This is a genomic window from Mycobacterium sp. ELW1 (genome assembly GCF_008329905.1).
Classification (GTDB): Bacteria; Actinomycetota; Actinomycetes; order Mycobacteriales; family Mycobacteriaceae; genus Mycobacterium.
On record NZ_CP032155.1, the window covers coordinates 1,257,796 to 1,315,466 of the forward strand.

At 64.9% G+C, this 57,671-nt stretch carries 54 protein-coding genes and 3 pseudogenes (2 of these 57 only partly in view); 37 read left to right on the forward strand and 20 right to left on the reverse strand.

What is annotated here, in order from left to right; all coding sequences use genetic code 11:
• The 7 genes and pseudogenes from D3H54_RS05875 to D3H54_RS05895 all read left to right on the forward strand — a co-directional run.
• A protein-coding gene (locus D3H54_RS05875; RefSeq protein ID WP_286199118.1) for an ABC transporter permease crosses the window boundary here: on the forward strand, positions 1-513 show its 3' portion. The gene continues 360 nt to the left of window position 1, outside the view; the window shows 513 of its 873 coding nt (coding positions 361-873); its start codon lies beyond the left edge, outside the window; the stop codon is at positions 511-513.
• Positions 510-761, forward strand: coding sequence for an ABC transporter permease subunit (locus tag D3H54_RS31645; RefSeq protein ID WP_286199119.1), 252 nt, complete (start codon positions 510-512; stop codon positions 759-761). The genes D3H54_RS05875 and D3H54_RS31645 overlap by 4 nt, the downstream gene beginning before the upstream one ends.
• Entirely contained in the window at positions 758-1,606 is an 849-nt protein-coding gene (locus D3H54_RS31650) for an ABC transporter permease (RefSeq protein ID WP_286199120.1), read from the forward strand. Before D3H54_RS31645 ends, D3H54_RS31650 begins: the two co-directional genes overlap by 4 nt.
• Positions 1,554-1,994 (forward strand): aromatic ring-hydroxylating oxygenase subunit alpha, encoded by a 441-nt coding sequence (locus tag D3H54_RS31655; protein ID WP_286199121.1) that lies wholly within the window; start codon positions 1,554-1,556, stop codon positions 1,992-1,994. The genes D3H54_RS31650 and D3H54_RS31655 overlap by 53 nt, the downstream gene beginning before the upstream one ends.
• 2 nt (positions 1,995-1,996) lie before the next feature.
• Positions 1,997-2,584: an RHO alpha subunit C-terminal catalytic domain-containing protein gene (locus D3H54_RS31660; RefSeq protein WP_286199122.1), complete on the forward strand. Its 588-nt coding sequence runs from the start codon at positions 1,997-1,999 to the stop codon at positions 2,582-2,584.
• A 155-nt stretch (positions 2,585-2,739) separates the two neighbouring features.
• Positions 2,740-3,961, forward strand: a pseudogene (locus D3H54_RS05890) (ankyrin repeat domain-containing protein).
• On the forward strand, positions 3,958-4,809 hold the full coding sequence (locus D3H54_RS05895; RefSeq protein ID WP_149378266.1) for a patatin-like phospholipase family protein: 852 nt from the start codon (positions 3,958-3,960) through the stop codon (positions 4,807-4,809). Before D3H54_RS05890 ends, D3H54_RS05895 begins: the two are co-directional and overlap by 4 nt.
• On the opposite strand, the gene D3H54_RS05900 is transcribed toward D3H54_RS05895, so the two are convergent.
• Entirely contained in the window at positions 4,790-5,842 is a 1,053-nt protein-coding gene (locus D3H54_RS05900) for a patatin-like phospholipase family protein (RefSeq protein WP_149378267.1), read from the reverse strand. The two genes, D3H54_RS05895 and D3H54_RS05900, sit on opposite strands and share 20 nt — an antisense overlap.
• Positions 5,843-5,924: 82 nt before the next feature.
• Positions 5,925-6,110 carry a hypothetical protein gene (locus tag D3H54_RS05905; RefSeq protein ID WP_115321859.1) on the reverse strand — a complete coding sequence of 62 codons (186 nt, stop codon included), beginning with the start codon at positions 6,108-6,110 and terminating at the stop codon, positions 5,925-5,927.
• A 405-nt stretch (positions 6,111-6,515) separates the two neighbouring features.
• Between D3H54_RS05905 and D3H54_RS05910 the strand changes: the two genes are divergently transcribed.
• The 13 genes from D3H54_RS05910 (at position 6,516) to D3H54_RS05970 (ending at position 23,234) form a co-directional block, all read left to right on the forward strand.
• Complete coding sequence (locus tag D3H54_RS05910) at positions 6,516-6,839, forward strand: hypothetical protein (protein ID WP_149378268.1); 324 nt, start codon at positions 6,516-6,518, stop codon at positions 6,837-6,839.
• 118 nt (positions 6,840-6,957) lie between these two features.
• Entirely contained in the window at positions 6,958-7,635 is a 678-nt protein-coding gene (locus D3H54_RS05915) for a S1 family peptidase (RefSeq protein WP_149378269.1), read from the forward strand.
• Between the two features lie 1,582 nt (positions 7,636-9,217).
• Positions 9,218-11,185, forward strand: a complete 1,968-nt coding sequence (locus tag D3H54_RS05920; RefSeq protein ID WP_149378270.1) for a hypothetical protein — start codon at positions 9,218-9,220, stop codon at positions 11,183-11,185.
• A gap of 2 nt (positions 11,186-11,187) precedes the next feature.
• Positions 11,188-11,859, forward strand: a complete 672-nt coding sequence (locus D3H54_RS05925; RefSeq protein WP_149378271.1) for a hypothetical protein — start codon at positions 11,188-11,190, stop codon at positions 11,857-11,859.
• 690 nt (positions 11,860-12,549) lie between these two features.
• Complete coding sequence (locus tag D3H54_RS05930) at positions 12,550-13,275, forward strand: TnsA-like heteromeric transposase endonuclease subunit (RefSeq protein WP_286199123.1); 726 nt, start codon at positions 12,550-12,552, stop codon at positions 13,273-13,275.
• Complete coding sequence (locus tag D3H54_RS05935) at positions 13,272-15,401, forward strand: TnsB C-terminal domain-containing protein (protein ID WP_149378272.1); 2,130 nt, start codon at positions 13,272-13,274, stop codon at positions 15,399-15,401. The genes D3H54_RS05930 and D3H54_RS05935 overlap by 4 nt, the downstream gene beginning before the upstream one ends.
• The gene (locus D3H54_RS05940; RefSeq protein WP_149378273.1) at positions 15,398-16,534 is read left to right on the forward strand and encodes an ATP-binding protein; all 1,137 of its coding nucleotides are present in this window, start codon (positions 15,398-15,400) and stop codon (positions 16,532-16,534) included. The genes D3H54_RS05935 and D3H54_RS05940 overlap by 4 nt, the downstream gene beginning before the upstream one ends.
• A gap of 8 nt (positions 16,535-16,542) precedes the next feature.
• Positions 16,543-19,215, forward strand: coding sequence for a TniQ family protein (locus D3H54_RS05945; protein WP_149378274.1), 2,673 nt, complete (start codon positions 16,543-16,545; stop codon positions 19,213-19,215).
• Positions 19,216-19,465: 250 nt separating this feature from the next.
• Positions 19,466-20,602: a TniQ family protein gene (locus D3H54_RS05950; protein WP_168214786.1), complete on the forward strand. Its 1,137-nt coding sequence runs from the start codon at positions 19,466-19,468 to the stop codon at positions 20,600-20,602.
• Positions 20,603-20,654: 52 nt separating this feature from the next.
• Positions 20,655-20,915 carry a helix-turn-helix domain-containing protein gene (locus D3H54_RS05955; RefSeq protein WP_149383363.1) on the forward strand — a complete coding sequence of 87 codons (261 nt, stop codon included), beginning with the start codon at positions 20,655-20,657 and terminating at the stop codon, positions 20,913-20,915.
• 372 nt (positions 20,916-21,287) lie between these two features.
• Positions 21,288-21,614, forward strand: a complete 327-nt coding sequence (locus tag D3H54_RS31665) for a hypothetical protein (RefSeq protein ID WP_286199124.1) — start codon at positions 21,288-21,290, stop codon at positions 21,612-21,614.
• 213 nt (positions 21,615-21,827) lie between these two features.
• Complete coding sequence (locus tag D3H54_RS05965; protein WP_286199125.1) at positions 21,828-22,754, forward strand: prenyltransferase/squalene oxidase repeat-containing protein; 927 nt, start codon at positions 21,828-21,830, stop codon at positions 22,752-22,754.
• Between the two features lie 282 nt (positions 22,755-23,036).
• The gene (locus D3H54_RS05970) at positions 23,037-23,234 is read left to right on the forward strand and encodes a hypothetical protein (RefSeq protein WP_149378276.1); all 198 of its coding nucleotides are present in this window, start codon (positions 23,037-23,039) and stop codon (positions 23,232-23,234) included.
• A gap of 388 nt (positions 23,235-23,622) precedes the next feature.
• On the opposite strand, the gene D3H54_RS05980 is transcribed toward D3H54_RS05970, so the two are convergent.
• The 4 genes from D3H54_RS05980 to D3H54_RS05995 all read right to left on the reverse strand — a co-directional run bounded on the left by D3H54_RS05980 (position 23,623) and on the right by D3H54_RS05995 (position 26,938).
• A complete protein-coding gene (locus tag D3H54_RS05980) occupies positions 23,623-23,970 on the reverse strand; it encodes an antitoxin Xre/MbcA/ParS toxin-binding domain-containing protein (RefSeq protein ID WP_149383364.1) in 348 nt (115 codons plus the stop codon).
• A gap of 184 nt (positions 23,971-24,154) precedes the next feature.
• The gene (locus D3H54_RS05985) at positions 24,155-24,997 is read right to left on the reverse strand and encodes an NAD(P)-dependent oxidoreductase (protein ID WP_149378277.1); all 843 of its coding nucleotides are present in this window, start codon (positions 24,995-24,997) and stop codon (positions 24,155-24,157) included.
• Between the two features lie 285 nt (positions 24,998-25,282).
• Positions 25,283-26,101 carry a mycofactocin-coupled SDR family oxidoreductase gene (locus D3H54_RS05990; protein ID WP_149378278.1) on the reverse strand — a complete coding sequence of 273 codons (819 nt, stop codon included), beginning with the start codon at positions 26,099-26,101 and terminating at the stop codon, positions 25,283-25,285.
• Between the two features lie 3 nt (positions 26,102-26,104).
• Positions 26,105-26,938, reverse strand: coding sequence for a mycofactocin-coupled SDR family oxidoreductase (locus D3H54_RS05995; protein WP_149378279.1), 834 nt, complete (start codon positions 26,936-26,938; stop codon positions 26,105-26,107).
• A 156-nt stretch (positions 26,939-27,094) separates the two neighbouring features.
• Here D3H54_RS05995 and D3H54_RS06000 point away from each other — a divergent pair, with 156 nt between their 5' ends.
• Positions 27,095-27,784 carry a TetR/AcrR family transcriptional regulator gene (locus D3H54_RS06000; RefSeq protein WP_149378280.1) on the forward strand — a complete coding sequence of 230 codons (690 nt, stop codon included), beginning with the start codon at positions 27,095-27,097 and terminating at the stop codon, positions 27,782-27,784.
• Between the two features lie 198 nt (positions 27,785-27,982).
• On the opposite strand, the gene D3H54_RS06005 is transcribed toward D3H54_RS06000, so the two are convergent.
• From D3H54_RS06005 to D3H54_RS06020, 5 genes and pseudogenes are all read right to left on the reverse strand, one after another.
• Complete coding sequence (locus D3H54_RS06005; RefSeq protein WP_149378281.1) at positions 27,983-28,777, reverse strand: carboxymuconolactone decarboxylase family protein; 795 nt, start codon at positions 28,775-28,777, stop codon at positions 27,983-27,985.
• A 298-nt stretch (positions 28,778-29,075) separates the two neighbouring features.
• The gene (locus D3H54_RS06010; RefSeq protein ID WP_286199126.1) at positions 29,076-30,041 is read right to left on the reverse strand and encodes a GGDEF domain-containing protein; all 966 of its coding nucleotides are present in this window, start codon (positions 30,039-30,041) and stop codon (positions 29,076-29,078) included.
• Between the two features lie 99 nt (positions 30,042-30,140).
• Positions 30,141-30,380: pseudogene (locus D3H54_RS32135) on the reverse strand (PAS domain-containing protein); the annotation flags it as partial.
• A gap of 117 nt (positions 30,381-30,497) precedes the next feature.
• The gene (locus D3H54_RS06015) at positions 30,498-31,850 is read right to left on the reverse strand and encodes an adenylate/guanylate cyclase domain-containing protein (protein ID WP_286199127.1); all 1,353 of its coding nucleotides are present in this window, start codon (positions 31,848-31,850) and stop codon (positions 30,498-30,500) included.
• A 205-nt stretch (positions 31,851-32,055) separates the two neighbouring features.
• Positions 32,056-32,919 carry a mycofactocin-coupled SDR family oxidoreductase gene (locus D3H54_RS06020; protein WP_149378283.1) on the reverse strand — a complete coding sequence of 288 codons (864 nt, stop codon included), beginning with the start codon at positions 32,917-32,919 and terminating at the stop codon, positions 32,056-32,058.
• A 252-nt stretch (positions 32,920-33,171) separates the two neighbouring features.
• Here D3H54_RS06020 and D3H54_RS06025 point away from each other — a divergent pair, with 252 nt between their 5' ends.
• The 3 genes from D3H54_RS06025 (at position 33,172) to D3H54_RS06035 (ending at position 36,387) form a co-directional block, all read left to right on the forward strand.
• A complete protein-coding gene (locus D3H54_RS06025) occupies positions 33,172-34,701 on the forward strand; it encodes an aldehyde dehydrogenase family protein (RefSeq protein WP_149378284.1) in 1,530 nt (509 codons plus the stop codon).
• 214 nt (positions 34,702-34,915) lie between these two features.
• A complete protein-coding gene (locus D3H54_RS06030; protein WP_149378285.1) occupies positions 34,916-35,719 on the forward strand; it encodes an alpha/beta fold hydrolase in 804 nt (267 codons plus the stop codon).
• Positions 35,692-36,387, forward strand: a complete 696-nt coding sequence (locus D3H54_RS06035) for a TetR/AcrR family transcriptional regulator (RefSeq protein ID WP_149378286.1) — start codon at positions 35,692-35,694, stop codon at positions 36,385-36,387. The genes D3H54_RS06030 and D3H54_RS06035 overlap by 28 nt, the downstream gene beginning before the upstream one ends.
• A 20-nt stretch (positions 36,388-36,407) precedes the next feature.
• Here the strand turns inward: D3H54_RS06035 and D3H54_RS06040 are convergent, their stop codons facing one another.
• Together D3H54_RS06040 and D3H54_RS06045 are read right to left on the reverse strand one after the other, a co-directional pair.
• Complete coding sequence (locus D3H54_RS06040) at positions 36,408-37,619, reverse strand: CaiB/BaiF CoA transferase family protein (protein WP_149383366.1); 1,212 nt, start codon at positions 37,617-37,619, stop codon at positions 36,408-36,410.
• 72 nt (positions 37,620-37,691) lie between these two features.
• Positions 37,692-38,453 carry an SDR family oxidoreductase gene (locus D3H54_RS06045; protein ID WP_149378287.1) on the reverse strand — a complete coding sequence of 254 codons (762 nt, stop codon included), beginning with the start codon at positions 38,451-38,453 and terminating at the stop codon, positions 37,692-37,694.
• A 174-nt stretch (positions 38,454-38,627) separates the two neighbouring features.
• Between D3H54_RS06045 and D3H54_RS06050 the strand changes: the two genes are divergently transcribed.
• The 11 genes and pseudogenes from D3H54_RS06050 (at position 38,628) to D3H54_RS06095 (ending at position 49,104) form a co-directional block, all read left to right on the forward strand.
• A complete protein-coding gene (locus tag D3H54_RS06050) occupies positions 38,628-39,629 on the forward strand; it encodes a dihydrodipicolinate synthase family protein (RefSeq protein ID WP_149378288.1) in 1,002 nt (333 codons plus the stop codon).
• A gap of 36 nt (positions 39,630-39,665) precedes the next feature.
• Positions 39,666-40,247, forward strand: a pseudogene (locus D3H54_RS32320) (acyl-CoA dehydrogenase family protein); the annotation flags it as partial.
• A gap of 9 nt (positions 40,248-40,256) precedes the next feature.
• Positions 40,257-40,784, forward strand: coding sequence for an acyl-CoA dehydrogenase family protein (locus tag D3H54_RS32325; RefSeq protein ID WP_502707757.1), 528 nt, complete (start codon positions 40,257-40,259; stop codon positions 40,782-40,784).
• Positions 40,784-41,968: an acyl-CoA dehydrogenase family protein gene (locus D3H54_RS06060; RefSeq protein ID WP_286199128.1), complete on the forward strand. Its 1,185-nt coding sequence runs from the start codon at positions 40,784-40,786 to the stop codon at positions 41,966-41,968. The genes D3H54_RS32325 and D3H54_RS06060 overlap by 1 nt, the downstream gene beginning before the upstream one ends.
• On the forward strand, positions 41,880-42,593 hold the full coding sequence (locus D3H54_RS06065; RefSeq protein WP_286199129.1) for an enoyl-CoA hydratase/isomerase family protein: 714 nt from the start codon (positions 41,880-41,882) through the stop codon (positions 42,591-42,593). The genes D3H54_RS06060 and D3H54_RS06065 overlap by 89 nt, the downstream gene beginning before the upstream one ends.
• Positions 42,583-43,332, forward strand: a complete 750-nt coding sequence (locus tag D3H54_RS06070; protein ID WP_149378291.1) for an SDR family NAD(P)-dependent oxidoreductase — start codon at positions 42,583-42,585, stop codon at positions 43,330-43,332. The genes D3H54_RS06065 and D3H54_RS06070 overlap by 11 nt, the downstream gene beginning before the upstream one ends.
• Entirely contained in the window at positions 43,329-44,978 is a 1,650-nt protein-coding gene (locus D3H54_RS06075) for an AMP-binding protein (protein ID WP_149378292.1), read from the forward strand. The genes D3H54_RS06070 and D3H54_RS06075 overlap by 4 nt, the downstream gene beginning before the upstream one ends.
• Positions 44,975-45,781: an acyl-CoA thioesterase gene (locus tag D3H54_RS06080; RefSeq protein WP_149378293.1), complete on the forward strand. Its 807-nt coding sequence runs from the start codon at positions 44,975-44,977 to the stop codon at positions 45,779-45,781. The genes D3H54_RS06075 and D3H54_RS06080 overlap by 4 nt, the downstream gene beginning before the upstream one ends.
• Positions 45,782-45,791: 10 nt before the next feature.
• Positions 45,792-46,634 (forward strand): enoyl-CoA hydratase, encoded by an 843-nt coding sequence (locus D3H54_RS06085; RefSeq protein ID WP_149378294.1) that lies wholly within the window; start codon positions 45,792-45,794, stop codon positions 46,632-46,634.
• A 139-nt stretch (positions 46,635-46,773) separates the two neighbouring features.
• Positions 46,774-47,730 carry a phosphotransferase gene (locus D3H54_RS06090; protein WP_168214790.1) on the forward strand — a complete coding sequence of 319 codons (957 nt, stop codon included), beginning with the start codon at positions 46,774-46,776 and terminating at the stop codon, positions 47,728-47,730.
• Positions 47,731-47,973: 243 nt separating this feature from the next.
• Entirely contained in the window at positions 47,974-49,104 is a 1,131-nt protein-coding gene (locus D3H54_RS06095; protein ID WP_149378296.1) for an Rv3169 family protein, read from the forward strand.
• A 148-nt stretch (positions 49,105-49,252) separates the two neighbouring features.
• On the opposite strand, the gene D3H54_RS06100 is transcribed toward D3H54_RS06095, so the two are convergent.
• On the reverse strand, positions 49,253-49,870 hold the full coding sequence (locus tag D3H54_RS06100) for a TetR/AcrR family transcriptional regulator (RefSeq protein WP_149378297.1): 618 nt from the start codon (positions 49,868-49,870) through the stop codon (positions 49,253-49,255).
• Between the two features lie 155 nt (positions 49,871-50,025).
• On the opposite strand from D3H54_RS06100, the gene D3H54_RS06105 reads away from it, so the two are divergent.
• Both D3H54_RS06105 and D3H54_RS06110 read left to right on the forward strand, forming a co-directional pair.
• Entirely contained in the window at positions 50,026-50,937 is a 912-nt protein-coding gene (locus D3H54_RS06105; protein WP_149378298.1) for a beta-keto acid cleavage family enzyme, read from the forward strand.
• Between the two features lie 78 nt (positions 50,938-51,015).
• Positions 51,016-52,740, forward strand: a complete 1,725-nt coding sequence (locus tag D3H54_RS06110; protein WP_149378299.1) for an N-acyl-D-amino-acid deacylase family protein — start codon at positions 51,016-51,018, stop codon at positions 52,738-52,740.
• Positions 52,741-52,767: 27 nt separating this feature from the next.
• On the opposite strand, the gene D3H54_RS06115 is transcribed toward D3H54_RS06110, so the two are convergent.
• The 6 genes in view from D3H54_RS06115 to D3H54_RS06135 are tightly spaced (at most 25 nt apart) and all read right to left on the reverse strand, a layout consistent with a single transcriptional unit that may run on beyond the window.
• Entirely contained in the window at positions 52,768-53,544 is a 777-nt protein-coding gene (locus D3H54_RS06115) for an SDR family NAD(P)-dependent oxidoreductase (protein WP_149378300.1), read from the reverse strand.
• Between the two features lie 20 nt (positions 53,545-53,564).
• Complete coding sequence (locus D3H54_RS06120; RefSeq protein ID WP_168214791.1) at positions 53,565-53,978, reverse strand: nuclear transport factor 2 family protein; 414 nt, start codon at positions 53,976-53,978, stop codon at positions 53,565-53,567.
• 25 nt (positions 53,979-54,003) lie between these two features.
• Positions 54,004-55,092, reverse strand: a complete 1,089-nt coding sequence (locus D3H54_RS06125) for an NAD(P)H-dependent amine dehydrogenase family protein (protein ID WP_149378302.1) — start codon at positions 55,090-55,092, stop codon at positions 54,004-54,006.
• 18 nt (positions 55,093-55,110) lie between these two features.
• On the reverse strand, positions 55,111-55,632 hold the full coding sequence (locus tag D3H54_RS31670; protein WP_286199130.1) for a class I adenylate-forming enzyme family protein: 522 nt from the start codon (positions 55,630-55,632) through the stop codon (positions 55,111-55,113).
• Entirely contained in the window at positions 55,545-56,711 is a 1,167-nt protein-coding gene (locus tag D3H54_RS06130) for an AMP-binding protein (protein WP_286199131.1), read from the reverse strand. The genes D3H54_RS31670 and D3H54_RS06130 overlap by 88 nt, the downstream gene beginning before the upstream one ends.
• On the reverse strand, positions 56,711-57,671 hold the 3' portion of the coding sequence (locus tag D3H54_RS06135) for a cytochrome P450 (RefSeq protein ID WP_149383367.1). 281 nt of this gene lie beyond the right edge of the window; 961 of the gene's 1,242 nt are visible here — the last part of the coding sequence; the start codon falls outside the window, past its right edge — the gene reads right to left on this strand; its stop codon occupies positions 56,711-56,713. Before D3H54_RS06135 ends, D3H54_RS06130 begins: the two co-directional genes overlap by 1 nt.

Sequence of the window (57,671 nt, forward strand, 5' to 3'; positions counted from 1 at the left end):
CGAATGCTGGCCTGGGTCAACCTGCTCCAGGACGACGGCATGGTGAACCGGCTGTTCAGCCTCGGTGGTCTGTTCGACGTCAAGGTGCACTGGCTGACCGGGCAGCCGGTGGTGGTGGTGCTCGGCCTGGTGTACGGCTACGTCCCGTACATGATCCTGCCGCTCTATGCCGGTCTGGACCGGTTGCCCCAGGCGACGTTGGAAGCGGCTCGGGATCTGGGCGCCAACAGGTTCGGGTCGTTCTGGCGGGTGACGTTGCCGATGTGCCGGCCGACGATCGTGGCCGCCGTGCTGCTGACCTGCCTGCCGATGCTCGGTGACTACTTCACCTCCGACATGCTGTCGGCCTCCCCGAAGACGGCGATGGTCGGCAACCTCATCAACGACAGCGTGCAGTCTCCCGGCCAGACCGGGCAGGCCGGTGCATTCGTGATGCTGGTGCTGATCGTGACCGTGGTGCCGATGTTCTACTACGTGCGGGTGACCTCACGCGGCGACCAGGTGTCCACATGAGGGGGCCGGTCGCGTGGTGGCGCGACCCGTGGCGGCCACCATGGATCCTGACGGCGGTCACCGCCGGCTATCTGGTGTGGTCGCTGCTGCCGGTGTTGATCGCGGTGGCCTTCTCCTTCAACGACGGCAGGTCCCGAACCAACTGGCAGGGCTTCTCCTTTCGCTGGTACTGGGGCGACGCGACCAAGTCGGTGTGGCACGACGCGTCGCTGCACACCGCTCTGTTGCAGACGCTGAAACTCGGGTGATCACCACGCTGATCACAGTGCCGCTGGGTGTGTTGTTCGCCATCGGCATCGACCGGTGGCGTGGGCGGTTGCCGGCCGGCGCCAACTTGATGATGCTGGTGTCGTTCGTGGTCCCTGAGGTGTTGCTCGCTGTCGCACTCCTGTTCGTGATGACCTCGCTGGCTTTACCGTTCGGGCTGGGAACCTCCGCGCAGGTAATCGGTCTTGTCACATTCCAGATCGCCTATCCGGCCGTCCTGGTGCGTGCTCGGCTGGCCACGATCGGTTCCCAATATGAAGAAGCTGCAATGGATTTGGGAGCATCCCCGATGCAGGCGCTGCGACGGGTGACGGTCCCGATGCTGTTTCCGGCGATCTTCGCCAGTACGGTGCTGGTGTTCGCCGACGTGATCGACGACTTCGTGCTGGTGCGCTACCTGTCCGGAAACTCGGCCACTGAACCGGTTTCGGTGAAGATCTACAACACTGCCCGTGCCGCACCGACCCCGGCACTCAACGCACTGGCGACCCTGTTGTTGGTCGCGGCATTGATAGCGGTGACCGTGGGATACCTGGTGTACCGCCGGCTGACTCGCGGCGACGACACCGCGGCGGCGGTGGCATCGCCGCGTTCGCCGGAGAGGCCTGAGCCGTGCCATCTCTGGACCTGCGCCGGTCGCCGGACTAGTCTGACTGTATGTTCAAACAGACTCCGGCGCCGGTGCCTGCCGAGGGCCTCGCGGCTGCGCTCGCCCCGTTCGGGCAGTCGCGGATGCTGCCGCGGGAGGCCTACGTCGATCCGAAGGTCTTCGAGTGGGAGAAGCAGAACATCTTCGGCGGCTGGCATTGCGTGGGCCATGCGGTGATCTGGATGGTGTCGGCGCCCAGAAGGCGGTCGGCTCGGGCTCGGACGGAATCCTTCTGGTGCGCGGTGAAGACGGCCGGGTGCGCGCGTTCGCCAACGTGTGCCGACACCGCGGTCACGAGCTGCTTGCCTGCGGTGCGAGCGCCAAGCGGCGCGGGATCATCTGCCCCTACCACTCGTGGTCGTACAAGCTGACCGGTGAGCTGCGTAATGCGCCGGCCTTCGACGGTATCGGCGGCCCCGACGCGAACGAGTTCGGTTTGACCGAATTGGCGTTGGTGGACTGGCACGGTTACCTCTTCGTCGACCCGAGCGGCAGCGCCGGCGATTTCGCTGCGCACATCGCCGGGCTCGAAGACGTCGTCGGCCCTACCGGACCGAGGACCTGACGGTGGTCGCGCGGCACTCCTACGAGTTGGAGACCAACTGGAAGGTGATCATCGAGAACTACCAGGAGTGCTACCACTGTTCGACGATTCACCCCGAGCTGTCGAAGATCAGTCCACCGACCAGCGGCGAGAACATCGACCTGCCCGGCGACTGGATGGGTGGCTGGATGGGCATGATCGACGAGGCCGAGACGATGTCGCTGAGCGGGCGAAGCGGCGGCGTGGCGATCAAGGGCCTGTCCGAGCACGAGCTGCGCACGGTGATGTATCTGGTGGGGTTCCCCAACCTGCTGGTGAGTCTGCACCCCGACTATGTGATGACCCATCTGATGACACCGCTGGCCGTCGACCGCACCCATGTGGAATGCGCGTGGGCCTTTCCCAGAGAAGCTTTGGACAAGCCCGGTTTCGACCCGTCGTACGCGGTGGACTTCTGGGACCTGACCAACCGGCAGGACTGGGCTGCATGCGAGTCGGTGCAGCGCGGGCTGAGTTCGCCGCACGCAAAGCCGGGGCCGCTGGCGCCCGACGAGGACGGCGTCTACCAGTTCGTCACCCGGGTCGCGCGGGCCTACACCGGATCTCGCTGACCGCACGCAGAGCTGGTAACGTGCGGTTCGGGCGCGCAGGACCGCCCGACGTCCGCTCGAAGAGGCTCAGCCTCCCTGCTTTTGGCTTTTGAATCCTGACCGACCTCCTTCTCGGCCCGGCCTCGCGGACGCAGGGCACGTGAGAGGAGGCCGTCATGGCCAGCACCCTGCCGACAACCCGTCACTGGAACGGTTGCGCTCCGACGCCCGCGCTCTGCAACGCGGCGTCATGGCCAACGACCGCGAAGCGATCCAGGCCGTCCACCGTCATCACCCTCGGCCGGACATTGCGCTGCAGCGCTTTCGGCTGCACGACGCGCAACTTGCGATCGCTCGCCGGTACGGATTCGGCGGCTGGCCCGCACTCGTCGAGTTCATGGCGGTCGCCGACGAACTTGCTGTGGACCCCGGCGGTATCGACATGGCCACGTTGGGTGTCGCCGATCAGTTCTGCTCGCTCGCGTCGTTGCGCTATGACCACACCGACGCCCCACCACGCTGGCAGGCCGCGCCGAACTGCTCGAGTCCAATCCTGCTGTGCCGCAGCATCACGCATGGGCGGCCGCGTCGGCCGCCGACCCGGTCGCTCTGACCCGTCACCTGAAGGATCGGCCGGAACTGGTCACCGCACCCGGCGGACCTTTCGGCTGGGTGCCGCTGCTGTATCTGTGCTATTCGCGGGTCTGGCTGCCGCACAAGGAAACTGATGTCATCGCCGCGGCCACTGTGCTGCTCGACGCCGGCGCCGATCCCAACGCCGGCTATCTGTGGCGCGCCCTGTCGACACCGTTCACGGCGCTCACCGGAGTGTTCGGCGAAGGCGAGCAGGGCCCGGGCCGTCAACCCCGGCATCGGTTCGCGACCGCGCTGGCTCGCCTGCTGCTGGAACGCGGCGCGCATCCCGTCGACCAGCAGACCCTCTACAACCGGATGTTCCGAGCCGACGATTCGCACCTCGAGCTGCTGTTCGACCACGGCCTGGCCGACGCCGGTCCGAGTCCGTGGGAGCGTCGCCTGGGCGAGGCGATGGAGACCCGCGCCCAGATGTGGCAGCGCCAAATCGACTGGGCCGCCGACCATGGCTTCGCAGACCGACTGGCCCTGCTGGCTCGCCACGGGATCGACGTTTCGGGAGCCGAGCTGGTGCAACCGTCGTTTCCCGACGACCCGAACGTCCGCGACGCCGACGGCGCCACGCCGCTGCATCACGCGGCCTGGAGCGGCGACCTGGATCTGATACGTCGGCTGCTCGACGCGGGTGCGGACCCGGATCTGGTCGACTTTCGCTATGGGACGACGCCTTTGGGATGGGCGCAGCACGCCTACCAGACCGACGCGATCGACTACCTGAGCAACTGGCAGACTCACACGCTGTGACCACTAAACGGGCCCTGATACTGGCCGGCGGCGGTATCGCCGGCATCGGCTGGGAGACCGGCATTTTGCGCGGGATCGCCGACGAATCGCCGGATACCGCGCAGAGTCTGCTGAATTCCGATGTGCTGGTCGGAACCTCGGCCGGCTCGACCGTTGCCGCACAGATCAGCAGCTCGCTGTCGCTGGAAGCACTCTTCGAACGTCAGACTGCCGAGACCTCGTCGGAAATCGACCCGGGGGTGGACATCGACGCGATCTCCGCGCTATTCCTCACGGCCATGGCCGAACCCGGCGAGCTGACGGAGAAACTTCAGCGGATCGGACGCATCGCGCTGGACACGCCGACCGTCGGCGAGGCGGTGCGCAGACGCGTCATCGAAGCGCGACTCCCCGAACATCGTTGGCCGCACCAGGATTTGCGAATCACCGCTATCGACACCGCAACCGGGGAACTTGTCGTGTTCGACTCGTCGTCTGGTGTGGACCTCGTCGATGCCGTTGCTGCCAGCTGCGCGGTGCCCGGAACCTGGCCGCCGGTGACGATCGGCGGCCGGCGCTATATGGACGGCGGCGTCAGCAGCTCGGTCCACACCGCGGTGGCTGCCGACTGCGCGACGGCCGTGGTGCTGGTGCCGGCGAGCGAATCGGCGCCGTCTCCGTTTGGCAGTGGCACCGCGGCCGAGATCGCCGGCTTCCGAGCGCGTACCTTCGCCGTCTTCGCCGACGACGCGTCCCTGAGCGCCTTCGGTCCCAACCCGCTGGACCCGCGCTGCCGGGTCCCGTCGGCGCTGGCCGGACGCGAGCAGGGCCGCCGGGTGGCGGCGGCCGTCACGGAGTTTCTGGCGTGATGATGATTTCCGGACCGATGTGGCGGTAGCCGTCCAGTGCCTTGACGGCCAGCTCTCGGCCAAGGTCGATGATCTCGGCGGCGCGATGGAAATCCAAACTGCGGCAAGCGGTTCGGGGTACCTCGATGAGTAGGTCCGGGGGATAGGCTGCCATCTGATGGCGGGCCAGCGCGGCCTGCGCGATGTCGATGGTGCGGTTCATCACCGCGAAACTGCCCAGCTTGGGGATCGGGGCTTCGCGTGAGCTGTCGATCAGCTGATCATCGCTGCTCGGCTCGACGTCGTCGCCGTCCTCCGACACCGAACTGGTTCCGAAGCGGCTCAGCATCGACCTGGCCGCGGGGGTGTCCAGAAGCGAGCGGGCGGTATTGGTGTCCAACAGTGCCGACGTGCTGCGCAACAACCGGCCGAGCCATTCGGTGTTGGCGGCGGCTTCCGGGGCTTGGGCGGTGTCCTGGCTGCCCTCGGGGTCGGGGCCGGACAGGCTGATCGCGATCGTCAGGTCGGCATTGACGGCGGCGATCGGAGCCAACGGCAACGGATCGAGGATTCCGCCGTCGGCCAGCAGCCTGCCGTCGAGCACGTGCGGCGCGATCACGCCGGGGATGGCGATCGAGGCGCGGATCGCGGCGTCGACCGGCCCGCGCTGCAGCCACACTGATTTACCCGCGATGAGGTCGGTGGCCACGGCGGTATAGGGGATCGGCAGGTTCTCGATGGTGACGTCGCCGAGGATGTCCCGGACCGCGTCGAGGATCTTCTCGGCGCGCAGCACGCCGGCCGCGGTGATCGACGGATCGAGCAGCCGCAACACGGCTCGCTGCGTCAACGTCTGGGCCCATTCCGCGAATTCGTCGAGCGACCCGGCCGCGTGCAGGCCGCCCACCAACGCACCCATCGACGATCCGGCGACACCGACGATCTCGTAGCCGCGACGTGTCAGCTCGTCGATCACGCCGATGTGCGCGTAGCCCCGCGCACCGCCGCTGCCGAGCGCCAGGGCGACCCGAGAGGTGGGGAATTGGTCGGGCATGGCGTCCATTCTGCTCACCGACAGCGGAAGGGCACCCCTTTCGGGATGCCCTTCCGTGGTGGCGCGCGTCACCGCGCCGCGCTCAGTCGCGCTGAATCACGTCGATGGTGCCGAGCTTGTCGCCACCCACGGTGTATCCGAGCGAATCGATTGTGGTGTCGCGGGCGTCACCGGACCCGCTGGGAGCGGCGGCCGCCGGGGCGGCCAGGCCGATGACGAGCGCGCTCATCGCGGTGCCCAGCAGGCCCGCGACCGCGTACTTGGTCATGATGATGTGCCTCTTCTTTGGTTTCCTCTTGTGCCGGCTTTCGCCGATCAATTACAAAGAGGTAAACCGCGAGGTCAGGCATTTAATTCCGGTGGCAGCAACTGAACGACGGCTGGCAGTAATCGGATTCTGTAGGTTCCGCTCAAAGATGGCGGATTCCGCTCGAAAATGGCGGACGATGGCGGATCCGCCATTTTCGAGCGGATTTTCAATAGCTTAGCTAGCTAACTGGAGGTCGTCCTCTTTGAAGTTCGCCCTGTAAACGAAACCGTCACAGCAGTTGTACAGACGCTGCCGCCATCAGCGGCCCGAGGTTCTAGCTGCGTTCGCGAAGGCGGTCGGTACGCGACACGCCCACGCGGTGTTCCTGAGTTCCCCGTTATGTCAGGGTGGGAGCATCCGGTCATGACCGACAGACTGCGCGAAACCATGGAGGGGACTCTCGGCCACTTCTGGTACGACCTCGACGAGGTCTTCCAGTTGAACAAGTCGCTTGATGGCTATGTGAAGCTCGAGAACAACGGCCTGTTCGAACTTGACACATTGCGGACTCGGGAGCTCGAGAGCGAGTTCCGTACAGGCCGCAAGCGGCTGCCGCGACCCGAAGCCGTATACGGGATGACCGGAAGCACCCGCTCGATGTTCTTTGATATCGCGGGCATATCGAGGTCGAATGTCATGGGCCAGAAGGCATCCACGCAAACCATAAACACACGCGCATCCGTGTAGAGGCGAGATGTCGTCAGTACGCCCATTGGCCGCCGCAGAGTCGGATAAACGCCGGTCTGCTCGCCGGGGACGGTAGGCAGAGGATTCGTAGACTGCAACATAGCAATGGAGGATCTATATGACTGTTACTACCGAATCTATGCACCGAACCTTGCAGATTTGGCGACCAGATGGTGGAAGTGGATCAGGATTCACGATTGATCGCCATGGACGCCAATGGCTAGTGACGGCGCAGCATGTCGTTGAAGGTGTCGAGCCCGGACAGGTCAAGGTAGTAAGCCGTGAGGGCAAGTCATACGACGGACTCGAACACGTTCCGACCAATCCCGACGCTGACGTTGCGGTGTTCTCGCTCTTCCACAAACGGCTCACGTTGAACTACGAGCTAGAGCCAAGTACATCCGGTGTCGCGCTGGGACAAGACAGCTACTTCCTTGGCTTCCCCCTGGGCTGGAGTACCCAGAACGAAGGTGAGCAACTTCCTTTCGTCAAGAAAGCCGTACTCTCCGGGATGACCAAAACGACATCAGGCGTTCCGGTCTGGATGTTCGACGGCATGAATCTGCAAGGATTCTCGGGAGGCCCAATCGTGTTCAAACACAACATGACTGGAAAATGGCACGTAATGGGCGTCGTTCACGGCTATCAAACGACCCCGGTCCTCGTGCACGATCATGCTGGCAGAGCGATCGGACGTGTCAATACGAATACAGGGTTCTTCGTCGGATTCGGAATCAACCACGCTACAGATGCGATCGATGAATTCGTGAAAAAGTCTGCAGTGTCGGATCTTTAGATGGCTGACCGTGGCGACGGCGGGTCGTCTTGGCCCCTCGAGGCGGCATTCCGCTGCGGCGATGGCTTCCTCGCTGCACCTGACTGCCTTGGTCAAACATTCCAGTCGCGTACAGCCTCGCACGATATTTCGCTCACCTTGCCGGAAATGCACGAGGGATCCATAAGGCGGCCTTCCTGGCGCTATGTTCGCGAAGGCGAAGACCGCAACGTCATTCCCCATTGACCCCGAAGATGATTGGGGTTCAGTCGCAGGCGGAGCAGGTAGCCCGAGGTATGCCCATGTATTGCAGTGCGTAGTGCACTCAGAAGTCGATGCTTGCGATGACGAGTCCTTTCGGGCCGCGGCGTTACGCTTCGGCAATGAACTCGCCGAGTGGTGGGGCTTGGTTTGCGATTGGTTCGACGTGCTCACGATGCAAGACTTTGCCGGGCTGGGACGCGCACAACGCAACATCCTCGATGACTCGGTTCGAATGTGGAGTGGAGATCCCGACGGGCGCCGGCGAGCTGGGGTCAACTACCAGGTGATGAGTGGTGGCCTGAATTGGGTTGAAGTTCTTGACCACTCACGCATCCAAGCTGCTATGGACCTTGCGGCGAGCAATTCGTCACCCCATGAAGAGTGGCTATTCATCAGGGACGCACGATCGCTCTTGAACGCGCGGGAGTACAGGAGGGCAGTGATCGATGCGTGCACCGCAGCAGAGCTCTCGGTTACAGCGCTCATCGACCGGAAATTTGACCTCGCAGGAACCAGCCAAGTCGACCGCGAGGACCAGTTCTCAAACCATCACGGTCTCGCGAAACTTGTCGAACTCCACAACAGTTTTAAATCCGGGAAACTACCCAAGCGACTATTCCAGGAGGTGGGTGCTCCGCGGAACAAAGCTGCACATGCTGGAGCTTTGTCCAGTGAGCAAGAAGCCACGGCCGCGCTAGTGAAGGCTGCCGAAGTCGTGAACATGGCGTACCCGCTCGCGGCGGTCGCACCTCGAATTGCTGCGCTGCGTTCCTCGCCGCAGTTCGGCTTACTGCCGCGAGTAGGCCAGTCGCTTGTTCTGACGACAGGAAATGCGCTCTCACTGAGCTTGGAAGCTCGACGGCGTGAGCGACCCCCACCCAAACAACCTCCCGTATTGAATAGCGTCCGAACTACCCCACGATGTCGGTGGAGACGCTGGCGCCGGTGACAGCGGTGAATCGGTGCCTACGGACGGTTGTCGGCCGTCCCGAAATCTTTAACGGAATTGGTCTCCGCACCGTCGGGTTGAGTGCGAGTGCGCGGCCAGCCAGCTCGTTGAACTAAGCCTCGACCGTCAACGTCGGGTATCGGCCGGGCCGAGTTCGTGGCGGCGCGAAACACCAGGCCGCCCAGAACGCGACACGCTCTAACTGTCGGGGCCACCTGCGATAATTGGTCATCGGTACCGCTTATCGACCGTTTGGGTGAGTGGACTCCGTACCTGGACGGAAGCCAATCTGGTGATATGCGTCACATCATTGCCGCTTTGGACTGTTGAAGCCCCTTCTAGGTAGACCCGCCGGACCGGTGCGGGGTGCACATGGAGGAGAACAGCAAGGTGATTGACGATCAGGAAGCTGAAGACGCCGCCCCCGACGACGCAGCGCACTTCGACCGAACGGCGTTGACCAACGCCGTCACCGCCGGCGTGCAATCTGCGATGACCGTCGGGGGCAGTCCATTGACCGATCTAGTGACCGCCCAGGTCCAGCGCGCGGCCGCGGATGCCCTGGGCGATGTCGGTGGTGTGTTCGGTGGACATGTTGGTGGGGTCGCTGATCAGCTTCGCGAGGCGGCGATGGGTGGGATCGGCCAGCGGTGGAGCGACATGGTTGGTTTACACGGCGTGGACCACTTGCCCGGGATGCGGTCTGTGATGGACGCGGCGCTGGCCGGCACGCAACGGTGGGATTTTGGTGGACATGTTGGTGGGGTCGCTGATCAGCTTCGCGAGGCGGCGATGGGTGGGATCGGCCAGCGGTGGAGCGACATGGTTGGTTTACACGGCGTGGACCACTTGCCCGGGATGCGGTCTGTGATGGACGCGGCGCTGGCCGGCACGCAACGGTGGGATTTTGGTGGACATGTTGGTGGGGTCGCTGATCAGCTTCGTGAAGCGGCGATGGGTGGGATCGGCCAGCAGTGGAGCGACATGGTTGGTTTACACGGCGTGGACCACTTGCCCGGGATGCGGTCTGTGATGGACGCGGCGCTGGCCGGCACGCAACGGTGGGATTTTGGTGGACATGTTGGTGGGGTCGCTGATCAGCTTCGTGAAGCGGCGATGGGTGGGATCGGCCAGCAGTGGAGCGACATGGTCGGTCTGGGCGGCTTGGCCAGCGTGGTCGGGGAGCGGGCCGGTGACCTGGTTGGTCTGCGCGGCTTGGCCAGCGTGGTCGGGGAGCGGGCCGGTGACCTGGTTGGTCTGCGCGGCCTGGCCAGCATGGTTGGCGAGCGGAGCTTTGTTTCGCCGCTCGAGCAGCTCAGGGGTGTGGGGTCGCCAGGTCTGGCGCTGGGTGCGCAGGCGGCCATGGGTGGGATCGGCCAGCGGTGGAGCGACATGGTCGGTTTACACGGCGTGGACCACTTGCTCGGGATGCGGTCTGTCATGGACGCGGCGCTGGCCGGCACGCAACGGTGGGATGTCGGTGGCGTGTTCGGTGGACATGTTGGCGGGGTCGCCGATCAGCTTCGCGGAGCGGCCATGGGCTCATACGGCTCGCACCTCGACGAGGTAATGCGCCGCAGCCAGCGTTCCATCCACGATTTTATGTACGGGTCGTCGCGGTTCCCGGATCCGATGTCGTGGATGAACGATGCTCTGCGCGCGCCAGCGGAGTCCATCACGGAGATGATGCGGTCGTTGTGGCCGCTTGCTGATCGGGGGATGCGCGCCGCGCAGTTGGCGCTGCGGACCGCGCTGAATGTCGTTCGCATGCTGGAACGCAACGACCCGCGTGCTCGCGAAGCTGTGCGGAGATTCCTGCTCGACTGGCTCGACTTCCAGCACGTGTCGTGGGATTTGGTGTGCTCGGCCACCTTGGTACTGATGAACGTCGGCTCGTGGTTGCCCGACGGCCTGTTGTCGCTGACCTTCGATCCTCGTTCGCGCCTGCGGGCGCTCACCTTGAAGGAGCATCGGGCAGTCACCCGGTTGAGCACGGATCCCGACCTCAGCTTCCGGGGTAAGCCGCTGTTGTCCCTCGATCAGCCGGTTGCCGCGTCCGACTCCGACGGCGCGCCAACTGTGCTACGGGACCTGGCTGCTGATCGAGCTGCACCGGATCCGGCCGCCGTAGAGGAGGAGATCACCGATCCGCGGATTCTGCGGGTGTGGTGGAAGTTCACTGACCGCGAGCGCGAGATCCTGCGCGAGAAGAGTCAGCCCAGAGTCACATGGCCGGCGGCAGCGATCGCCTGCGGTGGCACCGCAGGCGAAGGTGATCGACTCCGACGTAAGGCTCGCCGCCTAGCCCGAGCCGAGGAGTCGACGGACGCGCCCACTGGCACGATACGAGCGAGCTGACGGTGGATGGCTTCATCCGCCCGGCACAGCGGGCTGTTCACGATGCGTACGAACGCACCAAAGGGCCAGTGGCGTACCTCGACGAGTCCTATCAGGCGCCGGCTGATGGCTCCCATCAAGGCTCGTTCTACCTGTTCACCGCGGTTCTTGTGGCGGTGAAGGATATGGCTACGCTGCGGTCGGGGCTTGACGAGATCGCCGACTGCGACTACTGGCACACGAGCGAAGCATTGAAGACCGACGACGGGCGGGCGTTGACGCGTCAGATGCTCGATTACCTAGCCGAGGGTATCGAGCCCTGTGTCATCACACACCGCGTCACCGTCGACGCGGATGACTCCGACGCTGAGGAGGCACGCAAGCAGTGCTACCAGGCGCTCACCGTCGCACTTACGACCGGCCGAACCGGCGCTTGGGACCCGGTCGATCTCCTCATCCTGGAAGAGCGCAACCAGCGCAACTTCAAAAATAAGGACCAGGCCAACCATAAGGAGCTGGTCTCGACCAAGTTGGTGCCCCGGCAGACGCGGCTTCTGCAAACCTCGCCGTCGTGCGAGCACTTGCTCTGGCTTCCCGACCTCGCGGCATCGGCGTACCGACGCACGATCACGCATCAGGACCGCAGCCTCTTCCAGATCATCAAGGATCAGTCGCATTTCGTAGCGCTGACCTGATGCGGTCCCGATCGTGCGACCCTGGGAAAAGAAGCAACCCCCGGCTGCCGTAGCTACACCGGGGGCCAGACCGACTGTCGAGGCGTAACGCCCGGAGGGCCGGTTCCTTGCTTACAGTCAGGCTAACACCAATTCAGGCGCGAAACATCCCCGAACACAGTCCCACGTCAGGAAGTCGCAATCCGCGTGGCGTCACATGACGAAACCTAGACCGGGCGGGGAACCCTTCCGTGTGATGAGGATCACGTGTCGTGGATGATGTTTTTCAGCCGATTTCCACCGGGAAAGGGGGGAGGTCCGCGACAGCGGCTTCCAACCTTCTACCGAATGGAGGCCCGTGAAGGCCCTCATCAGCTGCGGTTATTGCCGCCACCCTGGAATTCACGTCAGGATCGTCCCGTCAGGTGTCGGTCCGTCGAGCTTCTGCGTCGACTGTGCCGATTGCCGAGCCCAGGTCGAGAAGCGTCAGCAGAACCGTTGGTACAGCTGGCCGTGATCTCGGGCTCGGTCTCCGTCGGTGGCCACAAAGGGATGCTGACGTGCGCCGTCTCCGGCCTGTTTGAAGAGACTCCGGGCTCTGGATCTACATGGTGACGGCCAAGTTCCCCGTTTTGGCGACATTCCGGAACGAGGTGGTGCCACTCTGAGTGGGTAGGTGTAATGCTCGCGGAGCTTGTGGTGTCGGTTGGTGTGGATGTCGACGTCTCTTCCGCGGTGATCGCTTTTCGACCCGCGGCGGGGGAAGAGCGGTGTCTGCCGGCGGGTCGTGCGCCTGTGGCGGCGTTGTTGGCGGCGAGTCCGTGGCGGACGTTTCGGTGGTATTTCGGTCAGCGGCACTACTCGGGGACGTATTGGTCGTCGAGGGTTGGTGATCATGTCATCTATGAGTCGCGGCTGGAGTTGTCGTGTCTGATCCGTGCAGACTTCGACCCTGATGTACGCGCGATGGTTGCTCAGCCGTTCTTGTTGAGCGCTGACGTCGGAGGTCGGCTCCGCCGGCACATTCCGGACTATCTGTGGGACACCGTCGATGGCCCGGTGGTCGTGGATGTGGTGCGTCGGGAGCGCCTGGCTCACCCGGATATCGAGACGTTGTGTGCGTGGACCAATGAAGTGGTCGGCCGGCTGGGCTGGGGTTACCAGGTGGTGTCGGAGTCGGAACCGGTTGAGTTTGCGAACATCCGCTTTCTCGCGGGCTATCGGCGTGACTGGTTGGTGCCTTCTGCGTTGAGCGATGCGATGCGGGCGGCGATACCCGCATTGACTGGGGGCTCGATTGCGCGCGCTGCAAGTAACTTTCAGGATTTCCCTCGGCCCATTCGTCACGCCGCGCTCTTTAACTTGCTTTGGCGCCACGAACTGCGCGCCGACCTTGGTGACCCGCTGAGCCCGTCGACGGTATTGGAGGAGCCATGAAGCCCGCAACGGCGGACGTCCGGATTGGCACCCGCTTCCTCTATGACGGCGAGATTGTGGAAGTGGTCGAGTTGCATTGTCGACCAGGTGATGTGGTGCTGGCGACCAAGGATCTCCGCAGCGGAGTCTTTCGGCGAATCGCCTTAAGCGAAGTCATGTTTTCGGATGATGTCCGTTTGCTCGACGACGGACTGAAACCGGAACTCCCCGATGCTGGTGTGCCTGTCGCCACGATCTGGGGTGCTGCATCGGAGTCTGATAGGTGTCGAGCCCGTGATCGCGCGGCCCACGTGAGGGAAGTGCTTACTGGGTACCGTTCGGGCAGTGCCCGGACCGCTTCGGCGGCCGAGCCGCGTGCCGCATATGGGTCGAATGTGTCACGTACTGAACGTATCTCTGCGAAAGCGCGCGAACTGCATATCGGATTCCGCACGGTCGAGCGGTGGGTCGCGGACTATCTCCGCGATGGCGAGGCTGGTCTGCTCTCCGGTCATGCGGCCCGAATCGCTGCGGAAGCAACTCGTTTCGCGGTCTTTGAGCGTATTGCGCTAGACATCATGATCGAACATACGGACTCGTCGCGCCCCAGTAAACAGCACATCATCGCCCAGGCGAGAGCACGCATCACCGCTACCTACGGCCGGGGGTGTGTTCCGTTGCCTGAACGTACGCGTGCGTATGAGATCCTCGAAACCCTTGAGCTGCGCCATCCGATCTTTCATCATTCGTCAAAACGGAACCGGGACATCGCTGCTCGGCCGATCCAGGCTTACGGCATGCTGCATCCGGCGCGGCCGGGGGAGTACGTGTTGATGGATACTACGCGCCTGGATGTGTTCGCGATGGACCCGCAGACGTTGCGCTGGACGAGTGTGGAGTTGACGGTCGCGATGGACTGGTATTCGCGATGTATCACTGGATTACGGCTGACCCCCGGGTCGGCGAAAGCCTTCGATGCCGCCACTGTGCTCTATCAGTGTCTGCGGCCTGCTCCGGCAGGGCGGGACTGGCCGACTGAGGCGGTGTGGCCGCCGCACGGGATTCCGAAATCGGTTTTGATCGACGTCGAGGCGTTGGACGCTGGCGGTGTATTCGCCGCGTCACCAGCGATCGTGCCCGAGACCGTTGTGGTTGATCACGGCAGGATTTACGTGGGGGAGGCGCTGACCAGTGCGTGCCGGCAAGCGGGGATCTCGATCCAGCCGGCGAGGATTCGGACGGGTCGGGACAAGGGTCCAGTGGAGCGGTTCTTCCGCACGGTTCGGGAGGGGTTCTTGCAGGAGCTGCCCGGTTATAAGGGTCCTGATGTGTATTCCCGCGGGCTCTCCCCAGAGTCGGAGGCCTACTTCTTCCTCGACGAGCTGGAAGCACTGTTGCGGGAGTGGGTGGCGTGCGTTTATCACCGGCGGCCACACGATGGGATAGGCGAGCCGGGGTTGTGGTCGTTGGGTATGTCGCCGGCGCAGATGTTCGAGCACGGGATTGCTCGGGCTGGCTATCTGCAGGTGCCCCGCGATCCTGACCTCGCGTACCGCTTCCTGCCGGTGGTGTGGCGCACCATCCAGCACTATGGCGTGGAAGTTAACGGCCGGGTCTATCGGGGCAGCGTGCTCGTCGACTATGTCAGCAGGAAGAGCCCCTTCACCGAGCAGAAGGGTAAGTGGCCGTTTCAGGTCAATCCCGATGACATCCGCCAGATCTTTTTCTTCGATCTCCACCACACCCGGACGTGGCATCCGCTGCTGTGGACACACGCATCCCTGTTGACGGCACCGATGAATGAGGACGGCTTGGCGTTCGCGCGCCGGCTCGCCCAAGCCAGGCACCCCGTGTTCGACGACAAATTGGCCCTGGCGGAGTTGTTGGAACGACGCAATCTGAGCCCGGGCCGGTCCCCGGCGGAACGTCGCGCTGCGCTGCGGGTGTGTCGCGAACAGTCCTCTTTGGAAACCGATTTGGCTGCTGCGATAAGTGTCAGCGCGCTTCCGACCGCACAGCGGGTCCTGGCCGGCATCGATCCAGCCCAGGCAGCCGCTGAGGAGGCCGCATCCATCGTCGACGATCTCGATGATGTCCCGTTCGCTGTCACCGATGGCGTGTACGATGACACCCTGGAGGACCTGTGAGTGCGAAGGCTGCGGCGCCGCCACCGGTGTCCCACCTGGACAACCTCACCTTGGCGCGTAAAGAAGGTTGGGGTGACTTCGTGCACGCACGTCCGCGTGTACGCCCGGAATTGCTGTCCAAGAGTCAGATTCGTGGGCTGGGGGAGGGCGGCGCTGATGAGTACAACCGGCGCCGCATGGAGTGGCACAACAATCTCGGCCCGTTCAAGACCCCGATGCTTGCCTCGGTACACGAAGCGTTGTGGGACATCGTGGATTGCAACGAACAAGACGGCCAGCACGCCAAAGGCTCCGTCGCTATCGACGGCTACCCAGGTCTTGGAAAAAGTTGTGCCGTAGAAGAATTCGCCAAGAAATATCACCAGCGTGAGGTCGCCCGCTACGGTGATTTCACCCGCGCCGGCGATGAACGGTGGCCGGTCTGCCGGGTGGGGTTGCGCGGCAACACCAGCATGAAAGACTTCAACACCGCCCTATGCGATTTCTACGCACACCCGGGCCGGCGGCGCGCGACCACGACACAACTAGGGAAATGGGCGCTGGACTGCGTGCTGAGCTGTGAGACCCGGCTGTTGATCGTCGATGACGTGCACTTCCTGCACTGGCAACAGCACGGCGGAATCGAGATCAGCAACCACTTCAAGTACATTGCCAACGATTTCCCCGTCACCCTGCTACTCATTGGCGTTGGGCTGGGCGAGCGCGGGATTCTGATGGAAGGCCCGGCCTACGAAGACGCTGTCCTCGCCCAAACGCTGCGCCGCACCACCACGCTGGACATGCGACCGTACGCGGTGAACACCGATCGGGCACGGCGCCAGTGGCGCACCCTGTTGAGCACCGTGGAAGAACGATTGATCCTGGCCAACAAGCGCCCCGGGATGCTCACCGACGGTGAGATGCTCGACTACCTGTTCATCCGCAGCACCGGTCACATCGGTTCACTGATGGAACTCATCCGACGCGGCTGCGCCCGAGCAATCCGCACCGGCACCGAATCATTAACGCGCACAGTGTTGGACTCGTTCCGCATCGACAGTGCTGCCGAGCGCGCTCGGGCCGAGCTGGAGATCGCGTTTCGCGCTCGCCGCCTCAGCGTGCAACCGAAGACAGCCCGCGCCGGGGTGTCGTGAGCCGGTCCATGATCGAAGCTCGAACGCCCAATGGCCGATCACTGTTATCGGATCTCGAGGCCCTGTCCCGGCGCCAATCGGACGCCGATCGTGAGGGGCCGCGTTCGTTTCCGCTGCGCAGTGAGCCGCTGCGCGGTGAGTCGCTGTATTCCTGGCTGCAAGCGTACGCCGTGCGGCTCGGTGTATCGGTCGGTGACTTGTATTGGCAGATGGGGCTTGAACATCGGAGCGACGCCGGCAGACGCCTGAATGCCCAGGAATTGAGTCCCGAGGACGTTGCGGTGATCAGCGCTGCCACCGGCTACCCAGCCGTCGACATCCAGGCATTGACCTTCGTGCACTACGCGCTCACCACCGCTGAAATCTTCGGGCCACCGGCTCGGTTGACCACGCTAGCCCGATGGCATCGCGTCGCGGGATCCCAATTCTGCCCGCACTGTCTCGCTGCCAGCGGGGGCAGATGGAAGCTGCAGTGGCTGCTGATCTGGACATTCGCCTGCACCCAACACCATTGTCTACTCGCCGATCGCTGCCCGACCTGCGGTCACCGCCAAGGAACGCGGCCATTGATCGGGCCCAGGCCACCACACCCGACTCAGTGCGACGGCCCGGTTCCCGGTCGAGGCAAACGCGGCGCCCGCTGTGGCACTGATCTGGAACAGGCCACCGTCGTGGGGCTGGACCCTGGCCATCCCGCACTGGCCGCGCAGGCTACCCTGTCCGCCCTCCTGGACCGCGGCGTCTCCACCTGGGGTACCTACCGCCGCCACCCGCGGCCCATGGCAGACGTCCTGGCCGATATCCGCATCCTCGGCCGCAACATCCTCTGCGCCGTGCCAGATAAACACCTCGACCGGTTCGTACCGGCCGATCTCGTCACCGAATACCGCCGAGCACGGCGCCACCGCGGGATAGACGATCACGAACACCCCGTCAGCGCACCCCAGTGGTCCACCGGGCCGCCCATCATCAGAGCCGTGGCCATCTCCGCTGCGTTGCAGGTCTTGGGATCGCCCGATCTTCACGCCGCTGCCGCGCCCCTGGCCGCGCTTCCCGGCGACGTCGACCGCTACGACCTACACCGGACATCCCTGTCCGACGACCCCGGCACCCAAACGGCAAGTCCGGTCCTGCAAGCGATTCAGCTGATCGCCGCCGAAGCGCAACTCAGCCCGGTCGATCAACTCCACTATCGGCTGGGAACCCCATTCCCGCAGCGGCCGCGCAACGACGACGCCCGGCGCCACCGACTACAGAGGTGCACGCCGTCGCTGCTGTGGCCCAGCTGGGCGTTGAGACTGTGCCCGTCGTCGTTGTATCAACCGTCCGCGCGCACCGCGCTGTCGGTCGCTCTTCTGCTGGTGTCGACCACTGTCGACGTCGACCAGGCCGCAGCGATGTTGGGCAATGCAGTAACGCCGTCCAATGTCGTCTTCGTGCTGTGGCGTCTCAAAGCATCAGGATGCTGGGAGGACATCCGAACCGCGCTCATTCGACTCTCCGATTACCTGGACCGCGACGGCGCACCGATCGATTACGACCGCCGCCGCCGGCTCGATTACACCGGCCTGCTGCCTGAGGCGCAGTGGAAGACGTTGTGCCGCAGCATCCGGATGCAGCCGCAAGGGCTATCTACGGCGCGCCGTTATCTGCGTGAGCAAGTGAGTGGGGTACCTGAGGCTGCCGCGGATGATTACCGCGCCCACACCATCGGCGTACGTCTGTCCGAGTTTCCTCGGCGGCTCACTCCCGCACTGTCCCAGGGCCTGCACACCTGTGCAGTGAACTTCCTTGCTGCACAGGGCATCCATGACGAGCCCGTCGCGTGGGAGCCGACAATAGACCTGGCAGAAACACTCGACCTGCCCGGATGGCGTATTGGCGATATCGATGTCACGGAGCTGCACCGGTTGGTCCGCACTCAACGACTGCGGTTACCGACTATTGTGCGACGCCTTGACGTGAACACTGGTCTCGTCCGCTATGCGCTCGAGCGGTGTCCTGCACCACCTCGAGTGCCGAGACCGCGGACACCGCGCGTCGGCGCCCCGCGACCGGGCCGCGCCTATCAGCGCGCCGTGGAAGCGCTGCCCGCGGACCGTCTGCGCGAGCTCTACCTCGATGAGCGAAAGAGCCTGCGCAGCATTGGCGCCGTGGCGGGCGTCAGCGACTCCACGGTGAGGAAGCTTGCCAGGGACTACGGCATCACCATGCGCAAGCCGGGCGAAAAATTAGGCCACTCAGTGGATCCCGGCTGGCTCTACACCGAATACATCACCAAACACCGGTCCATGAATGACATCAGCCACGAACTGCACATGAACCCGGTAGCGCTAGCCGCCATCGCTACTCAACAGGGCATCCCGGTGCGCACCGTCGGCCGCCACACGCGAGCCGAGCTCGCCGCCGATCACACCATTCCCGCCATCTTGATTCCCGCTCTGATCGGACACGGCGGCTGGGAGCGACTGCAGCGCTTCGCAGTGATCGCACAGCACCACCGTTTCGCCGACGCAGCCCACGCGCTGGGAACAACGGTTCCTACGGTCGCCGGCACCGTCCAACGGCTGGAACGCGACTTCAGACACGATCTTGTGCTCCGATCGCCGGTACGAGTCACCCGCTACGGTCGCCGGGTATTGGATGCGGTCACCGAACTCGCACACCGCGGCGGCCCCTAAACACCTGCCGCACCACTCACCTCGGAGCTCTGCCGTTGCAGCAGTGCCCACTGTTCGCGCTGCGATGAACCAACGCCGATGCGCGAACCGTTGCTGGCACTACTAGTGATACCCACTCAGTTATGCACTACTAGTAATACACTGGCCTTAGCGTGGCGCGCTGCATAAAGCGGCGCGCTGCATCGCTTCGGCGACCAGCCCCTGCCTGAGAATGGGCGGCCGCGCGGTTACTCGTGCGAAGGAATCGTTGGTGCCAGATCAGGATTCGCCGCATTCAGCCACGACCACTCCCGTCCGGACGCTGCCGCTGCGTGTGCAGCCGGTCGCGGGGGAGTCCCTCGAATCGTGGGTGGACGCCCTGGCCAGCCGCCACGGCGTGACGGTCATCGACATGATCCAGTTCCTGAACATCGACCCTCGCGCGACGAGGGGAGCGGCGTGGGCCGAGGCCGAAGCTGACCATCTCGCACCAGCCGCCGGGGTGGCAATCGACACGATCCGAGCCATGACATGGCAACACCTGAATACAACCAGCACAACAACACCCGACGGCGTCTCACTGCCAGTGCGCACCTTTGCTCAACCCTTCTCCCGGTTCTGCCCACACTGCCTGAGCAGCACTGGCGGCCGCTGGAAACTGAGCTGGCGACTACGCGCCGCCATTGCCTGTTCGATGCACGGATGTCTACTCGCAGAGGTGTGTCCACGCTGTCGCAGGCCCCAGCGTCGACACCCCGCCTACCGCAACTGCGTTCCCCATCTCGGACACTGCCCCAACCGCGTCCACCGCGGACACGACAACCAGCCCTGCGACTACGACCTACGCCACACCGCCGTGAAGTACCTGCCCCGCAACCACGCACTCCTCATCGCCCAGCGCCGCCTCGACGCAATGATCGGACCACCGCAATCACACCTGCCGATCTATGGAGCCGATCGCCCACCGGCCGCAGCGATCCTGTACGACATTGGCTTCCTCGCCGCCCTGCTCGTGGCGGCCGCGCCCACGCAGACCCTGTTGGCGTATTTGGACAGGTGCTGGTCGAAACCCCCCGGGGGTCCTACAGCAGCCTCGTCGTCAACACCCCGCGGCATGCTGGGATTGGCCTCAGCCGTCGCCGTCCTGTCATCGCCCAACGGCGACCATGCGGCCGCGTCCTTGCAACAGATCTGCGGCGGCGCACTCGTTGTCGCGTCGCGGCACTTCGGAGAAGCCAGACGCTCTCGGCTGACCCCCATCGTGCAGGCCCTCACCGCGCCGATCCGCATGGTCGGCACCACGCACAGACATGCCCCGGCTACGGCGTACAGGCCGGCGCACGCCGCTGAGGATGTCGCTGCGCGCACCGCCGACCGGCCACCACCGTCCGCACCTGACGATCGATGATGTATCACTAGTAGGGCTGACTTGGATGGGCGGCGCCGACACGCTGATCGATGTGCCGACCCGCCCCAGTCAAAACGACCCCGATCGGGTCGCACAATGGGAATACTGGCGCGAAATCGTCGGCGCCAACATTCGTAAGCAACGCCTCAAGGCGGGTATCAGTCAAGAGGAACTGGCGTTGCGTTCCGGAGTCACCCGCAACGTCCTCATCGATGTCGAACACGGCCGACGAGGCCTGCTCTACGAGCGGCTCTTTGACCTCGCCGACGCACTGGATATTCCCGTCAGCAGGCTCCTCGCGGACCGCCGATAACTCCGAAAAGCCATGGAGTCCGCGACATTCGCGGTGGTTCGGACGTTGCCGGGACTCGCTCATCGAGTCGGTTAGTCATGGCAGCCGTGGGACGAATTCGATGCGGCCGCTGCAGAAGCCACCTGGGGTGCACATTGCGCGATAGCACTACTAGTAGTACCCTGAGTTAGGCCCGGGAGTGGCCTCACCAAAGAGTCGGCATCTGGGCGACAAGCCGGCCGCGCAGGACGCGGTAACAGCCGCGAGGAGACGCCCCGAAATGCCCTCCCGGACCACACCCCGTATCGCACGACTCGGCGGAACTCGCGGCGCACTTCAGCGCGGCCGATCATAGAGACTATGGCGATGTCCCCTCCCCACCGGTCCCGACAGGTGGCTTCGCAACCCGAAGCGCTTGGCGAAGACGTGCTGGATGCCAGGTACGCAGAGCTGGCAGGTGAGCACAACAGCGAAGTCGCTAACCCCGCGAGACGGGCGGGCCGGGCCGCGGGAGCGGATGAGAAAAATGCCGGGAGAGATAGCCGTGCAACCGAACTCGGACCTGTGGCTGATGCGCAAGCGGGCGCAGACGAAACATCGACGGAGAACTGGACGGCCGAGACTGACCTGCGCAATGAACTTCGTGCCGCAGATGCAGACTTCGCAGCGGGCAACACCATCAGCGGCGAGGAGCTGCGGCGCCGCTACGGACTGCCGTGATCGGCCCCCTCGCAACGCTCACAGCGCCCGCCGTCGAGATTGGACATTGCCTAGGCCGTTTAGCTATCAGGAGGTGACGCCAAGTGATGTCGCCTGGTTCTTCGACGGCGGCTGGGGCTATCGAGGGTGGCCACATCTGGCGTCCATCGGGGCACACGAAGCCCTTGGTAACCAGGCGGGTTCACTTCGTGTGTCTGGCTAAACTCCGTTGCCATGACGCCTGAGGGCATGATCGCGTGGTTGATGGACTCCGGTCCGGCGCTGCTTTGGCAGGTCGAACGCGACATTCTGGGCGAAGCACCCCAGGTCTGGGAAGCGACACGTGCAAAGGTTGCTACCGAGGGTTGGGGCTTGCGTCTGCTTGAGCTCCAGGATCCGGACGGGCAGTGGGCTGGTGGCGCATTTTTTCCTGCGGACTATGACTTTGACGGCCCTGAGCATGTGGAGGGCAGCCAGCCGTGGACGGCAACGACCTGGACACTCAATCTGCTGCGGGAGTGGGGTCTGGATCCTGCTGTCCTACGGGAGCGCCGCACCGTCGAGTTGCTTGCTGAAAACAGCCGTTGGGAGTACGAGGACTTGCCCGACTGGAGCGGGGAGGTGGACTGCTGCATCACCGCCTGGACGGTCGCCAACGGAGTATGGCTCGGCGCCGACATTACCGGCATCATCGACTGGTTCTGCGAGCATCAGTTGCCTGACGGCGGCTGGAACTGCGAGTGGGAACAGGGCTCCACACGGTCGTCGTTCCATTCGACCCTGAACACGTTGAAAGGCCTGCTCGCCTTCGACGCCGCGACTGGCGGCGCCGACGCGACCCGCGCAGCCCGGTATGCCGGTGAGGAATACCTGCTGCAGCGCAACCTCTTTCGTCGCCTGACAACCGGCGACCAGGTCGGCCCCTGGGTTGACCGGCTCGCCTACCCCTACCGCTGGACCTACAGTGTCCTGAACGCCGCGGACTACTTCCGCCAAGCCGGCCACCTCGACAACATGAAACCCGATCCTCGCATGGCCGAAGCGATCGCAATGATCCGCGCGACACGACAACCCGACGGCACCTGGCTGCAGGCTGGCCGCCAGCCCGGACGAGTGTGGTCGAGATCGACGCACCTGCTGGACGGCCATCGAAATGGCTGACGCTGATCGGAACGAGAGTGCTGACCTGGTGGGATTCAGAACTTGGCTGACCAGATGCAGGCGAGAGGCCGTTGTCGATAGCGCCACCGTACGGGGATGCGCTATCTCGATTTTTCCTAACGTTCCAGCCCACATAGTTCGTTCAACTGCAAGAATCTGTCACGCGCGCTGTTCGCGGCGCTTGGGATCGTGGAGCTCGACAGCAATGAGGTGTCGTCCTGCCGAGGCGACAGGAACGATCGATGAGGCCTGCGGGCCGGTGCACGGAGGACACTAGGCTCCATGAAGTTCCACGTACCACCGAACGATCAACGATGGTTCTGGACGGCGGCGTGGCAGAGGCGTGAAGGTGAGGTGGACGCTCGCGTCGCCGCCGATGAAGTCGACGTCCATATTGACGGTGACGCGTTTCTGGATCATCTCGACCGTCTAAATGCTGACTACAATGGCCAACCTGAAATGCCCAGCTCTGGGCATTGAGCAGCGATTTGCAGAGTGCGGTCATCGCGCTGGCCCTACCGTTGTCATACGTTGACACCATCGCCGGCAGCGACCCTAGGCTCGAAAACCGATGACACCACGATCAACACGGGTCACGCGCGCCGTTGGCCTGTTAGTGGCAGCGGCCGGGCAGCCTGTTGGCTTCGAACTTCACGACGACGGCGGGACCTTGAGCGCCGCAGCGTCAGGCTTACCTCGGCGTCGAGCCGATCCAGTTGCGCCACAAAGGATTCGCCGGAGTCGTAAACAGTGACACATCCAGCCGCAACGTGTTCATCGACTTCCTCTTCGCGTTGCTGCCAGCGATCCTGCCAGAATTTCCCGGACAGTGTGCGTCACCTTGCGGTTGCGACCGCGTCGGCGAGCGTCACACGTAGGAACCGTCGATGAAGGATTCGGCCGCGCGACGAACCTCCTGGTAGCCCTCCTTAGCGAGCAGGTCGATAGGGCGCTCGCCGCTGAGGAGGCGATTCTTCGCGTGCAGCCACTGGCCGACGCCTCGAGCGGTAAGGGAGTCTGAAAGCAGCAGGACGAGGTCACGGAGCTGCGCGAGCCGGTCGTACCGGTCAGGGCGTATGTCACCGGTTCGCCAGCCGCGCACAGCACGGTCAGAGACCTGCGTGGCGGCAGCGATATCGAGCTGAGTGACGCCAAACGGCTTCAGCGCATCGACGATCTCGGTGGCTTCGACCGCCCGGTCCAATGTGGCTGCCATAAGACTCTCTAAACTTCCGGTTTTGATTCCGGTCATGCTACCGGTGTATCAGTCGTCGGCGGCAACCGGCTGGTACCGAGCAGTGCGGTCTTCCCGCCCGGCTGACAGGGTGGACAGTTATCGGCTCATAGATGGCACTCCGGGGTCTGGGCTGACGCAGTGGTGGGATTGGCTGCGGGCCCGGTCACCCGCACGGACCATGTCCCATCGCAGTGAGTATCCGATGCGCAGCGCTTAGCAGAAGGCCACCGCCCTGGACGTGTTCGGCGAGGTCTTCGGCGATGGCGACGTCCTTACCGAGCAAGTCAGCGATAAAACGCACGCGGGCTGATGGTGGCCGAAGGTCGCCAAGCAGGCCGGCATACATTTGCACCGCATAACTGCGTCCGCTGGCGTGCGGCAGGATGCCCATCAAAGCCGCCCCATCCACGCCCAACGCGCCCGCGAACTCCGCGGTTTCGTGGGCCAGGCCCAGCGTGGCGGTCAACAGCAGGTTGTTGAGGAGTTTGGCCAGCTGACCGGCGCCCAGCGCCCCGACGTGCACGACGGGATCACCGAACGCGGACAGCACAGGGGCAATCGTTTGGTAGATGTCGTGGTCGCCGCCCACCATCACGAGTAGCTGCCCGGCGCGGGCGGCTTGGCCGCCGCCGCTGACCGGCGCGTCCAGCAGGTGAGCATGATGTTCGCTGAAACGCGTGCCGAGTTGGCGGCAGATGACCGGATGCACGGTGCTGTGGATCAGCACCGTTGTTCCCGGGGTGATCCCGGCCAGCAGTCCCTTCGGGCCCAGCGCCACCTCGATCACATCATCGTCATCGCGGACGCAAATGCCGATGACGTCGGCCAGTTCGGCGACTTCAGCCGCGCTGGAGGCGATCCGTGCAATGCCCTCGAAGGGCTCAACTGAAACGGGCCGGCGAGCCCACAACACGGTGTCATGCCCGGCGTCGATCAACGCCCGAGCCATCGGCGCTCCTTGGCTTCCGAGGCCGATGAATCCGAGAGTCGGCGGCGCCCCGGTCATCGAGCGCCTCGCGTGGCGATCGAGGCACTCAGACAAGCGATGGCGTCGACGACGGGGCGTCTCATGTCGGAGGTATCCATTCGGGACTATAGGAAGGTGCGTTCAAGGCGCCGAACGAACAGGCTGGGCAGTCACCCGCATGGCATCCTGTGGTGAACCTGTCTGCTGACCCGGGGAAAATGTGGGAAGGCGAACCAACAGCGCGGCGGGGCGATGGCCTCATCGCCCCCGCGGCGCGCGGGGGCCGATGCGGTCTCCGTCGACCGTTCGGCGCGGACCGAGGTGTCATCGGATGGTCACGCCGGCGTCGACCTTGAACTGCAGACCGGTGACGTATCGCGCTTCGTCGGACACTAGGTACAGCACCGCATTACTCACATCAATAGCCTCGACCATTGGTACGGGCAGCGCATTCCCGAACAGAGGACCGAGGTCCGAACGGTCTTCGACAATTAGCTTAAGCATGGATGGTGGCGCCATCCCGGTCCAGACCCCCGTCGGGTGGACGGTGTTGACGCGGATGTTTTGAGCGGCAAGCTCGTTCGCGAGCGCCACGCTCATGCCGACGATGCCTTGCTTGGACGCAGTGTAAGGAATGTGCAGCGGGCTACCCTTGATCCCGGCTGCGGAGCTGATGTTGATCAAGCTGCCGCCGCCTTGCTCAAGCAGGTGCGGTATTGCTGCCGCGCATGTGTTCCATGTCCCAATGAGGTTGGTGTCGGTCACTAATCGCCACTGCTCTGCTGTTGTGGTGTTCCACGTGCCGGCGGTCAGCACGCCGGCATTGGCGACGGCGGCATCCAATCCGCCCAATTCGTCGGCGGCGGCAGTGACAGCTGATGCCAAGGCCTCGGCGTTCCGAACGTCGACGACCGCGGTGATCGTCTTGCCGCCGTGCTTGGCGACCAGGTCCGCGGTTTCCTGAAGCTCATCCTCGGTAGCCAATTCGTACTCCAGCCCAGCGGGAGTCGCGCAGATGTCGACGAGGATGACGTCTGCGCCTTCTTCGGCCAGCCGCAGTGCGTGACTGCGGCCCATGCCGCGCGCAGCCCCGGTGATCAACACTCGCTTTCCGGCCACTCGGCCGGTTGACGCGTTTCTCATAGGTCAAAGCTTGTTGCAGAAGCCGGCGTCGACGGGGAAGGTGACGCCGGTGATGTACTTCGCCTCATCGGAGGCCAGAAAGGCGATGGCTGCACTGACGTCCTCGGGTTCTATCATGTCGATGGGCATTGGATTCTGTAGGTGCACACCACCTTCTGGGTAGTGCTCCAGGAATTCGGTCATCGCCGGATTGACCGCCATTATGGTTCGCACTGCGGTGGGGTGCACGGTGTTGACCCGAATGTTGAGGGGCGCCAACGCATTTGCCAGGGTGCGCATCAGTCCGACGATTCCGTGCTTCGCCGCAGCGTATCCGAGTCCGCCGCCCTGCAGGCCGCCGAAGCCCTTCAATCCCGCGGTCGAGCTGGTGAACACGATCGATCCACCCCGTTGGCCTGCGACGAGATGCGGTATCACCGCCGAAGCGGTGTGGTAGGTGCCGTCCAGGATTACCCCGGTCGCGGCGCGCCACTGTTCGAGTTCCTCCTCGATAGTCAGTTGGCGGAAGGCGACTGGCGCAATGCCGGCATTCGCGCACACGATGTCGAGCCGACCGAAGTGCGCTACGCTGGCGTCCACTGCGGCCTTGACCTGGTGGAAATCGCGAACATCGGCCACGCTCGCGACGATCTTGGCGCCTTCGCGCTCGACTAATTCGACGGTTTCGGCAAGCTCGTCGCGGGATGCCATCGGATAGTGGTTGGCCGGGATGTCGGCACAGATGTCGATACCGATGATGTTGGCACCCTCCTGGGCCAAACGCACCGCGTGACTGCGGCCCTGGCCGCGGGCCACCCCAGTGATGAATGCAACGCGTCCCTCGAGTCGTCCTGGCATGTGCAATCTCTCCGTATGTCGACTCTCGCCGAGTCCCTCAATGTCTGCTGCTGCGATTCGGTGACGCGGGCGCGGGTCGCGATGACTCACCTCTCATCTGGCCGACTGAATATTAAGGTACAAGACTTAATCCGTCTAGTGTGAGACTCTGATCAAATGTCCACGTCGATGTCCACGCCGGTAGGTGTGCCGGCCCGGCAGCGGTTGGTGCTCACTGCGGAGCGGCTCTTTGCCCAGCACGGTCTCGACGGTGTTGCGCTCCGACTGATCGGCACTACGGCAGGAATGGCGAACAAGTCCGCGGTGCAGTACCACTTCGGATCGAAAGAGGGACTTGTCGAGGCGATTCTGGCGAACCGACTCGAATACCTCACCCGCCGACGACAACTGCTCGGTGCGCGTGCGTCCGCCGACGACCTGCGAAGCGTGGTGGAGGCCCATCAGCTGCCACTCATCGAACTAGCGGAAGACGAAACCTGCTACTACTTGCCCTTCCTCGAACAACTGTTGCGCTACGACTACCGAACCAGCCCGCTATCCACCCTGCCGGCTGCCCACCGCGAATCGCATCAGGCCTACATCGACCACGTCGGCGCCCTCATCGACCATGTGCCGCAGCCGCTCCGCGACGACCGCATTCAACGCGTGTCGGCGATGTGCGTGCACGCCTGCGCCGACCGGCACCGCGCGCGCATGTTCGGGACACCGGTGTCGACCTACGCGGTCCACGTCAGCGCACTCCTCGATGGGATGGTTGCGTTTCTGACCGCGGTCCCCTCGGCCGAGACGCTGGCCGCGCTCAAAGGATCCGCGCCGGACCGCCCGGCACCACGGGCACTGCCCTGAACGGACGGTTGTCAATAAACCCCGACCTCCACTATGTCAGCTGGTTGTGCGGGTCATCGATCAAGCCGAACGCGGCCCGGCCACGCCGCCGCTGAAGACACGGCGCCGGGGTACGCGAACCCCCTGCAGCACCAGCGTTGCCTTCGCGGACGGCGCGGGCCCGCGCGCCAAACTCCGGCGTCGCGGTGCATCGCCTCGTCAGCTGCCTGTGTCGGTGTTCTTCGCCGCTGCCACCAGGAGGTGATCGAGGCGTCGCGCCACGATCCATCCGAGATATACGGCGATGTGCATGACAACCTCTTGCAACTCGTCGAACGTGAGATCGCCGCTGCGCAAGGCGGACTCGAGCTGCTCGGTCATTTCCGCGTCGATCCCGAGGGCTGCGCTGCAGGAGATCGCGACTAGTCGCCGGTCGCGCCGGGTGAGGTACTCATCGCGGCTCCAGATCTCGCCGTAGAGATAGTCGAGGTCACCGACGGCCTGAAAGGAGGTACCTGGCGGTGCAGGCGCCGCTCCGTGCACGGCCTCGTACACCGCCTCACCCCGGGCCCTGCGGACGTCGTCGGCAGCGGGATCGGCCCACGGGACGAAGTTCGCGAAGGTCAGCGTCTCGCCGTCCTCTTCGGCGACCTTGGCGAAGGCAGCCATGATGTGGGTGAGCATCGACGAACCCTTGGGCCAACCCGCCTGAGTGGCAAAAAAGAGCAGGAACTCGTCGATCTCCTCCTTCGTCACCTCGTTGCTCTTGAGGGCGGCGTAGCAGTGGGTCTCCATGGGCACGGGGGCATCGGCCATGCCGACGCACGCAAGGGTGATCCAGCGCCGATCGCGCGGCGTGAGCACGCCGCGGCGCCACATCTCGGCGAAGACGAAGCCGATCACTCCGCCGTCAATGTAGGCGCTGACCGGGGCGGGGCCCGGCGCACACATGATGTGCTCGTACTCCGCGAAGGCGACCCTTTGACGGTCCTCGCGATCGGTCCATTCGCTCACACGGACTCCGTTCTGGGTAATGGAAGCAGCTGTGCCGCGCGCCCGTCTGGACGACAACCTAACGACGTCGTGCAATTAAGTCTACGGGATTAAGAAGCAGTCAAATCCCTTAATGCGGCGGGCGGAGGCCTGCCGCGCGTCTACGGTTTGACGCGCGTGCGCACAGGTGTGGGCTGATGTGGTCTGACGAGGGGAGCTGAATTCGGCCGGAGCGACCAGCTGTGACAACGGGGTGCCATCAACGCGCCGGCGGCGGTGTCCTCGGTCCACTACTGCGAGTGGCAGGTGTGCCTGTTCGCTAGGCGAAGTAATGAATTTGGTTGCGGCCGCGGCGTTTCGCCTCATACATCGCGAGGTCGGCGTCGTGCACGATCTGCGAAGCGTTCCGGGTGTCTCCGTCGATCACCAACGTGACTCCGATGCTGGCGCCTGCGGTCAGGGAAATCGCCCCGAATTGAATCGGATCACACAACGCGTGCAGTATCCGGCGGGCGATGTTGTCAATGTCTCCGGTTGTGGTTGGGCCCATCACCAGGTAGACAAACTCGTCACCACCGAGCCTGGCGACGACGTCATGGCCGCGCGCCGTGGCGCGTAGTCGGCTTGCCACGGTCTGTAGCACCGCATCGCCTGCCTCATGGCCACGAGAATCGTTGATGTCCTTGAGATTATCGAGGTCGATGAACAGAACCGCGGCCAGTAGTGGACCAAGATGCGCCAATGCCTGTCCGATGCGGTCCAGCACCCGTGCGCGGTTGGGCAACAACGTGAGCGGGTCATGGCTGGCGCGATGCACCAGCCGCGCGGTGGCGGTTTGCTCTGCGGTGATATCGATGAAGGACAGTAAGACCTCGTTGCCGCCAGAGTGCCCCGACTCGAGCCGCCGGCAATTCATCCACAGCCACACCCGCTCGTCGACCGTGCGGTCGAACCCGACGACGCGGCCGATCACCGGCTGGCCAGTATCGACCGTATGAAGCACCGGATGCTCAGCGCGCTCCAAGAGGCGACCCGTGGCGTCGTAGAGCGCCAAGAGCCCCTTACCGTTACCGAACCCGCCGGGATCCGCGCCGAACTGTGAACCCCAAATCTGGGCGGCCGCGCGGTTCGCGGTATGCACGCAACCGTCGACGCCGAACACCACGACGCCTTCGTCGAGGAAGTTCAACACAGTTTGGAAGTGCTGCTCGCCGCGCCGCCCCGCGGCCTCTTCGACACACACCACGAAATAGCCATCCCTTGAATAGGTCGCCGCGATCCGCATGAGCAGTGGCGCGCCGTCAGCAGCCAAGCAGGTGGCGTGCGTCACTCCGCCGGCGCTGACGATCTGGGCCGGATCCAGTTGCGCTCCAACAGCTTCCGACACGTGCGCACCCAGAACCGTTGCCGTAGCCCGTCCGAAAATCTCTTCAGCGGCCCGATTCCAACGGATCACCATTCCACTGACGTCGGTCCCCACCATCGCGTCACTGACGTGATCTAGAACAGACTGCGGCAGTAGCTGAGGTGGCCCCAGAGCGGAGGAGTCGGCTGGCTGCGCTCGTGCGGGCGAGGTCGCATCATCTGCGGTCCAGTCCATGACTCTCCGGCCTGTTGATTCCATTCATGCTCACGCATCGCCGCAGTCCAAAGTGCTGTGGATTCAACCCCTTCTCCTGCATCCACTGCAGCCAGCTCAGCCCCAATGCCTGGCTCAGCGACCAGAATAGCCATGCTGATCTCAGCCTGATGGCTCTGTCGGGCCGGGAACGACAGGTTCGGCCAGTGCTGTCGCGGTGGCTCGGCCGCGCAGCACGGTCGAGCCGTTGAGCACCCAGTGCTGACGCTCGGCGGGTTCGGCGCGGCTGACCGCGCTGCCGGATGCCAGGGTGCGGGACTGGCGGTGTTTGGCTTGATCCGCCAAGCGTGCGGCTTCGTTGACCGGGTCGCCGACGACCGTGTATTCGTAGCGGTTTTCCGCGCCGATGTTGCCAGCGAAGACGAAACCGGCCGATATTCCCACGCCGAAGTCGACGATGGGCAGCGACCTAAGGCGTTCGGTCAGTGCCCGCGCGGCCGCCAGCGCCGCAGAAGCGGGCTGGTCGAGCTTGAGCGGTGCACCGAATACGGCCAGCGCGGCGTCACCCTCAAACTTGTTGACCAGTCCTTGGTGTTCATCCACGGCAGCGACCACGAAGCCGAAGAAGTCGTTCAGCAGCGCGGCGACTTCCTGGGGTGGTCGAGTCGCAGCGAGCAATGTCGAATTGACCAGATCAACGAACAGCACCCCGACTTCGCGGACATCGCCGGTGAGCGCATCGTCGTGTTCGACCGCTCGACGGGCAACGTCGGCGCCGACGTGACGGCCGAATAGGTCACTAAGTCGCTCGCGTTCAGCGAGGCCGGTGACCATCCGGTTGAATCCTGACTGGAGACGGCCGATTTCGGAGGCGTCGTACACCGCGACGTAGGTACTTGCGCCGTGTTCGACCTCGGCCATCGCGTCGACCAATTCGCGGACCGGATCCGATATCGACCGCGCGACCAACACTGTCGCGCGAATTCCTAAAAGCAAGGACAACGCCGCGATAATGAGGATGGGGGTGGCGATGTCCGATAGTGGTTGACGAAACCACCCGGTGGAGCGGCCGACGGCGATTGCCGTGATTCCGCCAATTGGCAACGCCCCGAACAGGGTCCAGGTGATGATCAGTCGCGAGAGCACACCGGGCGTAGCCGTTTCGGGGGGTGCCGTGCTCATCGCGACGGCGATGATGGGCCGCAGCGCACGTTGAGTAACCAGGTATCCCATACAGGCGGTGGTCGCGCCACCGAACAACAATGCGGTCCCGATGACGTAGGCGACCACGACGCCGGCCTTGAGGTTGATCAACGCGAACACAGCTCCGCTTACCGCCCAGGTGGCGAAGTGGACGGCGTTCTGCCGGTGAGCGATCCGCAGGGCGGCGTGCTGCTGAGCCGGGGAGGGCTCGGCGCCGCCGACGAACCAGCGCAACGTGGGCACCACGTGGAGTACACCCGACAGGGCGCTCGCGGTCGCCGAGATGACGATCAGCATTGACGCGACAAGCACATTCGTTTTGCTAACGAGACTCTCCGCGTCACCGGGCCCGTCTCTGCTCAGTGCGACGATCGCCACCGCGACTCCGCAGGCAGCCAGGATGTGAGCCGATGCGAGCCCCACGGCGCAGTTGACACTGACGCGGGCGGCGGTGTGACGGCGCCCGCTGATGGCCGTCGGATTCGATAGGGCCGTCACGCCACGGCGGGATCCGGGCTCAGGGCCCCGACCACGGCCGGACCTTCAGTCCGCCGCCAGCGTCGACGCGCAGCTGCTGGCCGGTCACGTAGCGAGCGGCGTCGGAAGCGAGGAACAGCACAGCTTCGCTGACGTCTTCAGGCTCGATGTAGGGGGTCGGCATTCCGTTGATCACCGGAAAGGCCAGCTCGGCATCGGCGCGGGTCGGATCGGTGAGATCCGGCCGAAATGCGCGATACATCGGTGGGCTGTGCAGCATGTCGGTGTTGACGTTGGTGGGATGGATGGCGTTCACCCGGATGTTGGAGGGCGCCAGGTGTAGAGCCAGGTCGTTGACGTAGTGCGCGACCACTTGTTTGGCGAAAGCGTAGCCGCCCCCGCCGGGGCCCAGCTCCATCCCGCCGGCGTTTTGGGACGCCATGAACGCGGCCAGCGAGCCGGTGGCGATGATCGATGCGCCAGCGCCGAGATGCTTGATGCTGGCGTGGACGAGGTTGAGCACGCCGACGAGGTCGACGTCTACCGCGTCGACAAAGGCCTGGGGCGGGAGCCCCGGTGTCAAGGGTGCGATTCCGGCGTTGGCCACCACGACGTCGAGACGACCCAATTCGGCAACGCCGCGATCGACAGCCGCCGACAACGCGGCACGATCGCGGACGTCAACGATCGCCGTGTGCGCTGTGCGTCCTTCTTTCTCGACCAACCGCGCGGTTTCGTCGAGGTCTTCCGGGCGCGCCAAGGGGTATTCATTGGTCTCGATATCAGCGCACACGTCGATGGCGATGATGTCCGCCCCCTCGGCGGCGAGCAGTCGCGCGTGGGAGCGTCCCTGTCCCCGCGCTGCACCGCTGATCAGGGCGACTTTCCCCTCAACTCTTCCCATCTCAACTCCTTAATCGGCCCGGCAGTCGGGTCTGGTCGGACGGCCACGAAGGGCGTGCGCACCGTGACACCGCTGCAAGAGGACTCTTGTTTCCACAGAACGATAGCTCAGTTGCGTAAGGATGTAATAGCATCTGTCACGAAAAGAATATGATCACTGTCGTTTTACGCATAGGCGCTGGACGGCTCGTCGCGAGCTGTCCAAAGTGCGGGCGTGCGGTCGGTGCTCGACACAGACGGGAGTAGCAGAACAGTGGTTGGTCGCTGGGAGTACGACGGCATGTTCATCGACGGCGCTTGGACATCGGAGGGTGCGGCCGGGATTATCGAGGTCATCGACCCGGCGACCGAGGAGGTCATCGGTTCGGTTCTCGACGCGGAACCCAAGGCCGCACACGCCGCGATCGTTGCCGCCCGTCGGGCGTTCGACGACGGTCCCTGGCCGAAAATGTCGCCTCGGCAGCGCGCATCGGTGCTGCGACGGTTTGCCGTCATCCTCGATGGCAACCATGACAAGCTCAAAGAGCTGGTGATGGCCGAGGCGGGCTCGGTGGGATTCCTCGCCGACATCATCCAGGTCCGCGGCACGATCGACATCGCTCAATGGATCGCCGAGGCGATGGAGTACGCGGTGGCGTGGACGGAGGTGTCGCCCCCCTCGGGAGGACCCACCGCCATGGCGGGCCACGCGGTGGTGCGTGAGCCGGTCGGCGTGGTGGCAGCGATTACCCCGTTCAACTTCCCGTTCTTCCTCAACATCGTCAAGGTGCTCCCCGCGCTGGCGGCAGGCTGCACGGTCGTGCTCAAACCGCACCAGTGGACGCCCTTGGACGCCTTCGAGATCGCCAAGGCAGCCGAGGAGGCCGGTTTGCCACCCGGGGTACTCAACGTCATCGCCGGCGGCGCCGAACTCGGCGCGGAGATGACAGCCCATCCGATGGTCGACATGGTGACGTTCACGGGGTCCACCGCTACCGGCCGGGCGATCATGGCCGCGGCGGCGCCCACGGTGAAGCGCCTGCAACTCGAGCTTGGCGGTAAGAGTGCGTCGATCGTCCTCGACGACGTGCCCGAAGCACACGTGGCGGGAATGGGCGTGCTCACCTCGATGATCCATGCCGGCCAGGGATGCGCGCTGCAGACGCGGGTGCTGCTGCCCGAGCATCTGCTCGACGCGTACGTCGAGGGCGCCAAGAAGTCGGTGGCCGCCCTCAAGGTAGGCGACCCGAGAGAACCCGACACGCTGATCGGACCGCTCATCCGCGAGCAGCAGCGGCGCCGCGTCGAGGCCTATGTCGCGTCCGGTATCGACGAGGGGGCCGAGCTGATCTTCGGCGGCAAACGGCCCGAACACCTGGTCAAGGGGTTCTTTTACGAGCCGACGCTGTTCATCAACGCGCGCAATGACATGCGCATCGCCCAGGAGGAGATCTTCGGCCCGGTGCTGACGGTCATCACCTACACCAGCGAGGAGGAAGCGATCCGGATCGCTAATGATTCGATTTATGGACTCGGCGGCGGGGTGGTCACCGCGAACACCGCCCGCGGGTTCAACGTCGCCCGGCAAATCCGTGCTGGCAATGTCTCGGTGCAGACGGTCGGGGCGGCAGTGAGCAATTTCGCCGCGCTGGGCGGCTCAGGGCCGGGCTGGTCGGCAGATCAGCCCGGCGGCGTCGGCATTACCGGTGTCTTCGGCGGGTTCAAACAAAGCGGCGTCGGCCGGGAGTGGGGTCACCACGGCATCGAGGAATTCACCGAACTCAAGGCGATCGCGTGGGGCTGAGCACCGATGTTGGATCAAAAGTGGAACAAAGGTGGAGCACAAGTAGCGTGATAATCTCGAAAACGGCACCTGATATCACCGAATTTGGTAGAGCCACAGTGTCAACCAAGAAGAGTTCCGTCGATTTCAGCGGGCAGCGCTTACCCGAGAATCGATGGCGCAACGGGCAGTATCTGACGTTAGAGGAGAACGACATGGTCGCGGGAAGGATGGTATGACGGAGCAAGCCGGCGCGACCATCGCGGCCACGTACAACCGTGACGGACTCAGCCTCAAGTACTCGGTCGTGGGCGATGGACCCCCGGTGGTGTTCATCCACGGGGCGACCGCCACCGGCGAGTTTGAGTGGGGCCGCCTAGCTGCCCGGTTGGCGCCACACTATCGCTGCATCATGCCCGACCTGCGGGGTCACGGCCGGTCAGACTTTCGTCCGTCCGATACCACCGGTGAGGACATCCGCGCAGATCTGCTGCACCTTATTGATCACCTGGGCCTCGACCAGCCGCACATCGTGGGCTTCTCCTACGGTTCGGAGATCGCGCTGATGCTCGAGCTGTCCCGGCCCGGCACGGCGGCCTCGCTGGTCCTCATCAGTCCAGGTACCGGACGCCCGAGCGACTACCGGATCCCCAAGCTCGAGGATCTGTACCGGACCTGGCCGTTCGCCTTGCGGCGGCTGCACGAAGACCATCACGGAGAAGATCATTGGCATGTGCTGGTGACGAATCTGCATGCCGACAGCGCGACGCGTCCGGAACTTTCGACCGACACGTTGGCCGGGGTGCGGTGCCCGGTGTTGCTTCTCGCCGGTGATCGCGACGAGCGGACACGACAGGCTCAGGGCCGCCGGTTCGCGGAGGCGAACGCCCAGGCACGATACGTTGAGATCACGGGCGCGGCACATGCCGCCCACCACGAGCGCCCAGATCGGGTTTCGGAGGTCATCGAAGACTTCCTCGCCGAAGTCGACGTTGAGAAAGCGGGGACGCCATGGCGCGGCAAAGGTCAGCGGAGCTGACACCGAACAGTGAACGCCAGTCGGACGAATACGTGCCCGGCTGGCAACGAAGCAGTGTAGATCGATCGCTGCGCAATGCGCGGGCGCGCGCGCAGAAGCGCAGTGACCGCTTTGTCTCCGCTGCCATCGAACTCCTCAGCGAGCACGACGAGAGTGACTTCACCATCCAGGACGTCGTCGATCGCGCCACCATGTCCCAGCGGACGTTCTACACCTTTTTCGACGGCAAAGACAGCTTGATGCTGGCCGTCTACGAGACGATCCTGCGAACGACCGCCGTGCCGATGCTGCGGGAGCGGTGCGACAGTATCGACGATCCGGTGTTGCGACTCAAAGCCCTCGTCGAGGCGCTGTCCGACATCACCGCGATGGAATCGCCGCTGTCTCGCGGGTTGAGTGTTCTCCACCTGCGGCTTACCGAGACCCGGCCGGTCGATCTGGCCCACGCGCTCGAACCGCTGCACGCGCTCATCATCGAGCTACTGAGCGGTGTCGCCGATGCCGGACTGCTCCGCGATGACGTAAGCCTGACCACGCAGGCCGCGCTGCTTCAAGAATTGCTGTTCGCTTCCGCGCACTCGGCAGTGCTGTCCGCTGGGCATGCTCGGACGACGAGCGTGGACGACATGTGGGCCTTCTGCTCGGCGGCCATCCTGCGTCGTACCTAGCTAGGTTTGTCCCCATCGGCTCAGGTGATCGCGCCGGACACCTTGAGGCTGATCAGGTCGTCGTCGGACTTGCCGAGTCCGCGCAGGATTTCGTCGGTGTGCTCGGCGAACTGCGGGGCCCGGGTGAGTTTTACCGGCTTTTGGTCGAATTGGACGGGGTTGGCCACCAGCTCGCGCGGCGCACCCTCGGCATCGATCACCTCGGCGATCAATCCATTGGCCCGCATCGCCGGGTCCTGGCCGACCTCCCACGGGTCCTGCACCACCGCCCATTGGCCTTCCATGCCGGCGAAGAGCGCTATCCATTCCGCAAGCGGGCGCGCTGCCAGGACTTCCTCGAGAATCTTTGCCGCCGCTGCCGCATTGGCCATCAGGGCTTTCGTGGTGGCGAACCGCTCGTCGACGATGAGGTCTTCACGGCCGATGCGCTGGCAGAATTCCGGCCAGTAGCGGCCCGGTTGCAACATCGCCAGGACAACCCAGCGATCGTCTGCCGTGCGGTAGTTGCCGACCAGGGGGTTGGTTCTGGCGGAGTTGCCGGGCGGCCGCCGCTGCGGCGGGCCGCCTTCCAGGAGTGCGAACCCCACGGACAGTGCCATCGCCCAGGCGCCGACGCCGAGCAGCGAGACATCGACGACGGATGTCTCCCCAGTGCGATCCCGTGCAAAGAGCGCCGCGGCGATGCCGCCGGCGATGGTCATGCCGCCCAGTGAGTCGCCGTACGCGCCGGCTGGCATGGTGCACAGGCCGTCATAGTCGGCTGGGGTGGTCCCAAGTGCGCTGCCGCCGCGTGCCCAGAACGCCGTGCTGTCATACCCGCCCTTCTCACTGTCGGGCCCGGCGGCGCCGAATCCGGAGCCGCGCACGTAGATGATGTTCGGGTTGATCTTGCGGACATCGTCCAATTCGATGCCCAGCCGGCGGCGCGCTCCGGGCAGGAAGTTGGTCAGGAATACGTCGCTGGAGCGGATCAGTTCGTGCAGGATGTCGAGGGCTTCGGGCTGCTCGAGTGCCAACCCGATGCTGCGCTTGCCGCGGTTTGGGTGTTCCATCAAGGGCGCGAAGCTTCCGCTGCCGACCGGCATACCCATCAGCGCGCTCAAACCGCGTTGGGCGTCGCCGGTTTCGGCGTGTTCGACCTTGATCACGTCGGCCCCCCAGTCCGCGAGGATCGCTCCCGCCGCCGGGACGAAGGTGAATTGCGCCACCTCCAGGACACGAACGCCCTCCATGGGTCGGATCACGTGCTTCTCCTTTGTGCTGCCGGTCGTTTTCAGTTGATGCAGAAGAGATTTGGGGCCTTGTCAGCTGCTGGATGGGCGGATATGGACGACATCCATCATCAGCTGGCGCGGCCGGGTGAGGACGTCGTACAAGACGTCGGCCACCGTCGCCGAGGTGAGCAGCTGGGTCCCGCTCATCCGGGACAGGTATCCATCGGCCTCCCAGACCGGCATGGCGCGGTCCATGTCCTCGGCGCCGAAGTTCTCGTGGATACCGGTGTCGCCGACCGCACCCAGGATGACCAGGGCGACCCGGATGGATTCGTGTCGCAGTTCTCGGGTCATCGCTTCGGTGAAGCCGTTGAGGCCGCGCTTGGTCGCGGCATAGAGCGTCATCATCGGCAGGTGGTCGAGGGTGATCTCCGAGGAGAGATTCATGATGTCGCCACCGCCGGCGGCCCTGATGAGGGGGATCGCGGCCCGGGTCGTGTAGATCGGTGCTAGCAGGTTGGTGTTGACGGTGATGGCGATGTCCTCGTCGCTGGCCTCTTCGATGAGCCGGATGCGGCTGGCTCCCGCGGAGTTGATCAGCACGTCAACGCGCCCGAATTCGGCCGCGATCTGCTCGAATGCCGCGACTACCTGGGCGCTGCAGGTCACGTCGGTGACGATCGGCAACGCGTTGGCGCCGATCGCTTCGGTGATCTCGTCCAGGAGCACCTTGCGGCGGGCTAGCAACACGACCTTCGCGCCCGCCTGCGCGAAGCGCTCTGCGGTGGCCCGGCCGACACCCATCGACGCGCCGGAGACGACGACGACTTTCCCGTCCATGCTGTTCGACATCGTGATGGCCTCCGAGTCATTGCTGTCGCGATAGAACAAAATACGCTGGCTTGGGTGTACTCGAAATGCAGGACGCCTTGCACCGCACGCAAATATGGTTCTACCATGACGCGTACGTGATGGTCATCACCGGACCATGAACTAGCGTCGCGACGATGGTCGGAAGGAGTCCGTGTGGTCACTTCAGTCACGGGTAAGGAAGCCAAGGACTGGGCAGCCGAGCATTTGCGAGGCAATTGCAGCTCGCTGTACACGCCCTTCTCCGGTCTGGATGGCGACGACATCGACTACGACGCCCTGCGCGCACTCGTGCGGCACTGCTTGGTGGATCTGGATCAGGACGGGCTTTGGCTCACCGGGGGCATCGCCGAGTTCTGGTCTTTGACGACAAATGAACTCAAAGAAGTGGTGCGCGTCGCCGTCGACGAAGCCCGCGCGGTCAAGCCGGGGGCCCTCGTTCAGGTGATGTCGAGCACGGATACCGCCAAGCAGTGCGTCGAACTCACCCTGCACGCTCAGGAGCTGGGGGTGGACATCTGCTACATCCTCACGCCCTATTTCGAGTGTTCTGGCAAGCCGGGAGTGTTGGAGTACCTGCGCTACGTCGCCGACCGCACCGACATGCCGCTGGGGTTCTTCAACTCCCATTCCACCGGGCTGGTGCTCACGCCCAGCGAGTGTGTGGAGTTATACCGCGAAATCCCGGCGTTGTGCGGTCTGAAGAACGGGCTGCTGGATGCCCACCACAGCCTGGAAGTCCACCAGCTGGCCCCCGAGATGGTGTTGTGGGAGGCCAGCGACGAGGCCGGCATTCGGCTGGGCATACCCCACCCGGGGGCGCTGGGTTCGGCGCTGTATCTCTACGAAAAGCCGGGTCTCAAACTGTTTTCCGAGTGGCGGGAGCTACTCGTGGCCGGCGATTTCGACCGGGCCGACCAGTTCGCGGCCGAGACCGGGCTGACCGCGATGCGCGAGGCAAGCCGCCGATATCAGGCCCACCCCGCCCGACCCGGGGCCTTCACGCACTGGGGTGCCGGCTTCAAGTTCGGCGCATCGCTGCTGGGCCTTCCGGTCGGGGACTATCCGCATGCCCGACCCCCGCAGACCGCGTTCCCCGATGACCTCAAGGGCCCTATCCGCGAGGCCTATCTTGCGTCCGGGTTCATCGCACCCTGAGAAGGTTCATCGGTTCACACAGAATGGAGCTGTGCTTTGGAGGTCGCTGAGTTCCGCGACGGCGTACGGGCCTGGATCGACGAACGTGGCGAGCAGCTCGTTCCCACATCGGAGGACGGCAGCGTCGACGCACAGCTCGCCCACCAGCGTCACATCCAGCGGTTGCTGTTCGACGACGGCTGGATGCGGTGGGGCTGGTCTGAGCGGATCGGCGGGCTCGGCGGCTCGCCGACGCTGCGGGCCGTCCTGGGCGAGGAACTCACCGCCCGGGCTCTCGTGCACACCACCTCCTGGTCGATGCACGAAGTTCTCGGGCCGGCGGTCGCGGAGTTCGCCCGCCCCGATGTGGTCGAGGCGATCTTCCCGCGGCTGTTGCGCGGTGACGAATTCTGGTGCCAGGGCTTCTCCGAGCCCGACGCCGGCAGTGACCTGGGATCGCTGCGCACCACCGCCCGGCCGTACCACGACGGTTGGGTGATCAACGGCGAAAAGCTATGGACCAGCTGGGCGCATCACGCCACCCGCTGTGTGGTGCTGGCCCGCAGCGGGGGATCGGGCTCGCGGGGCATCAGCGCGTTCTTGGTGGACATGGACACGCCGGGGGTGACCGCCAGCCCGCTGCAGACGATGGCCGATGTCGACGAGTTCTGCTCGACGTCCTTCATCGATGTCGAAGTCCCCGCCAACCGCCTGCTTGGCGATGTCGATGGCGGCTGGCGCATCGCTCAACACATCTTGTCCTGTGAACGCGGACCGATCTTCTGGCAGCGCGGCGCCTGGCTGAGCCACCATCTGGGCATGCTGCTCGGCGTCGCCGATGACGCGAAATCCGAAGCGGCACTGGGGGAAGCCTTCCAACTGCTCTGGGGATTTCGGGCTACCTCAAAAGCCACCCAGGACCGAATCGCGCGGGGCGAGCTCCCCGGGGCGGAAGCCTCCGTCGACAAGATCATGATCGCTGCCGCCGATCAAGCGATCTTCGATACGGCCCGCGCGCTGTTGCCCGGCGTCCTCGAAACAGCCGACACTCCCCGCGCCAGGGCCTGGCGGCGGGAGTGGGCCTACTCCCGCGCGGCGACGATCTACGGCGGCACCAGTGAGATTCAGAAGGACATCGTGGCGTCCCGCCTTCTCGGATTGCCCAGGAGCGCGTAGTGGGTCACGTTATCGAAGCCGCCGAACGGAACCTACTGTCGGTGACATTGCGTCGGCTGGCGGAGGACTTCGACGGCGAGGCTCTGTCAATTGCACTCGGCGACTTCGGATTCGACGACCTGTTGGCTGCCGAACCCCGCGAGGCGGTGTCGTCACTATTCGCTGCGATGGGCCGGGCTGGGTCGACGTCGGCAGCATTGCAGGAAGTGCTGCTGTCCCCGCTGCGTGAGGTCGGCCTGGAAAGCTCGGCGGACCTCTGCGTCGTGCTGCCCGCCATCGGCGCGGACTACGTCGGCACCTGTGAGCAGGGCACCGCGGATCTGCGTGGCTTGGTGATCGGTGCCCGCCCGAGTACCGCGGTGTTGCTGGCACCCGTCGTCACCGATGGCGAGACGGCCTGGGTGAGTATCACCGGAACGGACCTGGTGTCGATGCGCTCGGTGCTCGGTCTGGATCCCGCGCTGGCGATGTCGGAGATTACTGGCACTGCTGTACCGGCGACGATTGTCGTGTCGGGATCGGCGGCGACCACCGCCTGGGGGGCGGTGGCCAGCGCGGGCCGGCGTGCGCTGGGATATCAGATTTCGGGTGCGGTCGGCCAGATGATTGATCTGGCGGTCGCCCACGCCCGCGACCGCGTGCAGTTCGGCCGACCAATCGGCAGCTTCCAAGGTGTGCGCAATCGGCTCGCCGATGCCTATGTCGCGCGTCACGTCGCAGACGCGGCCCTTGATCTGGCCTGGGAGGCCGACAATGAATATCTGGCTGCGATGTTGGCGAAATCGCTGGCCGGGCGGGCGGCGCGGATCGCGGCAACCCACTGCCAGCAAGTACTGGCCGGCATCGGCTTCACCGCTGAGCACCCGTTCCACCGATTCCTCGCCCGCGCCCTCGTACTCGACACCGTGCTGGGCTCGGCCGCGGAATTGCCGGCATCGATCGGGGCGCAGCTGGTATCGGCAGGGAGCATCCCCGGCTGGTCGAATTGTGACCGCCGACAACAGGTTCTCGACGGTTACCGGGCCTGCGGTGACAGTGCAGCGCGATGGGACCGTGGCGGTGGTGACGCTGGCGCGCCCAACGAAGGCCAACGCGATGGACGGCGAAATCACCGACGCCCTGCTCGAGACCGTCCGCACGCTGAGCACCGACCGCTCGGTGCGCGCCATGGTGCTCACCGGTGACGGTTCGGCATTCAGCGCAGGTGGCGACGTCGAGACGATTCGTGCGATGCGAGACGACCGGACAGTGCGTGGCACGGTGCTGGGCGCGCACCAGGATCTGTTCTGGGCGATGACGCGGCTGCCATTTGCGACCGTGGCAGCGGTGAACGGCCCAGCGGTCGGTGCTGGCGTGACCGTCGCACTGCTGTGCGATTTGGTGGTGATGGCGCACGACGCGTTCCTGTCGGACCCGCGGGTCTCGCTGGGTCTGCTCGACGGGGCGGGCGGAATCGTTCTGTGGCCGCTGCTGACCAGCTTGTCGGCGGCGAAGGAATTTCTGCTGCTCGGCGACCGCGTGACGGGTGCTGAGGCTCATCGATTAGGACTGGCGAATCGCACGGTGCCCGCTGCCGAGACGCTCGCGGAGTCGCTGCGCCTGGCCCATCGCCTGGCGGAGCTGCCGGCACCGGCGGTCCGAGAGATGCGACGGCTGTTGAACTCACACATCGAACGCGCAGCGACGGTGCTTGATGAGTGTGCGCGTGCCGAGATCGAATGCTTCGACACCGAGGAACATGGTGTCTTGCTCGACCAGTTGAGCGCGAAAGTGGCCGCCGGCACGGGAGGAAGTCGTGGTGGCCGCTGATTCGCGTGTCGCATTGGTCACCGGGGGTACCCGCGGGCTAGGCCGGGCGGTCACCGCCACGTTGGCCCAGTCCGGAGTAGCGGTGGCCGCCGCGTTCGCCCACGACGGCGACGCCGCACACGCGGTGCAGGACGCCTGCCAGTCCTCGGGTGGCACGGTGAGCGTGCACCAGGCTGATGTCGGTGACCCCGCCTCTTGTCAGCGCCTCGTCGATGACGTGCTCGACCGGCATGGACGCCTGGACTACCTGGTCAACAATGCCGGCATGGTGGTTGAGCACCGCTACGGCGAAGTGAGCGTTGACGAGTGGCAGCGGCACCTGGCAGTCAACCTGTCATCGGCGTTCTTTCTCACCCAAGCCGCCCTCGGCCAAATGATCGAGCGCGGCTTCGGTCGGATCGTCAATATCGGCTCGGTGTCGGCGCTGTTGGGAAGCCCGGTTCAGATCCCTTATGCCGCAGCGAAAGCGGGGATTGTCGGTCTGACCCGGTCCACCGCGCGCGTCGTTGGCCGCAAGGGGATCACCGTGAACTGTGTAATCCCCGGCAGTTTCGACACCGACCTTTCGCAGACGCTGACGTTCACCTCTCGTGAAGCGGTGACCGCCATGATCCCGATCGGCCGGTGGGGACGGCCCGAAGAACTTGCCCACGCGGTGGCGTTCCTGCTCGACGACCTGGCCTCCTACATCACCGGCGCGGTGCTCACCGTCGACGGCGGGATGAGCATGGGCGGATGACCGCGATGAGCTCACCGTTGACGGCCGCTGGCATCGTCGCACCCGGCATTCCGGCCGACCGATGTGAGGAATACCGGCGGCTCGGATACGTCAGTGACATGACGATGAGCGCCTCGGTCCGCCGGGCCGCCAGGCAATGGGGTTCTCGCCCCGCCCTCATCGAGGCGACCCACGAGCTGAGCTATCAGCAGCTACTCGACTCCGTCGAGCGCATCGCGGCATGGCTGGCCGCTGCCGGGGTCGGGCCGGGCGACGTGGTGTGCTGGCAGACGCCGAACTGGTGGGAGGCCCACGTCCTCGGTCTGGCGATCTGGCATGTCGGCGCGGTGAGCAGCCCGATCGCCCCGTTCTATCGCGAACACGAGTTGCGCCAGGTCGTCGAACAGGTGCGCCCAGCGCTCGTTGTTGCGGCGGCGTCGTTCCGCGGTTTCGCCCATGCTGAAGCGTTCGATGATCTGCTCGCCGACGTGGGGCTCGGCGGGATTCCGAAAATTGTGCTGCGCGGGCTCCGTTCGGGGTGGACGCCTTTCGAAGATGTCGTCTCGTGCAGCCGGCGTGAGGAGTCGCGCGCCACCGCGGCCGATGAACCATGTCTGGTGCTGTTCACGTCGGGAACCACGTCGAAAGCCAAGGCCGCCGTGCACTCCTCGCGAACGTTGCTGGCCGAGACCCGCCAACTTGCCGACGCGTGGGGATTGGGCTGGGAGGACGTTGCCTACATGCCCGCCCCGTTGCAACACATCACCGGGGTGCTCAATGCGATGACCATCCCGCTGCTGGTGGGCGCTTGCGCGGTGCTAGCCGACCGCTGGGATCCTGAACAGGCGGTAGCTGACATGATGCGACACCGCGTGACGTACTCGGCAGGGGCGACGGTCTTCTTGCAGGAGCTGACCGAGGCTGCTCGCAACGCGCGGATTCGCTTGCCCCTGAGGATGTTCGCGTGCGGCGGCGCGGCCGTGCCCCGCGCGGTGATGGAGCGCAGTGAAGAGCAGGGCATCCCGGCCGCGCGGGTCTATGGCATGACCGAGCTGCCGACCGTCACGGTGATGAACCGCGCTTATCCGTTCGAGATGCGGGCCGATACCGACGGCGCGATCGCACCAGGGGTCGAGGTCCGGGTCGTCGACGATCGATCCCAGACGCTACCAACAGGATTCGAGGGTGAGTTGCTGGTGCGCGGACCGGAACGGATGCTGGGTTACCTCGACCCGGTGGCCAACCAGGCAGCGCTGGATGACGGCGGGTGGTTTCATACCGGAGATGTCGGTGTCGTCGACAGCGAGGGTTTCCTCACCATCACCGGGCGGCTGAAGGACGTCATCAATCGAGGCGGTGAGAAGTTCTCGGCCCGCGACATCGAAGACCTTCTCGTCGCACACCCCGCAGTGCGCCACGCGGCAGTGGTGGCCGGTCCCGACCCGAGATTCGGCGAGGTGCCGGTGGCGTTCATTGTGCTCGGCGGCGGGCAGGTGACCGTGCCGGAGTTGACCGGGCACCTGCACGCCACCGGGTTGGCCCGCCAGAAGACGCCGGTCGCATGGCATTTCGTGGACAGTCTCCCGATGACGCCGTCGGGGAAGGTCAAGAAGTTCGAGCTAGCCGCCGTTGCAGAAGCCGCAGAGAGGGCCACACGCCACCGATGAATCTCGAGCAATTCCGCACGATGCTGGACATCGGAAGCAGCATCGACAGCCGGACGGCTCTGCCGGTAGTCAACCCGAGTTCCCAGCAGATCTTCGGCGGTCAGATCCTTGCGCAACTGGTCGCGTGCGCAGCGCCGGGCAGGACGGTGAAATCGCTGCAGGTCGTGTTCCCCCGCTCGGGGCGCCCTCGCGACCCGCTGTATCTGGACCTCCAGAAAACCCACGACGGCCGCTCGCTGGGAGTGCGGCATGCCAGCGTATTTCAAGACCCACCGCTCGGGGGGCGGCGCATCGTGGCGATCGGATCGATTCTGCTGGACCGCGCCGATGAGGAGTACGACTACCAATTCGATGCAGTACCGACGGCAGATCCGTTGGCGGCCACACCGATTGACTTCGCGGTGGTACCGGGGGAAGCCAGGTTGATCAGTAACGTCGGGCTCGACGACATCAGCGCGGTGCCCGCCGATCTGGCATTCTGGACGCGCTGCCCAGACTTCACCGACACTGCGCTGGCCCGCCCAGTGCTGGCCTATATATCGGACTGGCCGGTGATCGGTACGATCCTCAAAGCCGTGCCCGGACTCAGCCAGCACGACGCGCACGTGCGGCTGCAGACTGGGGTGATCAGCCATTCAATCTGGTTTCACCAACCGTTCGACGCGTCCCAATGGTTGCGTTGGGAAATCCGCGGCCGACGTCTTGTCGGCGGCCGGGGCTTTGGCACCGGCGCGGTGTACACCCAGGCGGGGTCGCTGATCGCGTCGTTCGCCCAGGAGAGCGTCATCAGAAGCTTCGCGTGAGGAGAAGGCAATGACAGCAGAACATTTCGTCCGCTACGAAATCGACGACCGGGTCGCGGTCATCACCCTAGATAGGCCGCAGGCCGCCAACGCTCAGACGCCGGGCATTCTCAAAGACCTCGACGAGGCGTGGCGGCGCGCCGACGAAGACCCCGAGGTCCGGGTGATCGTGTTCGCCACGACCGGCAAGAACTTTTCTGCCGGCCACGATATGTCGGGTAACGATCCCTCGGCCAACGGCCGTCGGCTCGGTCCTACGCGCGCTGACGATGGAACGCTGATCGCAGAGGGCTACTACGACTGGGAGACCCGCGGCTACCTCGACTACGCCAAGCGGTGGCGCGACATTCCCAAACCGACCATTGCCGCCGTGCAGGGCAAGTGCATCGCGGCGGGGCTGATGTTGTGCTGGCCCTGTGACCTCATCGTCGCCGCCGACAACGCACAGTTCTCCGACCCGGTCGCGCTGCTGGGCATCATGGGCGTCGAATACCACGCGCACACATGGGAACTGGGACCGCGAAAAGCGAAGGAGATGCTGTTCACGGCAGGTTCTGTGACCGCACAGGAAGCGCTGCAAACGGGGATGGTCAACCATGTCGTCCCAGTAGAGGAGCTCACCACATTCACCCTGCAGCTCGCCCATCGCATCGCCCAAACCGACCCCTGGGCCTTGCGGCTGGCCAAGCGCGCGGTCAATCACACGCTCGACACCATGGGTTTCTCGAACGCGATCGCGGCGTGCTTCGACATGCATCACCTGGGCCACACCCGGGCATTGGCGGCCACCGGTGGACAGACCGTGGTGATGGCCGACCTGGAGCGGATGAAAGCGGCGGGCCGCGCCACGTGAGCAGGTTCTGGGCGGCTGCCGGTGGCACCGGGTCGGTTGGCTAATGGAGCCGACGGCGGTGGAGACCGTGGCTGCCATCACCCCAGCGTGGACGACGGCGCTTCTTGCGCAGAACGGTGTTCCCGCTACTGTTGCAGCCGTGACGACCGAACCGGTCGGCACCGGACAGATGGGTTCGTGTCATCGGCTGTTCATCGACTACGCCGCTGGCGATGGCCCAGACCGGCTGATCGTGAAGCTGCCGTCAACCGATCCGGCAAGTCGCGCTGCGGGTCAGCTCGGCTATCGGTGTGAAACGACGTTCTACCGCGAGGTCGCCGATCGGATCCTCGTGAACGTCCCCCGGTGCTATCTTGCCGCGATGAACGAGCGGGGCGACGGTTTCACCCTCGTGCTGGAGGACCTCGCCCCCGCGCATCAGGGCGATCAGATCGCCGGCTGCTCCGTCGATGAGGCGCGTGCGGCCGCAGTCAACGTCGCGGGTTTGCACGCGCCGACGTGGAACGACCCGTCGCTTCGTGAACTCGACTGGCTCATACCAGATCTCACGGCGAATGCAGAATTCGCTGCGCCCTTCCTGGTGGGCGCCACCGAGCAGTTCATAGACCGTTACCCGCTGACCCGGGGCGCCGCGTTGACCTTGTGCCGATTCGCGGAACGATTCGCGGATTGGGCGACGGGGCGACCGGAGCCGTTCGCACTCTTGCACAGTGATTACCGCCTGGACAACCTGCTTTTCGGTCACTCCGACGCGCGGCCGGTGGTGGCCGTCGACTGGCAGGTCGTCATGGTCGGGTCTCCGCTGCGCGATGTCGCCTTCCTCGTCGCGACCGGCCTGTCGACCGAGAATCGTCGCGCCGGAGAGAAGGGAATCGTCGACCGATATCATCGACGCCTCGTCGAGCTGGGAGTCGACAACTACAGCGCCGAACAGTGCTGGGAAGACTATCGCTACGGGTTGTTCCAAGGCCCGTTCATCACCGTATTGGGCGCGTTCGTTGCCCAACCCACCATGCGGGGCGACGAGATGTTCACCGTGATGGCTGAGCGGTCGGCAGCGGCGATCACTGATCTGGATGCGATGTCGCTGCTCTGATGACCTCGATCTCGACGGCGTTTCCGATGTCCTCGCGCGACTGCTCTCTTCGATGAGCGAACGCACGATTCTCGTGACCGGCGGCACAACGGGAATCGGGCCATGGCCGCGCCGAGAGCGTTGCAGCTGCTGTGGCGTTTCCGGCTTCCGACGAAGCAGCTTTCATCACCGCCGCAGTCCTTGACGTCGACGGCGCCGCGGCCGTCGTCGTCGTCGTCAGACTTTGATCACCCTGGAGGAACCGTGCTGAGTCCATTCGACGACTTCCCGATCCACGCCTCGGCCGATCCGATCGCCCATCCCGCAACGGGTGATCTCAACCACTACGACCGGTATTGGTTCAACGGACATCAGCACGATGGCGCGTTCTACTTCGGCGCGGCAATGGGCCATTATCCGGTGCGCGGGATAATCGACGCCGCGTTCAGCGTCGTGCGCGACGGAGTGGAGCACTCGATCTTCGCCTCCGGCGCGATGCCGACCGACCGATCCACCACGATCGGTCCGATCCGCATCGACGTGGTCGACCCGATGCGCACCATTCGTTACGTGGTCGAGCCCAATGAGCACGGCATCACCTGCGATCTGCTCTTCCGCGCAACGACAGTCGCCGTCGAGGAACCCCGGCAGCAGCGACGCACGCCCGAGGGAATCTTGCTCACCGACCACACGCGCCTGACCCAGTGGGGTACGTGGGAGGGCACAGTCACCGTCGACGGCGACGAACTGCAGATCGACCCCGTCGATGTCTCGGGCACACGGGATCGCTCATGGGGCGTACGACCCATCGGCGAGCAGGTGCAGGTCATCCGACAACCCATGCCATTCCAGGTGTTCTGGCTCTGGGCGCCACTGCATTTCGGCGACCGCTTCACTCATTTGGCGGTGCACGAGCACGAAGACGGCAGGCGGTGGCTGGAGACCGCGTTGGTCATCGATCCCATTCCCGACGGCGCACCGGCGTGGAGCAGAGCCGGCGTGCGCGAATGCCACGACATCCGTTACGAACTCGATTGGGAGCCCGGTCGCCGAGAAATCAAACGCGCGCGACTGTGGTTCGAGGACCCCGACGAGGGCGAAGTCTTGATCGAAGTCGAAAAGAAGTTCACCTTCCGCATGCGCGGAATCGGCTATTGGCACCCACAGTGGGGTCATGGAACCATCCACGGCCAACTCGAGACCGGACGTGAGTCGATCAAGCTCGATGACTTCGATCCCACCGACTTCGCCTCGATTCACCTGCAAAACCTCGTCATCGCAACGATGGGCGAGCGCCGCGGCGTCGGCGTCGTCGAGCAGATCGCCATCGGACCCCATCAGCCGAGCGGGTTAACCGGTCTGCTGGACGGGCATCAGGGTTCGACACCTTCCTAGCGACGACTCGTGCGCACGGCTGACCGCCACGAAGTGCGCCCCAAGTCAGCCACGCTGTACCGAGGCGCGGCGCACTACTATGCCCCGCCCGTGGCTGGCGAGCGCGCAGCCCAACCCTGGCGGAAACTGAGTTTCGCGATCAAACGGTTCACAGCGCCGTCGAGTCAGCGCTAACGGTGGGCGAGTAGCGATCGAGTGCGGCGCGGATGGCTGCTTGTGCCAGAGACGCGGCAAGGGAGTGATCTCCGCGGGCGTCTTGGCTGACTGCAGTGGTGAAGTGTGGGCTCAGGTGTGATGCGACGACGGCCCGCAGATCGGGAGGCGTCTCACCGTGTTGTCCGATCGCGCGCCACAGCGTGTCGGCAACCTCGCTGTTGCGGCCGCGCCGATAGGCGTCGATGACATCGGCGAACGCGAGTAGTGGTGGTGAGAGATCGTGTCGGGTCACGAGTTCATGCAGGGTGCGGTGCAGTGTGTCGTTGGCCTGGTGCACGGCCTGGCACAGCTCGGCCAGCCATGCGGGCCACCCCTGGTCGCCAAGCTGCGGCAGCGTCGCCCGGAACGTATCGGACTGTTGGGTCAGCGCGACGGCCAAAAGCTCGTCTCGGGTGGCGAAATGTCGAAAGATCGTGCGCCGACTGACCCCGGCTTCACGCGCGATGTCGTCCACGGTGACGGCCAGACCGTGTGCGGTCAGCCCGGCAACTGCGGCCCGTACCAGGTGCTCGACGGTGGTCTGCCGCTTTTGTTCAACCAGGGTTGTCATAGCCCCCAAGATAGCCGACACTGTTCAGTGACAATGTTGACACTCATGGGTGACATCGTGGCGGCGGCCAGGGTCGCCCCGCTGGCGTCCGCAAACGCGATCGGGTCTGTCCCGGCGTTGCGCGACCTCATTCCCCCGCCGGTGAAGGAGCAATAGTGAGCGGATTAGTGATCATCGAGGCCGCGATCAACGGCACGACACAGAAAGCGATGAATCCATATGTGCCGGTGACGGAGGACGAGATCGTCGCCGACGCGTTGGCCTGTTTCGAGGCCGGGGCTGCGATCGTGCACCACCACATCACCGACTACAACCTCTCCGGCGAGGAGGCAGCTGAGGTGTACCTGGGCATCTGGCGGCGGGTGCTCGCCGAACGGCCCGACGCGCTGTGGTATCCGACGATCAACCTCGGCCCGCCAGCTCAGTGGTATGACCACCTGCCGCCGTTGGCGGCGTCCGGCCTGCTGCGGATGGGGGTCAGCGACCCCGGATCGGTCAACATGGGCGTCGCGATCAACGGGTTGCCCACCGGTGCGTTCGTGTACAGCAACACCTTCGACGACATCGCCCATCAGCTGGAGCTCTGCCGCACCCATCGGCTGGGTCCGAGCCTGGCCATTTACGAACCGGGGTTCTTGCGCACTGTCTTGGCCTACCACGACCGCGGGCAGCTACCGGCCGGCTCATTTCTGAAGCTGTATTTCAGTTCTCCCCGTGGCCTGAGCGGAACCGCATTCGGGTTGCCGCCCAGCCGCACGGCCTTGGCGGCGTATGCGGAGCTCCTCGACGGGACCGGTCTGCCCTGGGCCGCTTCGGCGGTGGGTGATGACCTGGGGCGCAGCGAGTTGTGTCGCGCGGCGCTGGAGGCCGGCGGACATCTGCATGTGGGACTGGAGTTCTATGCCGGGCCGCGCACTCCTACCAATGTCGAGTTGGTCGCCGAGGCGGTCGACGCCGTCGCGGCCGCGGGCCGTCAGATCGCCACCAGCACCGAGGCGGCCGCGCTGCTGGGCCTTCCCCGGCAGGCGGTGGAATCCGCCGCCACGGGGGACCACCATGTCCGGTGAGCCCCGCACGGCCGGTAGACCACGAGTCGGCGGTCACGAACCCGCAGTGCCTGTACACACCGGAAAGGAGCGTGCCGAATGCAGTACGACCTGGTGATTCGTGACGGCACGATCGTCGACGGCTGTGGTGCCGCGCCTCGTCGCGGCGACGTGGCGGTGCGCGGTGGCGTGATCGCAGCGGTCGGCTCGTTCCATGGGGCCGGCTGGCGTGAGATCGACGCGGCGGGGTGGTTGGTCACGCCGGGGTTCATCGACGTGCATACCCATTACGACGGTCAAGCGATTTGGTCGGACCGGCTGAACCCGTCGTCCTCGCACGGTGTGACCACTGCGGTCGTCGGCAACTGCGGGGTGGGGTTCGCGCCCTGCCGAGAAGCCGATCATGAGGTGCTTGTCGATGTCATGGCCGGGGTGGAAGACATTCCGGGGGTGGTGATGACAGAAGGGCTGACGTGGGACTGGGAGACCTTCCCGCAGTTTCTGGATCGGCTCGATGCGGGCCGACGCGATATCGATGTGGCGGCGTTGCTGCCGCATTCGCCGCTGCGGGTCTACGTGATGGGGCCGCGCGGCGCCGCGCGTGAACCGGCCACGGCGGCCGACTTGGCGCAGATGCGGGCGCTGGCTGCCGAGGCGGCCCGGGCTGGGGCGCTGGGCTTGGCCTCCTCGCGGTTGACCAGTCACCGCACCGACAGCGGGCAACCAATCCCCAGTTATGAGGCGGCCGGCACCGAGATCCTCGAAATTGCCCGCGGGATCGCCGACGGCGGCGGCGGATTGATCCAATTCGTGCCGGACCTTCCCGTCGGCGGCTACCACCGGGTCCTGCAGCCGGTGTTCGACGCCGCCCACGCCACGGGCCTCGGGGTCACGTTCACCCTGCTCATCAGCAACGCTGGCGACCCGCTGTGGCAGGAGGCGCTCACCCTGATGGAGCAGGCTAACAGCGCCGGCGGCGAGGTCACCGCCCAAGTGTTTCCCCGGCCCGTCGGGTTGATGCTGGGCTTGGAATTGACCATGAACCCGTTCAGTTTGTGTCCCACGTACCGCGAGATCGCGCAGCTCCCGCTGGCTCACCGCGTGGCACTCATGCGCAGGCCCGAGGTGCGCGCCAAGATCCTGGCCGACCACCCTAGCGACGCCGCCTCCAATCCGCTGTTCCACCTCGGGCGAGCCTGGGAATGGATTTTTCCGATCGACGACCGCGCCAACTACGAACCCGACCGCGCCGACAGCATCCTGGCTCGGGCGTCCGCACGAGGCGTCACGCCGCTGGAAGAGGCCTACGATCGGTTGCTCGACGACGACGGCCACGCCATGCTGCTGGGCGCCATGGCCAACTTCACCGACACCTCACTCGATACCGTCGGCACGCTGATCCGTCGTGACGACGTCGTCCTGGGTTTGGGCGACGGCGGAGCCCACTACGGGATGATCTGTGACTCCAGCTATCCGACCTACCTGCTCACGCATTGGTCCCGCGACCGTGATACCGGCCGACTGTCGGTCGCCCAGGCAGTGCAGGAGCTGACCTCGACACCGGCCAAAGTCGCCGGACTGCTCGACCGTGGCCGCATCGCCGTCGGATATAAGGCAGACCTCAACGTCATCGACTATGCCGCGCTGCGCTTGCACCGACCCGTCGTCACCCACGACCTGCCGGGCGGCGGCCGCCGACTCGACCAGGCCGCCACCGGCTACGTCGCCACGATCGTGTCCGGCGAAGTGATCGCCGAGCACGACGTACCCACTGACGCCCGACCCGGCCGACTTGTCCGCGGTCGCCGGCCCGCCCCAACCTGATCCGGCGCGGGCGCGCTCGCGGCTCGGCTATTTCGGCGGCATCCTGATGCCGCCGTCCACCCGGACGATCTCGGCGTTCATGTACGAGTTGGTCACCAGCTCGACGATCATTGAGGCCAATTCGTCGGGGCTACCCAGACGCCGGGGAAACAGCACGGATTCGCCCAGCTTGGCCTTGAAGACTTCGGCCTCCTCGCCGTCCCCGTAGATCGGCGTGTCGATCAGTCCGGGCGCGATGGTGTTGACGCGGATGCCGACCGCGGCGAGGTCGCGAGCCACGGGCAGTGTCATGCCCACCACGCCGCCCTTGGACGACGAGTAGGCGGCCTGTCCGATCTGGCCGTCGAAGGCGGCGACGCTGGCCATCGACACGATCGCACCGCGTTCACCGTTGTCCAATGGATCGGTGCGACTCATCGCGGTCGCAGCCAGCCGGATGCAGTCGAAGGTGCCGATCAGATTGACCGCGATGATCTTCTTGTAGGCGTCGAGATTGTGCGCCGACGCGAACTGGCCGTCCCGGCCGATGGTGCGGCGGGCCCCGCCGATACCGGCGGAGTTGACCAGCACGCGCAGCGGGCCCAGGTCAGTTGCCGTGTTGACGGCTGCCTCGATCTCCCCGGTATTGGTGACGTCCACCCGGACGAACGCACCACCGATGTCGTCGGCGAGTTGCGCCCCCCGGTCGCCCTGCAGATCGGCGACGACAACTTTCGCCCCCCGCGCCGCCAACAGCCGCGCCGCCGCCGCGCCGATACCCGACGCGCCACCGGTAACGATCGCACTAGCTCCTGTGATGTCCATGATGCTCACCCGGTCCCGGCTCAGCCGTTGAACTCGGGAGCAGGAAACGGTACGCCCGCCGCGTCACACCAGCGGCTGAGCATCGTCAACATGGTGTCTGGGTTGTAGATGTCTTCCTCGCGCCGCCATTGATGGTTGCCGGCGTATTCGAGCAGCGTCCACGACTCCACCGAATACGGGCCGTTGCCGTCCACGTCGGGCATATCGTTTCCGACGGCGAACGCCACCAATCCGCTCTGCTCGTCGAAGGTGCGCCAGCGCAGGGGATAGCGCATCTGCGGCCACGCCTGCATCGCCGGGATGAACCATTTCTTGATCTCGTCACGCCCATGGGACGTGCCCAGGAAATGCTCGACGTAGAGGGCGTCCTCGGTGAACAGATCGCAGTAGTCATCCCATTGTCCACTTTCTTGGGCGGCGTGGCTGACCGCCATGAAATGGTCGTGCGCACAAGCTAATTCATCTCGCGAATACATCGCTGGTGTCCCTTTCTGATGATGTGCCCCGTTGTAGACCGCGGGCACCGTGGGGAGCAAGGTCGAGGTAGGTCAGCACCCCGGGCGGTGACTGGCACACCGCCGGGATGGCGTTGGTGACCGGAGTGACCGCGACGACGTAGCCGGCGTGGGTGGTATCGCCGAAGTCGGAGGTCAGTGACATATCGACGGTGATGTTGGGTTCGCCCTCGATGACCACCCGATAGACGTCGTCGGGGCCGTACTCGGGAAAGTCCTCGCGGCGCAGCTTGGTGATGTGCTCGATCGCGATGCTCGCCTGCCCGTCGACCATCCCCTTGATCTCGAACGACATGCCCGAGACGGTGCCTTTGGGGATGCGGCCAGAGGCGATATCGAAGTCCGCCTCGGCGTAGATCACCCGGTGCGCCTCGTCGATGCTGTCCAGAGTCACCCCGATCGCGTCGGCCAGCATCGCCACGGTCGGGCCCCAGATGCCCGCGGTCACGCCGGGTGCCAGGATCATCGACGTTGAGGTGTCGGGTTGGCCGAAACCATAAAGCGCCAGCTGCGGGTTATCCCAGGGACCGTAGTTATAGATCTCGAACAGGCGGATCGAGCGGACCTGCTGGGCCACCGTCAGCGGCGCCAACGCAAGTCCGAATCCGGCCCAGCCGGGATCGCCACCGCTGGTGTAGAACGACGCGTTGCCGGCCAGGCATGCCTGTTGCAGACGGTCATAGGCGTTGCCGCTCTTGGCCTTCGGGTAGACCAGCGCCGGGTCGGAGACGTTAACGACGTTCTTGCCGGCGGCCAGGATGCGCGCGCAGTCATCGACGACTTCGTCTTCGCGGCCCATGCTGTTGGCGGCGTAGCAGATACAGTCGGCGTCGCTGTTGATAAGCGCCTCGGCGTCTTGTGTTGCACGCAGGCCGATCGGCGCGACCCCGCACAACTCACCCACGTCGCGGCCGGCCTTTTGAGATGAGGACACCCAGGTGCCGATCAGCTCCAGGTCGGGATGCTTGAGGATATTTTGCACCGCAAGCGCTCCGAGATTGCCGGTTCCCCATTGCACGACTTTGTAGGTCAACGGTGTTCTCCGCTCGCATCACTCAACGTTTAACAACCTGACAAGTGCCTGCCGATCAACTTTGCCGGTAGGCAGCATGGGCACCTCGCTCTCCGCGAGGACGCTCAGGACAGTCGGCACTTTGAACGATGACAGGTTGCTCCGCGCGTGCGCGATGACAACCTCGGGAGACAGTTTCGTGCCTTGAGAAGGCACCACGGCGGCGGCGACGACCTCGCCGCGTACCGGATGGGGCAGGCCGACGACGAAGCTGTGCAGCACCCCGGGCATCGCATCCAGCACGGATTCGACCTCGGCCGGCGACACGTTGGATCCGGCGGTTTTGATGAGGGCGCTGGCGCGTCCGGTGAAGTGCAGATGTCCCGCAGCGTCGAACCATCCGCGGTCACCGGTGGGGTACCAGCCGTCAGCGGTGAACACGTCGTGGCGCTCCTGCTTGTAAATGCCGCTCATCAGCAGTTGGCCGCGCACCTGGATCTCGCCGTCCTGGCCAGGGGGCAATTCGCCACCGGTGGCGTCGACGATCCGGTGCGCGACCACGCCCGGCAACGGGATTCCGAAGGAGCCCCGCCGCTCGGGGGTAGGGGAGTATCGGGGACCTCGACCATGGTGTGCGGGCCACCGGTCTCGGTCATCCCGAGCAGGTTGGGGGTTAGCTCGGGCTCGCTGGGCCGGCGTTCCGGCGGCAGGGCCTGCACCATGGTGCCGCCTCGCACGCTCGAAAGGTCGCGCTTGGCGAAGTCGGGGTGATCGGCCATCGCTTGACTGGCCTGCGCCCAGCAGGAGATGAAAGTGGCTCGCTCCCGCTCGAGCAGCGCCAGCGTGGCACCGGGTTCGAAGACGTCCTGGGCCAGGACGGTCGCACCGGTGCACAGCGCCTGCAGCACTGCCATCGTCAGGCCGCCGACCCAAAAGAAGGGCATTGGGGAGTAGATGCGGTCGGCCGCAGTGACGCCGCGGTGCCGCGCCAGGATGGCGGCGTGGCGCACCAGACTGCCATGGGTGTGCGCCACCGATTTAGGCAGCGCCGTCGTCCCGGAGGTAGTGACGAGGACCAGCTCGTCGGATGGGCGGACCTCCTGCTCGGCTGAATCGGCCAGGGACACCGCCGGTTTCGCCGGGCGCGGCCACGGTGTTGCCCACGACCGATCGCAGTCAGGCCACACGTGTACTCGCCGCAGATATGGGACGGCGGCCAGGGTGATCGCCGGTTCGCCGTCGGCGAGCCCGGGCAGGGCTTCGGCGAGTCGGTCGACGAGGTCGCGGCCCGCGATCGAGCGGCCCATCAGTAACACGTGGGTGTCTGTGTGCCGCAGCAGCCGTGCCAGTTCTACGCCGGGGGCGAAGGTCGACAGCGGAACGGTCAGGGCCCCGATGCGGGCCGCCGCCAACCAGGAGATGAGCCACTGAGCGCAGTTCGAGAACAGAATGCCGACCCGCGTGCCCTTTCCCACCCCACTGGCCAACAGTGCTTCGGCCAGGGTCCGTGACTGCGCGTCCGCTTCGGCGAAACTCAGTCGCTCGTTGTCGGTGACCAGGAATTCGCCGTCGGCGTGCGCACGCCGAATCGCCAGCACTTCGGGAATGCTGCCCGGCAGCGCATCGTGCGCCGCAGCCATCAACGGACGCGTACCGGGATATGGGAATAGCCGGCCACGTTGGACATCGTGACCCGTTGCAGCCCGTCGGTGTCGACATCGAACCGCGGCCAGTGTTCGCGCAGCTGTTGCAGCGCGACCCGGGTCTCCAGGCGGGCCAGCCAGGACCCGAGACAACTGTGTGCGCCGTAGCCGAACGCCAGGGTGGTGGCGCCGCCGCGTTTGATGTCGAATTCGTCGGGCCGGTCGTAAGCGCGGGGGTCGCGTGTCGCGGCGCCGGTGACCAGCAGTGTCGGCGATCCTGCCGGGATGGTGCCGCCCTCGAGTTCGACGTCTCGGGTGGTGAACCTCCCCTGGTATTGCGACGGCGGATTGAGCCGGAGCATCTCCTCGATCGCACCCGGGATCAGGCCGGGGTCGGCGAGCACCAGCTCCCACTGGTCGGGATTGTGGTGAAAAGCCATGGTGCCGTTGCCCATTAGCTTGGTGACTGTCTCACTGCCCGCTGCGGCCAACAACACCGAAAAGGTGCCGATGTCCTCGTCGGTGAGCCGGTGTCTCTGCCCCTCGTCGTCATCGTAGGTTGCGGTCACCAGCCGGCTGATGATGAGGTCGTCGGGTCGGCGGCGCTTCTCGCGAGCCAGCTCCAGGAAGTACTCGCCCATCGCCATCGAGGCCGCCACTCCGCTTTCGGTGGCGAACGGGTTGTTCTTTTCGCGGTGCAGGAACTCGTCGGTCCAGAGCCGGATCTGTTGGCGTTCCCCCGGCGGGACACCGAGCATGGAGGAGATGATCTCCACGGGGAACAGTGCGGCGAAATCCGCCACCAAATCGAACTCGGTTCTTCCTGCTAGCGCCTCGACGTGGGAGGTGACGACGTCGGTCACCAGCGGCTCGAGGTTGGCGATCGCGGCCTTGGTGAACACCTGGCGCACCAGCTTACGTAGCCGCTCGTGCTCGGGAGGATCCAACAGGATCAAC

Coding starts and splice junctions, on each gene's coding strand:
- D3H54_RS31645 (WP_286199119.1), top strand. CDS start 510: ATGAGGGGGCCGGTCGCGTGGTGGCGCGACCCGTGGCGGCCACCATGG.
- D3H54_RS05900 (WP_149378267.1), bottom strand. CDS start 5,842: ATGCCCGACCAATTCCCCACCTCTCGGGTCGCCCTGGCGCTCGGCAGC.
- D3H54_RS05905 (WP_115321859.1), bottom strand. CDS start 6,110: ATGACCAAGTACGCGGTCGCGGGCCTGCTGGGCACCGCGATGAGCGCG.
- D3H54_RS05910 (WP_149378268.1), top strand. CDS start 6,516: ATGACCGACAGACTGCGCGAAACCATGGAGGGGACTCTCGGCCACTTC.
- D3H54_RS05915 (WP_149378269.1), top strand. CDS start 6,958: ATGACTGTTACTACCGAATCTATGCACCGAACCTTGCAGATTTGGCGA.
- D3H54_RS05935 (WP_149378272.1), top strand. CDS start 13,272: ATGAAGCCCGCAACGGCGGACGTCCGGATTGGCACCCGCTTCCTCTAT.
- D3H54_RS05945 (WP_149378274.1), top strand. CDS start 16,543: ATGATCGAAGCTCGAACGCCCAATGGCCGATCACTGTTATCGGATCTC.
- D3H54_RS05965 (WP_286199125.1), top strand. CDS start 21,828: ATGACGCCTGAGGGCATGATCGCGTGGTTGATGGACTCCGGTCCGGCG.
- D3H54_RS05970 (WP_149378276.1), top strand. CDS start 23,037: ATGAAGTTCCACGTACCACCGAACGATCAACGATGGTTCTGGACGGCG.
- D3H54_RS05980 (WP_149383364.1), bottom strand. CDS start 23,970: ATGGCAGCCACATTGGACCGGGCGGTCGAAGCCACCGAGATCGTCGAT.
- D3H54_RS05985 (WP_149378277.1), bottom strand. CDS start 24,997: ATGACCGGGGCGCCGCCGACTCTCGGATTCATCGGCCTCGGAAGCCAA.
- D3H54_RS05990 (WP_149378278.1), bottom strand. CDS start 26,101: ATGAGAAACGCGTCAACCGGCCGAGTGGCCGGAAAGCGAGTGTTGATC.
- D3H54_RS05995 (WP_149378279.1), bottom strand. CDS start 26,938: ATGCCAGGACGACTCGAGGGACGCGTTGCATTCATCACTGGGGTGGCC.
- D3H54_RS06000 (WP_149378280.1), top strand. CDS start 27,095: ATGTCCACGTCGATGTCCACGCCGGTAGGTGTGCCGGCCCGGCAGCGG.
- D3H54_RS06010 (WP_286199126.1), bottom strand. CDS start 30,041: ATGCGGATCGCGGCGACCTATTCAAGGGATGGCTATTTCGTGGTGTGT.
- D3H54_RS06020 (WP_149378283.1), bottom strand. CDS start 32,919: ATGGGAAGAGTTGAGGGGAAAGTCGCCCTGATCAGCGGTGCAGCGCGG.
- D3H54_RS06030 (WP_149378285.1), top strand. CDS start 34,916: ATGACGGAGCAAGCCGGCGCGACCATCGCGGCCACGTACAACCGTGAC.
- D3H54_RS06035 (WP_149378286.1), top strand. CDS start 35,692: ATGGCGCGGCAAAGGTCAGCGGAGCTGACACCGAACAGTGAACGCCAG.
- D3H54_RS06040 (WP_149383366.1), bottom strand. CDS start 37,619: ATGGAGGGCGTTCGTGTCCTGGAGGTGGCGCAATTCACCTTCGTCCCG.
- D3H54_RS06045 (WP_149378287.1), bottom strand. CDS start 38,453: ATGTCGAACAGCATGGACGGGAAAGTCGTCGTCGTCTCCGGCGCGTCG.
- D3H54_RS32325 (WP_502707757.1), top strand. CDS start 40,257: ATGGCCGATGTCGACGAGTTCTGCTCGACGTCCTTCATCGATGTCGAA.
- D3H54_RS06065 (WP_286199129.1), top strand. CDS start 41,880: ATGGACGGCGAAATCACCGACGCCCTGCTCGAGACCGTCCGCACGCTG.
- D3H54_RS06075 (WP_149378292.1), top strand. CDS start 43,329: ATGACCGCGATGAGCTCACCGTTGACGGCCGCTGGCATCGTCGCACCC.
- D3H54_RS06080 (WP_149378293.1), top strand. CDS start 44,975: ATGAATCTCGAGCAATTCCGCACGATGCTGGACATCGGAAGCAGCATC.
- D3H54_RS06085 (WP_149378294.1), top strand. CDS start 45,792: ATGACAGCAGAACATTTCGTCCGCTACGAAATCGACGACCGGGTCGCG.
- D3H54_RS06100 (WP_149378297.1), bottom strand. CDS start 49,870: ATGACAACCCTGGTTGAACAAAAGCGGCAGACCACCGTCGAGCACCTG.
- D3H54_RS06110 (WP_149378299.1), top strand. CDS start 51,016: ATGCAGTACGACCTGGTGATTCGTGACGGCACGATCGTCGACGGCTGT.
- D3H54_RS06115 (WP_149378300.1), bottom strand. CDS start 53,544: ATGGACATCACAGGAGCTAGTGCGATCGTTACCGGTGGCGCGTCGGGT.
- D3H54_RS06120 (WP_168214791.1), bottom strand. CDS start 53,978: ATGGCGGTCAGCCACGCCGCCCAAGAAAGTGGACAATGGGATGACTAC.
- D3H54_RS06130 (WP_286199131.1), bottom strand. CDS start 56,711: ATGGCTGCGGCGCACGATGCGCTGCCGGGCAGCATTCCCGAAGTGCTG.